Here is a 57,671-nt window from a genome sequence, read left to right on the forward strand (position 1 = left end):
GTGCTGAAAGATATTTTCCTCCTTAGCTCAGCTGGTTAGAGCACCTGACTGTTAATCAGGGGGTCCTTGGTTCGAGCCCAAGAGGGGGAGCAAAAGCGATCGAAAGATCGCTTTTTTTGTTTTATGACTTTTTGTTACGCCCCTACAGGCTCGTTTGATAAGTATACTTTTTCATCACAGGGCTTCACCCTGCGCTAGTTTGTTTTGGTCTTTCCTCCCTTTAGGAGGCAGGTAGCGCCTTTGCTGTTTGATCTGATTTTAATGGAGTGAGATAGCACGATTGATTGTCCAGAGTTTATGATGTGGTTATGTTGTGATGCGTGTTATTTTTAAGTATTTGAAGGCTTTAAGATGTATTTTTAGTCTTAGCATATTTATTCAAATTTATCAATAGTCATGGCATTAGTGTTTAACATTTAAAATATTATGTATTTAATTACATTAGTCATAGAATCAATTATCTTTATTTTAAAGAATCTGATTCAAAATTTCAGTGCATAAAAGAATCAACAAAAACTTCACTGATAAGACTCGTTAATTGGACCTAGTCTTTAGTAGAGACTTATGATCGGCAGGGTATTTCTTTAAGTTAGAAAGAGCATGAAAAATTCAAAAATCTTCTTATTTATCTCAATTTTGTTTCTCTGTACAGGATGTCCTGATCAAGATAAATTTGATCCTAACAGAGAAATACGTATTGTGAATAGTTCAGATATGGATTTAGTAGAGTTGAGAACAGAGCGTTTACTTAGTGATACTTTACTTCCAATATCAAGCCCATTTACTGATCAAATTTTTATAGAATTTGCCACAATCAAAAGTGGTTCTAGTATCCTAATTCCTGTAGAAAGTGAAACTGTTAGAGAGTATGGTTTAACATTGTTTTTGTTATCTTATGATACTTTGCTAAGCGTTCCATGGGAGCAAATAAGAGAAAATAATTTGATTGAGATGCGCTACGATCTTACTTTAGAAGATCTAGAGGATATGGATTGGACAATAATTTACCCTTGAAAGTCCTGTTAATTAGGTTGGTCAATGGATTCTTTATGAAGTAATGATATGGCACGATAACCCACGATTCAAACCGTGGGCTATATTATTTATCGCTGTTAGTACATTCTGAAATTAAAAGCTTCTTCTCCTAGCTCTCTTTTTTATCTAAAACCCACCTTCCTTCCCAACATTTCCATCACTGGCTAGCTAGTTTATTGATTGATAACGTCAATAGTCTTTAAAAATCCATAGTATTAGACTATGACTATCAGTGATCGAAAATATCGATTGTCAAGAAAAAAGAATTCAAGCTACTTTTGTATTTCAATGAGCTTAATGCATTTATCATTAAACCCTTTAGCTATGAAAAAATTACTACTCTGGAGTATCTTGTTGTCTGTTGGAATAGTTTTGCCTGCCTGTCAGCAAGGTGCTGAGCAAGACGCTCAGGCGGATTCCTACTCTGGCGCTACTAAGAAGAGCCAGTCTAATCAGGCGGTCGCTAGCAATCTCGGTTGGTGGCCTAATCAGTTGAACTTAAGCATCCTCAGACAAAATTCTGAGTTGTCTAACCCGATGGATCCTGACTTCAACTATATCGAGGAATTCAAGAAACTCGATTATGAAGCTTTAAAAAATGACATCAGAGCCTTGATGACAGACTCACAGGACTGGTGGCCAGCAGACTTTGGTCACTATGGAGGTCTGTTTATCCGTATGGCTTGGCACAGTGCGGGTACTTACCGCTCAGGTGATGGTCGTGGCGGTTCACGCTCAGGCATGCAGCGTTTTGCTCCGCTCAATAGCTGGCCAGACAATGCCAATCTAGATAAAGCAAGACGTCTACTATGGCCTATTAAGCAGAAGTATGGCAACAAAATCTCTTGGGCTGACCTCATGGTGCTTACTGGAAACGTAGCCCTAGAGTCTATGGGCTTCCAGACTTTCGGTTTTGCTGGAGGTAGAGAAGATGTTTATGAACCAGAGATTGATGTGTACTGGGGATCAGAGGAAGAGTTTCTTAGTGATGAGAAGCGCTACTCAGGTGATCGTGAGTTAGAGCAGCCGCTTGCAGCAGTACAGATGGGTTTGATCTATGTCAATCCAGAGGGACCAAATGGCAATCCAGATCCACTTCTCGCTGCCAAAGATATCAGAGAGACTTTTGGTAGAATGGGAATGAACGATGAAGAGACTGTAGCCTTGATCGCTGGTGGGCACACACTAGGAAAGACGCATGGTGCTGGTCCAGCTTCTCATGTAGGTCCTGAGCCAGAGGCAGCAGGTATCGAAGAGCAAGGTTTCGGATGGAAGAGTGATTACAAATCAGGTAAGGGAGCAGATGCGATCACTTCTGGACTTGAAGTGACTTGGACGTCTACACCAGCTAAATGGAGTCATGACTACTTGACTTTCCTATTCAAATATGAGTGGGAATTGACAAAGAGCCCTGCTGGGGCACATCAGTGGGTAGCCAAAGATGCAGATAAGATCATCCCAGATGCTTTTGACAAAGACAAGAAGCACCCACCATACATGTTGACGACTGATCTTTCTTTGAGATATGATCCAGCTTATGAGAAAGTTTCTAGGAAGTTTTTAGAAGATCCAGCATCATTCAATGAGGCCTTTGCGCGTGCTTGGTTTAAGTTGACACACAGGGACATGGGTCCTAAAACAACGTACCTAGGACCTGAGGCACCTAAGGAAGATTTGATTTGGCAAGATCCTATCCCTGCGGTGAATCACCCACTGGTCAATGCTCAGGATATCGCTAGCTTAAAGTCTAGCATCTTAAACTCAGGCTTGACGATCTCTGAGATGGTCAGCACTGCTTGGGCTTCTGCTTCTACTTACAGACATTCTGATAGAAGAGGCGGTGCCAATGGCGCAAGGATCAGATTGGCTCCTCAGAAAGACTGGGAAGTGAATAATCCTGCGCAATTAAAGAAAGTATTGGCTGCTTTAGAGAAAATCCAAAAGGATTTCAATGCTAAAGGTGCCAAGAAGATCTCTATGGCGGACTTGATCGTACTAGCTGGTACAGCAGGCGTGGAGAAAGCAGCTGCCAATGCAGGTCACAAAGTAACGGTGCCATTCACACCAGGTCGTATGGATGCCCTACAGGAGCAAACAGATGTGGAGTCATTTGGCCTACTAGAGCCTATGGCGGATGGTTTTAGAAACTACCTCAAGAAGCAGTATACGGTATCTACAGAAGAATTGCTAGTAGATAAAGCACAGTTGCTGAGATTGACTGCGCCAGAGATGACAGTACTGGTAGGAGGTATGCGTGCACTAGGCACCAACTATGATGGTTCTAAGCATGGGGTATTTAGCGATCAAAAAGACATGTTGACCAATGACTTCTTTGTCAACTTGCTAGACATGAGCACTGAGTGGAAAGCCATTGATGATACCAAGGAGAAATTTGAAGGAAGAGATAGAAAAACTGGTGCTGTGAAGTATACAGCGACCCGTGCAGACTTGATCTTCGGTTCAAACTCTGAGTTGAGAGCTTTGGCTGAAGTCTATGGTAGCAGTGATGCCAAAGACAAGTTTGTCAAAGACTTCGTAGCTGCTTGGACCAAAGTGATGAACCTAGACAGATTTGACTTGACGCACAAGTAAGTCGAAAGCTAAGTGATATATGATAAGAAAGACCAGTTAATCGCTGGTCTTTCTTCGTTTTGAGAGGCATTATTTTTTGCTCTCTGAGATATTAGGCATCTTTAAGGATATGGATTATCAGCAAGTCATAGAGGAAGTATATGAGGAGGTCAATGCACTTCAGCTCAAAGGAAAAGTCGCTAGCTACATCCCTGAGCTATCAAGTGTAGATCCCAATCAATTTGGGATAGCTATCGTAGATCTAGCGGGCAATGTCTATGGGGTGGGAGATTATCAGAAGCCCTTTTCTATCCAGAGTATCTCCAAGGTTTTCACCCTGACGATGGTTTTTCATAAGTTTAAGACCAAGCTCTGGTCAAGGGTCAATGTCGAGCCGAGTGGTAATCCCTTCAATTCTATTGCGCAATTAGAGTATGAAAAAGGCATTCCCAGAAATCCATTTATCAATGCAGGTGCGCTAGTGATCACAGATGCATTGACGACCAAGTATGCACAGCCTACCACAGAGATTTTAAGCTTTATCAATGAGCTCTCAGGAAAGACCTGTGTGGAGATCAATGAGGTCATCAAAAACTCTGAGATGAAGCATGCTGATCGAAATACGGCTTTAGCTTATTTTTTGAAAGCCTACAAAAACTTTGATAATGATATCGCAGAAGTATTAGATGTGTATTTTGCTCACTGTGCGATGGAGATGAGTTGTGTGGATTTGGCGAGGGCTTTTAGCTTCTTGGCCAATGATGGGTATTCTATTTTTGCACAGCGAGAGATCATTTCAGAGAGTTATGCACGTAGGATCAATGCCCTGATGCTTACTTGTGGTTTTTATGATGAGTCAGGTGAGTTTGCCTTCAGAGTGGGTCTTCCTGGCAAAAGTGGTGTTGGAGGCGGGATAGCAGCCGTAATGCCGCATAAGTTTAGTGTGGCCGTATGGAGTCCAGAGCTCAATGAAAAGGGCAATTCTGTGAAAGCCATTAAAGCCTTGGAATTGCTGACCGATAAATTATCCTTTTCTCTTTTTTAAAATCTTTTGTCATAAAAAAAGGGCTTCCATCACTGAAAGCCCCTAGGGTTTATTGGTCTGTCTTTTTGATGAAATCTATGATGCCTCGGTGATAGGTATCTGCATCATCCCACATAGCCATGTGACTTCCATCAGGACAGTGCAGATAAGTGCCATTTTGTACTTGAGTAGACATCCACTCCATGTGCTTAGGATCCATGGTGTCATGCGCACCGCCTATGGTAAGGGTCGGGATAGTGATTTTGGGCAAGTCAGCCTTGCGATCCCATTGAGCCAGGGTCCCACCGATGCCAAATTCACTTGGTCCTTGCATGTAGACATAAAGTTGAGAGTTGACATTGCTGAGTGAGTTCATGACAGGCTCAGGCCATTCATCCACGGGTATTCTGAGGACATGCTTAGGATAGTAGTGCTCCATGAGCAGCTCCATATAGCGTGGATTGTCAAAGTCAGCATCTGCCTCTATCGCCCTGACTTCTTGCAGGACTGCTTGGTCAAATTGAGGCGCAAGCACTTCCTCGGCATATTTTCCATAATCGATGCAGCTGGCCATCATATTGCTGATGATGAGTCCTTTCATCTTATCTTGATGCTGTAGTGCATATTCTAGTGCGAGGATACCTCCCCATGAGTGGCCTAGTAGGTAGAAGTTGTCTTGGTCTAGCTTGAGTGCTTGACGGACTTGTTCTACTTCTGCTACAAATCTAGGGATGTTCCAAAAAGTAGTATCGGCAGGATTGTCTGACTTACCAGAGCCTAACTGATCATAGTAGATAAATTCGATATTTTCCTCTGGAAAGTATTCTTCAAAACTGCGAAAATATTCGTGCGTATTGCCAGGCCCGCCATGGAGTAATAGCAGTCTTTTGGTAGGATTGTCACCATTGCGCTGAGTCCATACTTTGTATTTGCCGCCATTGGCTTCGATTTCGATGTATTTTTCTTCCTGTGTCCAAGTGTCTGTTGCTGCTTCCTGACTTTCAGGAGCTGGACTACTACAAGCAAAGATGAGGCTGAGTGAAAGTAAGCTGATCCATTTTTTCATAGTTGTTGGGTTTATTTGGTCAAATTCACCTATCAATTTACATAATTTAGCTCAAAATCAAGCGATCAAGACATCGACAACTTTTTCTCCAGCAGCCTTATAGTTTCCTATGAGGTAAGCGGGACTTTGTTCTATTTGCATGAGTGTTTCAAAGGCTGCTTGCTGTGCTGGATCTATGGCTACTAGTAGCCCACCACTGGTTTGTGGATCGCAGAGATGCACAAGCTCCATTCCATTGACTCCACTTGTTTTGGGGCTGTAGGCATTCCAGTTTCGGTAGGTATTGTCTGGGAAAATGAACTGATCTATGTATGATTGCACACCCTTAATGAGCGGAATATCTTTGAAGTGAAGGTCTGCGGAGAGACCTGCGCCTTCACATGTTTCGATCAAGTGACCTAACAGTCCAAAGCCCGTCACATCTGTCATGGCATGTACGAAATCTTGCTGCCCAAGATGCTGCCCGATGCTATTGAGTTGACAAGCGGTATTGACCATTTCTTGATAATCTTCTGGATTTATTTTTCCTCTTTTGAGTGCTGTTGCGAGTACGCCAATACCTATTTTTTTAGTGAGATAAATAAGGTCTCCTTCCTGAGCAGTGCTGTTACTTTTGATGTTTTGCGGATGTATGGTGCCACAGACAGATAGCCCAAAAATGGGGTCTTTAGCTGCTATGCTATGACCACCTGCTATGGTGACTCCTGCTTGCTGACAAATACTTTTAGCGCCTTCCAGTACTTTGGCAGCTAGGGCAGGAGCGAGTTTTTCTACTGGCCAACTAAGTACTGCATTGGCAAATATAGGTACACCACCCATGGCATAGACGTCAGAGAGGGCATTGGCAGCAGCTATGCGACCAAAGTCATAAGGATCATCTACTATAGGGGTAAAAAAGTCCACCGTATTGATCATAGCTAGATCAGGGCTGAGTTGATAGACAGCCGCATCATCTTTTTGATGATTGCCTACTAGTAGGTTGGCATCAGGTCTTTGCCATGTTTGACTGCCTGAGAGGATTTCTTCTAGGATGGCTGGGGCTATCTTGCAGCCACAGCCTGAGCCTTCACTGAATTGGGTGAGTTTTATTGCTTCATTTTCCATAGTTTTTCTTTTAATTGGATGAGCTCAAGACAGATGTCATTTTGTTCTAGTCCCTCAGCCTCTAATTGGTGACATTGTTTGCTATCTCTTTTGGTCAAGTCATGTGCATAGTTGCTATCATAATAAACCAAAAGGTTCTTGATCCAATCGCTATGTCTATCTTCTCTAATAGCCGCGATAGCCTCCTCCATTCTTTGTATTCCCAATTTCTTTTTGATGCGTATCACCGCAGCGATAAGTTCATCTTTTGGTAGGTGCGCATACTCTTTGGTGATCTGATTGATTCTTTCGTCTAGACTTCTTTGAAGCTCAATCAGAGGAGCGCTGAGCATATGGTCATAGAATTCATTGGGAAGTACTACCATGCCGATCAATCGACTTTCATTTTCTACCCACGTAGGTTGCTGAGGGTCTAGTGTGAGGATTTGTTCTGCGAGTAGGTTTTCAAATTGCTCCACACTAGGAGGACTTGGCATACCGATGCCCCCAAAAGCAGAGCCTTTGTGATGAGCCAAACCTTCCAGATCAATGACTTGCTCTCCTTGGTTAGCAAGTCTTTGAAGGATTACGGTTTTGGCAGCACCTGTTTTTCCACCTAAGACGAGTAGAGAAATTGGCTTTCGTACGAGTTCATAAGTGTAGGTTCTATAAGTTTTATAGCCGCCTTTGAGTCTATAAACTTCAAATCCAGCCATGGTCAATAGCCAAGAAAGGATCTGACTTCTCATGCCACCGCGCCAGCAGTAGATCAGTACTCTCTTTGCTGGGATCAGCTTAAGTGCTTCTTTGATGATGGTATGAAATCTGGGGCCTACGAGTTCGAAACCTTTGAGTACAGCACTTTCATTGCCTTCCTGTTTGTATAGTGTGCCGACTACTATCCTTTCTTCATCATTTAAAATAGGGAGGTTAAGCGCTTCTGGGATGTGATTTTGTGCAAACTCACCCTCACTTCTAGCATCCAGCATAGGGATACTGTGTCTGAGTTTTAGAAATTCTTCGAGTGATATGAGTTTCTCCGCCATGTTTACCCGACCATCAGGTGTGCTTTAGGATATTGATATTTATTAGAAATCACCCTGCTGCTAAAAACTAGGGCAAAAGTCAATGTACCTACCCTTCCAAGAAACATAGAGACAATGATAATCACCTGACTAATCTCCGAAAGCTCGGCAGTGATTCCGGTACTCAAACCAACGGTGGCGAAAGCCGATATTTGTTCAAACATGAGTTCGATCAAAGGAATATCAGGCTCCGTAATTGTCAGCATAAAAACTGCCAAGGTATTTAGAAAGGCAGCAAATACAAAGACTGATAAAGCTTTAAAAAGTATCTCTGTTGGAATTTCTCTATTGCCAATTTCTACTCGACTTTTTCCTCGAATAGCGGCTAGCGTAGAGGCTAGCATGAGGTAAAAAGTACTGGTCTTGATCCCACCACCTACTGAGCCAGAAGATGCTCCAATGAACATTAAGAACATCATTAATATCAAAGTAGGTATAGCCATAGCACCAATGTCCACTGTATTAAAACCAGCACTTCGTGTAATACCTGACTGGAAAAAGGCAGTGATACCACTTTCTAAGAAATTGAGATTGACCAAGGTATTGTCCTTTTCTAAAAACCAGATGCCAAGTGTACCGATGAGTAAAAGTGCTGCTGAAGTATAAACCGCTATTTTAGTATTGATCTGCCAATCAAGCCAAGGCTTGTGTAGTCTTTCTCGCAATTTTTGAGGAGAAAAAAGATCCTGCATGACATGGAAACCAAGACCACCAGCAATCACTCCAAAAACCACTACTAAGTGAAGCATATAAGATGTATTGACACCTGTTTCATACAGACCGTTGCTAAACAGGCTAAAGCCAGCATTGCAAAAGCCAGAGATAGAATGAAATACTGAGAAATAGACCTTTTGTTTCCAACTAGTAAAAGATACCTCTGGACTCCATGTGAGATAAATACCGATCGCACAAAGAGCTTCGATCAAGATGGTAATGTTGATGATCTGCTTGAGGAGATTTCTCGCATCAAAAAGTGACTCGGAGCTTAGGAAGTTTTGAATCATCGACTGATGTCTCAGCCCTACACCCTTTGAGACAAACTTGGCAAAAAAGGTAGCGAAAGATACTATACCGAGACCGCCTATTTGTATCAGCAGCAGAATGACTATTTGGCCTTTAAAGGTGAAATAAGTAGCCGTGTCTACTACGATGAGTCCTGTCACACAAGTGGCTGATGTCGCTGTAAATAGTGCAGAAAGCCAAGGCATGCCTTCTTCACTGTATGTCATGGCAGGCATCATCAGTAGTCCTGTGCCAATGAGTATGATGATCAGAAAACTCAGTACAAAGATCGTTGGAGGAGTAAGTTTGAGTGCTGAGAGTAATGTGCTGGCTTTGACAAATTCATATAGTAAGATCACTACCAGCGTGATCAGGATCGAGTTGGTAAAGAAAAACCGATAATCAGCAATATTGAGCTGATTGGCAATGCCTTTCAGTATGCTGATATCAAATCCAAAACTCAAAATTACCTCTGTCAAAATGATGATGGCTAGCCAGATTTCAAATTTATGATTGAGGTAAAAGTTTTTGCGCTGGAAGCTATAAAACCAGCGAATGAAAACATTGATCACAGAGAAGCCAATCAAAAATCGAATCAAAATGTAGAGTTGATCGAGACGATCACCTTTGGGTTCAAATCCAAAAAGGTAAATCAAAATGCTAAATGCCAAAATAGCGACCACACCCCTCAAGCTTACGATTACGCGTTCTACTTTAGGCTTACTATTGTAGAGTAGTAGGTTGAGCTGAGACTTGATTTTGGAGGTGAGCTTTCTCATAGGTCAAACTTTAGTGATACCTATTACTTTTTCATGCACCATTTTAGGTGTGATTTGCTCTAGACAGGCAAGGTCACCTCTCCAGCAAGGTTTATTGCCAAAGATCGAGCAAGGCCTGCAAGCTAACTCGGCTGTGGAAATCTCAACGATATGTCGCCTATTATCTCCTAATGGGCCAAATCCAGCATCTGTGTGTGTAGCTCCCCAAATAGACACTACTGGAGTGCCTACTAGAGTAGCCATGTGCATATTAGAAGAATCCATCGCAACCATCACGTCTAGCCTAGACATGAATGTGAGTTCATCTTTGAGCGAAAGCTTGCCAGCTAAGATGTGTACTTGCGGTAATTTCTCGGCTAATTGGCTTAATGCTTCTACTTCTCCTTTTCCTCCAAATAGAAAAATCTGAGCATTTTTAGAAGCTTCTTTGATCCATTGTTTGGCATGATGAGATGGCCACATTTTGCCAGCATGCATGGCAAAAGGAGCGAAACCTATCCAAGTGGAGTTTTTATTATGAAGTTCTAGCGCAGCTAATAAGTTTTCAATTTCTGTGCTTGGCTTAGCCTTAATCCATGGGCCATTTGTTAGGCTCTTTACTTTCAGTCCAGCAGCTTCAAACACTTTTAGGTAACGCTCTGTGCTATGAGGGAGCTGTTTTCTTACCTTTCTCTCTTTAGAGACCAGATTTTTTTTCTCTTTTCTCCCTTTGTCTATACGATAAGTAGGTATACCGGACATCCTAGCAAAAGCACCCATCAGCCAAGATCGCATGACGCTATGCAGGTCTATGACCACGTCTATTTTACGCTTTTTCGAGATTTCGCGATAAAGTTTATAGATGCCTTTGGGACCTTTATGAGTAGTCTTCAGTTGTGCTGGAAAAAAATGCAGCCTTTCTATTCCTTCGAAAAAAGGCGCTAAAAAGGCTGCTGAGACGAATGTGATCTCAATGTCTGGATTTTGTGCTAGTACTTCTTTGACAACAGGGACTGTCAGCGCGACATCTCCCATGGCAGAAAATCTAATGACCAGCAGGTGCTTCATGTTATTTCTTTTGCGCGTAAAGCACTGGGTTTAGCGAAGGGTCATTATACATTTTCATCTGTCTGTATACCTTCATTACTCTATTGCCAGCTTCTATATCTTCTATGAGTTGTGCGATCGAAGTCAGCATGTCTTGCTTTTGCTCTAGCAGGATGTTGAGTTTGAAAGCACATTTGTTTTGATGCTCAGCAGAGGCATCTTTTCGCTCTGCTTCTTCACGCATGTGGTATATCTTAAGTGCTAAGATAGATAGCCTGTCGATTGCCCATGCTAAGCTTTCTGTATTGAGTCTTGCATCAGCTTTTGGGGTGATTCTTTTGAAATCCGCCAAAAAGAAATCATCGATTTGCTCTACCATATCGGTGCGCTCTTGATTGGAGCTGTCGATTCTACGTTTGATAGCTAGTGCTCCTACTGGATCGATTTTCGGGTCTCTGATGATATCCTCTAAGTGCCACTGAACAGTATCTATCCAGTTTTTGTGATAGAGTAGTGCTTCCAGACTACCTGCTTTATGAGGATTCTGTATGGAAGTGTCTACATCATTTTTGATATGATAATCAGCGATACTTTGATCGAATATTTCAAATGCCTTGTGAACAGAAAACATACTTACTTTAACTTAGATAAAACATTTTTGATTCTTTTGATCGCTTCTACTAGCTCATCATCTGAGGCAGCAAAAGAGAGTCTGATACAATCTGGCGCTCCAAAAGCCGCGCCAGTTACCAGCGATACGTAAGCGTTATTTAAAATATAAAGGCATAAATCATCTGCGTCTTTTACAGTGAATGAGCCATCAGATTTACCGAAATAACTACTCACATCTGGGAAAGAATAAAATGCGCCTTCTGGTGTATTGACTTTAAATCCTGGGATCTCTCTCAGCAAACCAATCACTAGGTCTCTTCTTCTGAGATAGGCCTCTGCCATTTTTTTAGTGTCAGTTTGGTCTCCTTTGAGTCCTGCTAGTGCGGCTCTCTGGGCGATGGTATTACCACCAGAGGTGAATTGTCCTTGGATTTTTTCACAGGCCTTGGCGATCCAAAGTGGCGCACAGATGTAGCCCACTCTCCAGCCCGTCATGGCATAACCTTTACTGAATCCATTGACGGTGATGGTACGCTCAAACATACCCTCTAGAGAAGCCATGCTGACATGCGCTCCACTGAAGTTGATATGCTCATAGATCTCATCGGCTATCACGAAGATGTCATCTCGTTGCTTGACGATTTTAGCGATGGCTTCCAGCTCTGCTTTGTTGAACACAGACCCAGTAGGATTACATGGGGAGGAATAGATGATCGCCTTAGTCTTAGGCGTGATGGCGGCTTGAAGTTGTGCTGCCGTTGCTTTGAAGTCATTTTCTATCGTGCCTTCGATGAGTACAGGTACTCCCTCAGCTAGCTTGATGATCTCTGCATAGCTGACCCAGTATGGAGAGAAAACGATAACTTCCTCGCCTGGATTGAGTAAACTCATGAACACATTGGCGATAGAATGCTTGGCGCCCGTAGATACGACTATATTTTCAGCTTTAGCGGCTGTGATGTGATTGTCTTTTTGGAGTTTTTCTGCGATTGCTTCTCTGAAGTCTTGGTAGCCAGCCACAGGAGGGTATGAAAACCATTTACCCTCATCAATAGCCTTTTTGGCAGCTTCTTGGATGTAGCTTGGTGTTTTGAAGTCGGGTTCGCCTAGACTGAGACTGATGATGTCCACTCCTTGGGCTTTTAGCTCACGTGCTTTTTTGGCCATCGCTAGTGTAGCCGACTCTTCCATTTTATTGATTCTATCAGAAAGCAATTCGTTCATAGATGCGTGTATTTTTGAAGTGGTCAAAAATAATTATTAAAGTCAGCAAGTACCAATAAATTGAAGAAAATAGCTAGCGTGGATTTTGCTTTCAAAAGATTTATTCAATATTTGAGTGATGCTTTCCGTTTAAAAATTGAGAATCAAAAACAGGTGATGAGTAGGTATTTTATGCTTTTATGTTTTCTGACTGTTTCCCTGTCTGTAGTAGCGCAGACAGAAGAGGAGAAGTCTTCTAAACAAGGAGAGGTGACCAATACGACTCTCAATGAACCTCCTGATCTGCTCATGGAAGAGGAGAAAGAGGAAGAGGAGGCAGCGCCTAAGAAGATCAAGAAGAATTTTTACTTTGGTGAAAAGACCAAAAAGGGATACACTAAGAATTTCTCTAATGGTAAAGAAGTCCTTTTGCTTTTCAATTTTGTGAAAGATGAACACCCGATAGATCCTTATGTGCGGGATATTTACTGGATGGATTTCAAAGAGGGTGAAGTAAAAATCAGTCGAGATATTCAGCCATGGGGTCGACTGCTGCATGGGCCGTATCAACTCATAATAGACGATGTGGTGATAGAGGAAGGGATGTTCTACTATGGTACTAAGCATGGTCGCTGGATGACTTACAATGCCAATGATATCTTGGTCGACAAGACCATCTACTATCGTGGCTGGCCGAGAGGTTCTGAGATCAGCTACTATGCAGGAAATAAAATGAAAGAGCTGATCCCAATAGAGTATGGGGAGAAAGAGGGTAATTATTTTTATTTCTATGAAAATGGGCAAATAGCAGTCTCTGGAATGTATGAGTTTGGAGAGAAAATAGGTGTTTGGACCGAGTATTATAGAAGCAGTTCGGGTAGACTTTTTCGCAAAAAGCAAATACAATATCAAGAAGAAGCTTTCACGAGGGGATTTAAACCCTATGTACTCTTAGAGTGGGATAGTGATGGGCGTATCATTTATGATGCAACTAAAAAATCCAATCAATAGACATCTTCAAAATGCATGATTTCAAATTTGCTGCTGTTTTTGACGATGGCGATGATGTCAAATCGGATATTTCCTTGCCAGTTGACTTGAAAGATATAAGCTTCTGCGGTTTTTTTGATGAGGTTGAGTTGAGATTTACTCACAAACTTTTCTGGTTGACCAAAATAGGTGTTAGACCTTAATTTGACTTCAGAAAAGATCAACCAATTACCTTTTTTGAAGATAAGGTCTATCTCTCCTTTTCTGTATCGAAAGTTTTTATAGACCAACTCATACCCTCTATTAAGATAGTGTTGGATTGCGATGTTTTCCCCTTCTTCTCCTAATATTTGCTGTGTAGCCATCAGATATTTGGTAAATTGCAACGCTGAATGACTCATGAATTTCGGCAAAAGCCTATAACTATACAAATGAGCTGGAACGAAGTGCCTGCTAGCGCATGTTCTTAGCTTTAACAAAAGGATAAAAGTGAATCTACTTATCAATAAAAAAGTCATTTTCAAAGATCTAGGTTTGATCGATTATCAAGAGGCGTGGGACTATCAAGAATCACTTTTTGCAGAGACTGTCAAACTTAAAATTGCCAATAGAAATGCAGCAAATGATGCGCAGAGTCCTACTGCCAATTACATGCTTTTCTGCCAACACCCACATGTATTTACCCTTGGGAAGAGTGGCTCTCCAGAGCACCTACTCTTAGATGAAGCAGGATTGAAGCAGCATCAAGCCACCTTCTATAAGATCAATAGAGGCGGGGACATTACCTATCATGGGCCGGGTCAGTTGGTGGGATATCCTTTGCTGGATTTAGACAATTTCTTCACGGACATTCACAAGTATCTTCGTTTTTTAGAAGAGGCGATTATTCTCACTTTGGCAGAGTATGGGATCGCTGCTGGTCGGATAGAGGGACTCACTGGCGTATGGATAGACCATATTGAGCAAAAAAATCCGCGTAAAATATGTGCCATGGGAGTCAAGTCTAGCAGATGGGTGACGATGCATGGCTTTGCACTGAATGTCAATGCTGATATCAGTTATTTTGGGCATATCATTCCTTGTGGGATTCCAGATAAGGCAGTCACTTCAATGCACTTAGAGCTTGGTAGGCCATTGGATATGCTGGAAGTACAACATAAGGTAAGCCACCACCTTGCTTCACTATTTGAGATGGAAGTCATCAAAGAAGCTTAATATGAAAAAGGACATAGAATTTCACCCAGTCACTGGGATCAAGTTAGCTATAGCTAAAAGTAGAAACAAGGCAGGCATCGAAGAGTGGAATGTCTACATCATCAACAGGAATTTAATAGAGTTAGAGACTGTCTTGATCACCTCCAAAGGCTATGGTCAGATCGCAGGAGAGGAGAAAAAAACCTCTACGCTAAGGCATTGTATTCAGAAACTTGAATCAGAAAGTTATGCCATTGTGGAGCCTATAGATCCTGCTGTTTTTCAGTTGACTAATGAGTTTTGGGTGAGCTATTACATCCTAGATCAGATATTTGACAAGAAGTTTGTCTTCGTACCAGGTGCGATAGAGCCTAGTAATTTGGTGAAGATACCAGAACTCGGGCTAGAGGGCATTCTCCATAGCTAAATCAAATTATTTCTGTATCTTAAGGCATGTTTCAACTCAAGGATACTAAGAATATTCTCTTTTTAGACATAGAGACCATCTCGGCAGTTAGGGAGTTTAGTGAACTGAGTCCTGAGATGCAGCAGCACTGGCAGCGTAAGAGTTCTTTTATGAGATCTAGTGAAGCTAAAACACCTGAAACATGGTATAATGAGCGGGCAGCGATCTATGCAGAATTTGGTCAGGTGGTGGTAGTCGGTGTGGGTTTTTTGACAGCAGTAGATGAAGCATGGCAGCTGCGTGTAAAAGCCTACTCAGGAAGTGATGAAAAGCAGTTATTGGAAGAGGTTGCGGGCTTGCTGCGAACAAGAGATTGGAAGCTTTGCGCACATAATGGAAAGGAGTTTGATTTTCCGTATCTGTGCAGAAGAATGCTCATAAATGGGATTACTTTACCCGATGTGCTTCATATTTCTGGACGCAAGCCATGGGAGATCTCTCACATTGATACCATGGAGCTTTGGAAATTTGGAGACTACAAACACTACACTTCTTTAGATCTTTTAGCCCAACTTTTTCAGATTCCGTCCAGCAAGTCTGATATAGATGGTAGTCAAGTAGGACATACTTACTATCAAGAGGGTGATCTACCAAAAATCATCGATTATTGCTTAGAAGATGTCATGGTGACCGCTAAGGTCTACTTGAGTTTGCAGGGCTACACAGATCATGCGAGCATCGAGATCATCAAGGTAGATTAAATTCACAATTATATCACGAGCTAATCGTCCAATATCCAAGGTTAATCCTTAAATTTAAAACACGCGAAAGCGGACAAAATTTTTCAAATGAGTAAAAAGAAAAAATCAAAAAATAAAGCGTCCAAAGTCAAAGGTATAGATCACAATGGCATTAGTCAGCGCATCATGTCTTTACTAAATAATAACTTTGGGAAGTCATTTTCCATCAAACAAATCACCAAAAAAATAGAAGTGAGAGATGCTGGTTCCAAAGCCGCAGTCCCTCACATACTTTTTGATCTAGTAGATGCAGATAAGATCACTCGAGGGAGTGATGGTGGATTTACCTCCGCGCAAAAGTCCTCGAATATCATCGGTAAGGTAGATTTTGTCAATCCCAGATTTGCCTATGTCATCCCTGAAGATGGGACGGAAGATATTCTCGTCAAATCTGAAAATATGGGTCAAGCACTCGATGAAGATACGGTAGCTGTTCAAGTTTATCCTTCACGTAATAAGATGGGTCGACTTGAAGGTAGGGTAGTAGAGATCGTCCATAGATTCCGCACTGAGTTTGTCGGTAGGATAGAGATTTCTCCTCGCTATGCTTTTGTGGTGCCTGATTTTAAAAAGATGCATGTCGATATTTTTATCAGACCAGAAGATATTCATCAGGCACAGCATGGAGATAAAGTTATTGTCACATTAAAACACTGGACGGATCGGGATAAAAATCCTACGGGAGTAGTTGAGCGCGTCTTAGGCAAGTCAGGAGAGCACAATGCGGAGATTCATTCCATCATGGCTGAGTTTGGCTTGCCATTCGAATTTGAGCAGGAGGTAAGTGACTTTGCTGATCATATACCAGATGCTATCACGAAAGAAGAAATCAGTAAAAGAAGAGATTTCAGAGAAGTCACCACCTTCACGGTAGATCCAGAGGATGCCAAAGACTTTGATGATGCGCTTTCGATCAAGCCACTTCCTAAGGGAGGCTATGAGATCGGTATTCACATAGCCGATGTGACGCATTATGTCAGAGGACAAAATGTGCTTGAAAAGGAAGCTTATAATAGAGCTACTTCAGTTTATCTAGTCGATAGGACTATTCCGATGCTTCCAGAGCGTTTGTCAAATTTCTTATGTTCGCTAAGGCCTCATGAGGATAAACTGACTTTTTCGGCTGTCTTTGAGATGGATGAAAATGGAGACGTGCTGAATGAATGGTTTGGTCGTACGATCATTCATTCGGATAGAAGATTTACCTATGAGGAAGGTCAAGAAGCCATCGATACACAGTCTGGAGATTTCTATAAAGAATTGACGATACTCGACACATTGGCTAAAAAGCTACGAAAAAGAAGGTTTGAAAGTGGAGCGATCAATTTTGAAACGGTTGAAGTCAAATTCAAGCTAGATGAAAAAGGTACGCCACTAGGGATCATTCCTAAAGTAAGAAAAGATATTCATAAGATGATTGAGGAGTTTATGCTCCTAGCTAATAAGCGTGTAGCAGAATTTATTTTCAATAAAGAAAAAGGGAAACATACCTTTGTGTATAGGACGCACGACCGACCAGATCCAGAGAAATTGAGCACTTTCTCTACTTTTGCGAAGCGATTTGGACATGATCTCAAGATCGAAGATGAGCGAGTCTCCAAGTCTCTCAATAAGCTTATGGCAGATATTGATGGCAAGCCAGAGCAAAACGTACTAGAGCAGTTGGCCATCAGAAGTATGGCTAAGGCTAAGTACACGACAGAGACCAATATGCACTTTGGCTTAGCTTTTAAGCATTACACGCACTTCACTTCCCCTATCAGAAGATATCCTGATATGATGGTGCATAGACTTTTACAACACTATCTAGATGGTGGCAAGCCTGTAGATAAGGAAGATTTTGAAGCGAAATGTCTTCACTCTTCGGAACGTGAAAAGCGTGCCGCTGATGCCGAAAGAGCCTCTATCAAATACAAGCAGGTAGAATATATGGCGATTTCCGAAAAGAGACCTTACGATGGTATCATCTCAGGTGTCACAGAATGGGGGCTTTACATAGAAATAACAGAGACTAAGTGTGAAGGCATGGTGAGAATCTCGGATATCGAGGATGACTACTACAGCTATGACGAGAAAAACTATCGACTAGTGGGTCAAAGAAGTCAAAGAGTCTACACCCTTGGAGACAAAGTCACTGTGATAGTGAAAAATACAGATATAAACAGACGTACAATAGATTTGGAATTTGCGAATCCTGATGGAGACACTAAAAAAGTACCTGCAAGAGGTAGAAGACGTAATTAAAGCTCAAGCATACGGAGATCAGCCTAGAGAATTATACGATCCGATTAGCTATATCATGAGTCTAGGCGGCAAGCGACTGCGGCCGCTTCTGACGATCTTAGGTTATCGATTGTTTAAAAAAGACCATGAGCAGATCCTCAAAGCAGCGATCTCGGTGGAGGTTTTTCACAATTTCACTTTGATGCATGATGATATCATGGATCAAGCTCCACTTAGACGGGGACAGCAAACAGTCCATGAAAAGTGGAGTGAGCCAGTAGCTATCCTCTCTGGAGATGTGATGCTGGTACGTGCCTATGATTTGCTCTTGAGCGTACCTGCTGATAAACTGGCAGCTGTACTCAAGCGTTTCAACGCCACCGCAGCAGAAGTTTGTGAAGGTCAGCAGCATGATATGAATTTCGAGCAAGAGACAGCTGTCACAGAGGCTCGGTACATTGACATGATCAGGCAGAAGACTGCCGTGTTGTTAGGCTATAGCTTGGAGCTAGGAGCGATTTTGGCTGGAGCGGATGAAGCCTCAGCTAAAAAACTTTACGAGTTTGGCGTGAAGATCGGGATAGGTTTTCAACTTAAAGATGACCTGTTAGATGTATACGCGGAGCAAGATAAGTTTGGAAAGCAAGTTGGGGGAGATATCATTTCTAATAAGAAGACTTTTCTACTCATCAACGCCCTAGAGCGGGCAAATCACACACAATCGGGTGCTTTGAAATATTGGTTAGACCAAAAGGATTTTGACAAAGAGCAAAAAGTAAAGGCTGTGATGACCATCTATGATGAGCTACAGATCAAAGAGCTTACACTTCATAAAATGAATCAGTACTTCCAAGAAGGCTTTGCACTTTTAGATCAGTTGGATATAGATCCTGTAGGTAAAAAGGAATTGATAGACTTCGCTCAATATTTAATCGAGAGAGACAAGTAAGCTTATGAACGTGGATATTTCGCTTACTATAGTCCTGATTGCCATTACGGTATTGATCTCTTATTTTGGATTTAAAAATGAGACTTTCAGAAGTAAGGCTGTTATGAATGGCTACAAGGTCGTGCATGATCGTTCTTATTGGCGAATGATTCTCTCTGGCTTTGTACACAAAGATGAGATGCATCTGTTTTTCAACATGTTTACGCTTTACTTCTTCGGAGGAGTTTTGGAAAACAGCTTCGTGTATTGGTTTGGATTTGCTGGTTACTTCTGGTTTACCTTATTCTACCTGACAGCTTTGATTGTCTCTGATTTACCTACGCTGCTAAAGCATCGACATGACCCTTATTATAATTCTTTAGGAGCTTCTGGAGGAGTGTCGGCTATGGTTTTTGCCAGTATCATCATTATGCCATTTTCTGATATCTGCATTTTTGGTTTGATTTGTTTGCCGGGGATATTGCTGGGAGTGATGTTTCTAGCCTACTCCTATTACAAGAGTAAAAATGGCAATGATATGATCAATCATGATGCTCACATCTTTGGAGCGCTTTATGGCGTGTTATTTATGTTTATCATCAAGCCAGATTCACTTTTTAGCTTTATCGAAGAGCTCAAAGCTTGGATTGCATAAAGGTAATTATCTCAATGAAAGGCATAAAAAAAGTCAGTGTATCCAATACACTGACTTTTTTATGTAAAACTGTTTTTCTTAAGCTTCTGCTGTCTCAGCAGGAACTACAGATACGAAAGATCTTCCTTTGTATCCTTTTTTGAAGTTTACAGTACCATCTGTCAAAGCGAAGATTGTATGATCTTTACCAAGACCTACATTCTCACCTGGGTGATGCTTAGTACCTCTTTGTCTTACGATGATGTTTCCAGCGATAACAGCCTGTCCACCAAATTTCTTAACACCAAGACGTTTACTTTCTGATTCTCTACCGTTTTTCGAACTACCGGCTCCTTTTTTGTGTGCCATAATTATAAATTTTAAAGCTTGGTCAGTGACCTTGCATTATTTTACAATGTTTTCAATTAATACCTTCGTGAAGTCCTGTCTGTGACCATTCTTCTTTTTGTAACCTTTTCTTCTTTTTTTCTTGAAGACGATTACTTTGTCACCTTGGACGTGTTCTAGTATTTTACCAGAAACCTTGGCGCCAGCCACTGTGGGTGCACCTACTTCGATAGCTCCAGCATTATCAATGAGGAGTACATTATCGAACTCTACGGAAGCGCCAGCCTCGCCTGCCATGTATGGCGCATAGACGAACTGATCTTTTGTTACTTTGAACTGCTTTCCTGCTATATCAACGATTGCGTACATGAATGTATTTAGTTTATATGCAAAATGAGGCACAAAGATAGATTGATTTTTCAAAATATCCAAACACTCTGAAAGACCGATTGTAAATATTTTGAGAGTGTTAATTTTTTTCAAAAAATCCTAAGTGCTTCATTCTTAAAAATTCAATCAAGTATATCTTAAGGAACAGCTTCTTATAGGCTTGTTTTACAGTGCTTTAAAATGTGAATTATACTTTTTCTAGAACGGCATTTTTATAGATAAAAACTAACTTTTTTTACTTGTATTGTTGGGCTCATTTTACAATATTTGTTGAAGGATCAGCTAGTTCTACAGCTGCCTTACATCCCTAGTTATTACTTAGGAACCAATCAGTCAAATACTTATAAATTAAGTGCGAAAAGATTAAACTTTTTCGTTTGACCATTGATTGACTCTTACGAAAAGGGAACAAATTTTAAACACAAAAACACTAGTCATGCAACAGCAAGAGCCAATATTAGAGGAAAACAAAGGAAGATTTGTTTTATTTCCGATTCAGCACGATGACATCTGGAACTTCTATAAAAAAGCAGAAGCCAGTTTCTGGACCGCTGAAGAGATTGATTTGAGTCAGGATTTAAGGGATTGGGCCAATCTTAATGATGGTGAGAGACATTTCATTTCTCATGTACTTGCCTTCTTTGCGGCTAGTGATGGTATCGTCAATGAAAACCTTGCAGAGAACTTCGTGTCAGAAGTACAGTATACAGAGGCTAAGTTCTTCTATGGTTTTCAGATCGCGATGGAAAATATCCACTCGGAGACTTACAGTCTTTTGATCGATACTTATATAAAAGATAATGCTGAGAAAGACAGACTACTCAATGCTATAGATACACTAGACTGTGTCAAGAAGAAAGCTGACTGGGCACTTCGCTGGATTGACAATGGTAGCTTTGCCGAGCGACTCATTGCATTCGCTGCGGTAGAAGGTATCTTCTTTAGTGGGTCATTCTGCTCTATCTTCTGGTTGAAGAAAAGAGGTTTGATGCCAGGATTGAGCTTCTCTAATGAGTTGATCTCAAGAGATGAAGGATTACACTGTGACTTTGCATGTCACTTATACAATAATCACGTAGTCAATAAGCTGCCGAAAGCTACGATCACTCAAATCATCAAAGATGCAGTAGAGATCGAGAAAGAGTTCGTGACAGATGCTATCCCAGTAAAATTGATTGGAATGAACGCTGACTTGATGTGTCAGTATATAGAATTTGTGGCAGACAGACTTCTCAATGAGCTAGGCTGCGACAAGGTATGGAACTCAAGCAATCCATTTGATTTCATGGAGATGATCTCCCTACAAGGCAAAACAAACTTCTTTGAAAAGCGCGTAGGAGACTATCAAAAAGCGGGAGTCATGAAGGATAAAGAAAATACTTCGGTGAAGTTTTCTTTAGACGAAGATTTTTAAGTAAATTTTGAAAGCAAAAACATCAACAACCCCTAACCCCTAAAATTGTAATGTTAGTAGTAAAAAGAGACGGCAGAAGGGAGTCTGTGAGATTTGATAAGATCACAGCTCGAATAGAAAAGCTTTGCTATGGTTTAGATAGCAAGTATGTAGAGCCAATCGAAATCGCCAAAAAGGTGATCGATGGTTTGTATGATGGTGTGACTACTGCTGAGCTAGACAATCTAGCTGCGGAGACAGCTGCATCACTTACTACAAGGCACCCAGATTTCGCACTTTTGGCTGCGCGTATATCGATATCTAATCTGCACAAGACGACTAGCCAGTCTTTTTCTAATACGATGAAAAGACTCTACACTTACATCAATCCAAAGACAGGTGAAAATGCTTCCCTGATCGCAGCTGATGTATATGGTGTGGTGAAAAAACATGCAGCGACTCTTGATGCAGCGATCGACTATACAAGAGATTTTGCTTACGACTACTTTGGTTTCAAAACACTCGAGAGAAGTTATTTGACCAGATTAGATAATAAAGTCGTAGAGAGACCTCAACATATGCTCATGAGAGTGGCAGTCGGTATCCACAAGGAGGATATTGAATCTGCTATTGAGACTTACAATTTGCTTTCTGAAAGATGGTTTACACACGCGACACCTACGCTTTTCAATGCGGGTACGCCTAAGCCACAGCTCTCATCTTGCTTCCTACTCACGATGAAGGATGATAGTATCGATGGTATCTATGATACTTTGAAACAGACAGCTAAGATCTCTCAGTCTGCAGGAGGTATCGGGCTTTCTATCCACAATATCAGAGCTACAGGTTCTTATATCAAAGGGACAAATGGGGTGTCTAATGGTATAGTACCAATGCTCAGAAACTTTGACATGACTGCAAGATACGTAGACCAAGGGGGGGGAAAGCGTAAAGGTAGTTTTGCTATTTACTTAGAGCCATGGCATGCAGATATTTTTGCTTTCCTAGATCTGAAAAAGAATCATGGTAAAGAAGAAATGAGAGCAAGAGATTTGTTCTATGCCTTATGGATCTCTGATCTCTTCATGAAGCGTGTAGAAGCTAATGAAGACTGGTCACTCTTCTGTCCAAATGAGGCGCCAGGTTTAGCTGATTGCTATGGAGAGGAGTTTGAGAAACTTTATACCAAATATGAAAAAGAAGGTAGAGCTCGTGAAGTGATTAAAGCCCAAGACCTATGGTTCGAGATACTTGAGTCACAAATAGAGACGGGAACTCCTTACATGCTATACAAGGATCACGCAAACAGAAAGTCTAATCAGAAGAACCTCGGTACGATCAAGTCATCTAACTTGTGTACAGAGATCATGGAGTATACTGCTCCTGATGAGGTAGCTGTTTGTAACTTGGCTTCTTTGGCACTGCCTAAGTTTGTCACAGAAGACGGTAAGTTTGATCACCAAAAGCTATATGAAATCACTAAAGTAGTGACAAAGAATCTGAATAAGATCATCGATGTCAACTACTATCCAGTAGAGGAAGCTAGAAACTCTAACATGAGACACAGACCTATTGGTATTGGTGTACAAGGTTTAGCAGATGCTTTCATCATGTTGAAGATGCCTTTTGAGTCTGAGGAGGCAAAGGGCTTAAATGAGGATATCTTTGAGACGATCTATTATGGTGCGATGGAAGCTTCTATGGAGCTAGCAAAGGCTGAAGGACCATACTCTACTTTCGAAGGTTCTCCTGTGTCAAAAGGTATCTTCCAGTTTGACATGTGGGGTAAGACGCCAAAGTCAGGCAGATGGAACTGGGATAACTTAAAGAGAGAAGTGAAAAAGAATGGTGTACGTAACTCTTTATTACTTGCTCCTATGCCTACAGCATCTACTTCGCAGATCCTTGGAAACAATGAGTGTTTTGAGCCATATACGTCTAATATTTACACGAGAAGAACACTTTCTGGAGAGTTTATCGTAGCGAATAAGCACTTGATGAGAGATTTGATCAAAGCGGGTCTTTGGAGCGACTCTATGAAGAATAAACTCATAGCAGCAAACGGTTCAGTACAAAACATCCCTGAGATCCCTCAAAATATCAAAGATCTATACAAAACTGTATGGGAGATCTCTCAAAAGGTGATCATTGATATGTCAGCTGATAGAGGCGCGTATATCTGTCAGTCTCAGAGTTTGAACATTCACATACAGGATCCAAACTTCGGTAAGTTGACCTCTATGCACTTCTATGCATGGAAGCAAGGCTTGAAGACAGGTATGTACTATCTCAGATCTAAAGCTGCTGCTAGTGCGATCCAGTTTACTGTAACTAAGGAGGCGCAAGCTACGCCTACAGCAGAATCGCAGCCGACAAATAAGGACGAAAAGCAAGCGGCAATCACTTGCTCACTAGATGATCCTGAAGGTTGTGAGATGTGTGGAAGTTAATTGACTATTTTATATTGATTGATGAGAAAGGCTGTTCGAAAGAGCAGTCTTTTTTTATGAAGCTATGTGGAGAGGCTTTTGCCAACCAATTTTATAAGTCAAAACTTTATTTATTCTTAATTTCTAAGCACTTTTGTCAAAACGTCTGATGCTATGAAGATTCGCTTGAGAGATTTAAGGTTGATCGACAAACCGAATGATTTTTTTGACTTACTTATAGAAGATGGATACATCAGATATAAAGGTCCATCAAGCAAGTTTCCTAAATTAAATTGTGACCGCACTTATGACCTGAAAGGTAATTTTGTGTCTGCTGGATGGGTAGATATGAGAGCCCTTTGTGGTGAACCAGGATATGAGCACAAGGAGACTATTGCCTCACTGACAGAGACAGCCAAAAAGGGAGGTTTCACACATGTATGTGTGATGCCCAATACCAAGCCAGTCATCAATCAGAAAAGTGATCTGCAGTATTTTATCAAAAAAAGCCAAGATACTGGTGTGATACTTCATCCATTGGCAGCAGCTACGATCGACACAAAAGGCGAAGACCTTTCAGAAATGCTCGATCTTCATGCACATGGTGCTATAGCATTCAGTGATGGATTACATCCAGTACACAATGCCGATAGACTTCTCAAAATACTTCAATATTTAAGCAAGTTCGATGGACTGCTGATTAACCATAGCCATGATCCATTGCTCAATCTTTTTGGGATGATGCACGAAGGAGAAATATCCACTCGATTAGGGTTAAAAGGCATGCCCAGCTTGGCAGAAGAGGTGGCTATCATGAGAGATTTAGAGTTGCTTAGATACGCTGGAGGGAAAATGCACTTCACTTGTATCTCGACTGCCAGATCTGTCTCACTCATCAAGGAGGCTAAAAAAGAAGGCTTAAATGTAACTTGCGATGTAGCAGCATATCACTTGCTCTTAACAGATCATGACTTGATGAGCTTCGATACGAACTATAAGGTAAATCCACCACTTCGTACAGAAAGTGACGTCAAAGCTCTTATTAAAGGACTAAAAGACGGTGTGATAGATGCCATAGTGTCTAATCATCAGCCAGTCAATGTAGAAGGGAAAGATTTAGAGTTTGATCTAGCAGACTTCGGAATGATCAATTTACAAACTGTCTTCTCTCAATTGGTTGCTCTAGAAAAACAGGTTTCTCTAGAGCTTCTGCTTAAAAAAATCTCAGAGGAACCAAGAAAAATCTTAGGTTTACCGATAGTCAACCTTCTAGAAGGAGAAATGGCAGATCTTACGATCTTTGATCCAACAGCAATTTGGCGATATGATCAAAATAGTAATACCTCAGTGTCAGAAAATTCACCTTTTCTTGGACAAGAGTTAAAAGGAAAAGTCACAGGAACAGTACTAGGAACCAAGATCAATATCAATTAAAATATGCAGCGTTATTTAAGAGGAGGTTTGCCATTTGGTTTAGCAGGTGGTGTTTTGAGTATAGTTTTTTTCATGGTAATCTATTTTCTTGACAGAAATCCCATACAAAATCTATTGCTTTATGGCCTGGTCGTGACCCCCATTTTCCTCTTTTTGGGTATCAAAAACTTCAGAGATCATCAAAATGAAGGCATCCTATTTTTTGGACAAGGGATGACGGTTGGTTTTGTTATCTATATGCTGATGGCCTTGATTTCTGGTTTTTTTGTATTATTGTATGTGGGCTTGATCGATCAAGAGCTCTTGCAAGACTACACACTGAGTAAACTCAGCTATCTAGAGGAGCAAAAGACTACTTTGGTCAATCAAATAGGTGAGGAGAGCTATGATACGTTAGTGGCTTCTAACTCGGCTATTACCGTGTCAGATATTGCACTAGATGACATTTTTAAGAAGATCATTGCAGGTTTATTTTATACCATTATCATATCTATTATTTTACGTGTAACCAAAAACTAAATTTTTATGGAAAATCAAATGACTATCGGAGAATCAGCAAAAAAATGGGGTCTAATCTACGGACTCATCGGCTTTGTAGTAATTGTTTTATCTGATTTATTGGGACTTACTGGCAGTACATCAATGTCTATTGTAAGCTCTATAATCAATTGGGCGATTGCTTTTACCATGTATTTTTTAGCGACTAAAGAATACAGAGATTCAAATAAATTCATGTCTTTTGGCGAGGGCTTTAAGATTGTAATGTTAGTTGGTCTTTTAGGAGGTGTATTGAGGTCTTTAGTATTCTATATCTATATCAAGTTTATAGATACTACTTACATTCAGAGAATCATGGAAGCTTCACAAGAGATGCAGCGTCAAATGGGACTAGGAGACCAGCCTCAAGAAATGCCAGCAGGATTTGAGTTTTTCCAATCAGCAGAATTTATAGCTCTTTCACCTATATTCTCAGCGATTATTGGTGCGTTAATATTAGGCCTAATCGCAGCCGCTATCAATAAAAGAGAAGATCAGACAGCATTCTAATGCCCAAAAAAATAGATATTTCTATAGTTGTACCAGTTTACAACGAAGACGAATCACTTAATGAATTAGCTCAATGGATAAGCCGCGTGATGGAATCGCGCGGCTTTGCCTATGAGGTCATCATGGTAGATGATGGCAGCACAGACGATTCTTGGGAGGAGATTTGTAAATTATCAGAGATCTATCCGATCAGAGGGTTAAAGTTTACGAGGAACTATGGAAAATCTGCGGCACTAGATGTGGGATTTAAGGAAGCTATCGGAGATGTAGTGGTCACGATGGACGCTGATCTGCAGGATAGTCCTGAGGAGGTGCCAGCCATGTATGATATGATCATGCATGAGGGCTACCATATCGTATCAGGGTGGAAGAAGAAGCGATTTGATCCAATTTCTAAGACGATTCCTTCTAAATTTTTCAATTATATCACACGACTCATCTCTGGTATCAAGCTTCATGATTTTAACTGCGGCTTGAAAGCTTACAAGAGTAAAGTAGTCAAAAATATCTCCGTGTATGGAGAAATGCACCGCTACATTCCGCTGATCGCTAAGTGGAGCGGATTCAATAAAATAGGTGAAAAGGAGGTAGAACATAGAGCGCGTAAGTACGGTGTCACCAAGTTCGGCCTAGAGCGATTTGTGAATGGCTTTCTGGATCTGATTTCGGTGTCATTTGTTCATCGCTATCGCAAGAAGCCTATGCACTTCTTCGGTTCTCTTGGGACGATTTCCTTTTTGTCAGGCTTTTTGATCACGATCTGGCTGATCGCTCAGAAGATGTATAGCATACAGTATGGTCTAAAAGTCAGAGATATCGTAGATCAGCCGCTTTTCTTCTTAGCTCTAGTAGCGCTGATAGTGGGTGTCCAGCTTTTTCTCACAGGCTTCTTGTCTGAGATGATGACACTTAATGCCAATCGCAAAAATGACTACTTGATAGAGGAACGCACGGAAGATCATTCATGAGATTTTCGATCATCATCCCAGTTTATAACAGACCCTCTGAGATTAAAGAGCTACTTGACTCTTTGACCAAGCAGTATTTTGGAGATTTTGAAGTGATATTGGTAGAAGATGGCTCCACTCAGAAGTGTGATGAGATTGCTTCTGAATATGCAGGACAGTTGACGATCAAGTATTTTTTTAAAGAAAATGCTGGACAAGGTTTTGCCAGAAACTATGGGATGGAACGTGCTACAGGGGAGTATTTTGTCATGTTTGACTCTGACTGTGTCATTCCCAAAGAATATCTTTTGCACTTAGACGAGCAGCTGCAGCTTGACTACTTCGATGCACACGGTGGCGCGGATAGAGCGGATGAGCACTTCACTGTCTTACAAAAGGCCATCAGTTATAGCATGACTTCTGTGCTGACTACGGGTGGCATCAGAGGATCTCAAAAAGCTATGGATAAATTTCATCCGAGAGGCTTTAATATGGGCTTCAAGGCGTCTGTTTTTGAGCAGATTGGTGGATTCATAGATCCTAGAATGGGAGAAGATGTAGAACTCAGTATTCGCATCAGAAAGTCAGGTTTTAGGGTAGCATTCTTGCCAGAGGCTTATGTTTATCATAAGCGCAGAAATACACTCTGGTCTTTTGCCAAGCAAGCTTTCTCATTTGGCCGAAATCGAATCAATATCCGAAGGTTTCATCCAGAAGAACTCAAGCTTGTACACTTACTTCCTTTTTTCTTCTTGTTAGCTTGTCTTGGTTGGTTGGCTACAGGATTGGTTGCTCCTTCGCTTTTTTATTTAGGCGCTGGATTTTTAGGCGCTTATTTATTAGCCTTATTTCTGCACTCAGTGATAAGCACTAAGCAGCTTAGTGTAGGACTTTTGAGTGTATTCACAGCCTTTATACAGCTTAATGCATATGGCTTAGGGATAGCTGTAGAAGGACTGAAGCTTATTTTTGGCAGTAGTAAATCACCTCACTGAGAGGAAGTGCATATCTATGGACTATATCCTTGGGAAGTGTTTTTACCCAGTCGTCAGCAGTGACTTTCAATCCAGATAATCTCAATCGATCAGCATAGTCAGCTCCATACTTTCTCACGTGGTCACGCTGACCAAATAGTTTTTCTCGCAAAGCAGGATCTGTGATGCTAGTATCCTCTATCGTTTCAGCCATATCGTAGTAAACGGGAGATTGGATAATGGCCCAGCCATTGGGTTTCAGTACACGACTGATTTCCTGTAGGCTTTTGAGGTCACTTTCTACATGCTCCATCACGTGATTGCAAAAGACTACATCAAATGTATTTTCCTCAAAAGGGATTTGATGGATGTCCATTTTTACCTTGGCTAGCGGAGATTCTATGTCACCTGTGATATAGTCGAGATTGGTTAGTTTTTCAAATTTATCTAAGAAGCAAATCTCTGGAGCTACATGTAAGACCTTCAGCTGATCAGTGAAAAAGTTTGTTTTCTCTTTTAAATAAAGATACATCAACCTATGCCGCTCTAAGGCTAGACAGTTTGGGCAGAGGGCATTCTCTCTGGCTTTTCTACCATAGGGTAAAAACTTCCTAAAAGTACTCTCACAGACGGGGCAAGATACCTGATCACCTTTGTAAAATAAGGCAGTAATACGAAGCAAGTAGTGACTAAAAAGCTGTAAATATTTCCTAGGAATATATCGGATGGCAAAGCTGATAAGAGATTTCATTTTTTTGAATTTGGCTTCAAAGATAAGGTTTTTGGGATATTTGGGCTATGAATTATGTAAGTGGTTGAGCCTGATGAGTTAAATTATGTTAATGGCCTCATAGTTTTTTGGTTGGGGGGATTAGGCGAGTCATATTTACTAAATTTGAAAAATAAACTAATTTATTAATTTATTAAAATAAGGGAATTCATATATTTAGAGGGATAATCATGAAAAAGAAATTAATAATCATATCTATCTCTGCTGTAGTCGGCATTTGGATCATTTACTCTGTGTTTTCGTCAAGTGCGTCTACAGGAGAAGCTGATCTGATCGTGCCAGTAGTAGAGGGGCCATTTAAAGTCGAGATTACCACAACGGGGGAATTGAAAGCCCTAAGATCAGTGCAAGTGTTAGGTCCTACTAATGCTCGAAACTTTAGAGTGAATAACCTGAGGATAGATCGAATAGTAGATGAGGGAACAGTCGTAGAAGAAGGCGATTTTATCGCTGATTTAGATAAATCAGAGCTTTTTGGTAGATTATCAGATGCTCAGGACAACTTAGAGACTGAACAAGCACAATATGACCAAACAAGACTTGATACAGCTCTCGTATTGAGACAAGAGCGCGATAACTTGCTTAACCTAGAATATGCCTACGAAGAAGCGAAGCTCGTATTAGAGCTTTCTCAATTTGAGCCGCCAGCAACGATTAGACAAAACGAGTATAATGTCGAAAAAGCTGAACGAGATGTACAGCGCGCTAAAGAAAACTATGTGATCAAAGTGAGTCAGCAGAAAGCGATCATGCAGGAGCGTACTGCTAGACTAAGAGAAGAGCAAAGGGATTTTGATCAAATCAACGCTTTATTGGATGAATTTACGATCAGAGCACCACAAGATGGTATGGTGATCTATGAACGAGGTAATGATGGCAATAGAATAGGTCCGGGTTCACAAATCAGCTCTTGGAATCCAGTTGTAGCTACCCTTCCTGATCTAACAGTCATGGAGTCTATCACCTATGTCAATGAGGTGGATATTAGAAAAGTAAAAGTAGGTCAAAAAGTAGAAATTGGATTAGATGCTTTCCCTGAAAAGAAACTCACAGGTGTAGTCACTCGAGTAGCGAATGTTGGACAGCAGCGCCCTAACTCTGACGCTAAGGTTTTTGAAGTAACTATTAGAGTTAATGAGTCGGATTCCACCCTACGACCTGCTATGACTACAAGTAATGCCATCATAGCAGAATCTCTTCCATCTGCTAAGTATGTCCCTCTAGAGGCTATTCATGTGCAAAATGACTCAATCAATTATGTTCATTTGAGAAGTGGCAACAAGCAAGAAGTTCAGCTAGGACTATCCAATGCCAATGAGGTTCAAATTCTCATGGGTTTAGATCCTGGAGATCAAGTGTATTTATCTATACCAAGCTGGTCGGATGATAAAGAAGTGAGGTTATTGCCAGAGTTGAATGGTAAAAGGCAAATGTCTACAGGCGCGGATAGCTTAGATACAGAAGAAGCTGTAGAAGAAAACCCTAACCCTAACAGTAGAAGAGGTGGTGGCGCTAATCGAGGAAGAGAATAATGATGAATCCAAGAATATTAGCTAATTTTTATATCGCCCTCGAAGCAGTTATAGCCAATAAGGTCAGGTCACTACTCACAGCACTAGGAATCATCTTTGGTGTTGCTGCAGTAATTGCCATGCTTGCCATAGGCAATGGAGCACAACAAGAGATCCTTGAGCAGATCAAACTAGTAGGGGTGAATAATATCATCATAGAACCGATAGTAGAGCAGACAGAAGAGCAAGTGAGTGGAGGATCTGCAGAGCGAGAAAAGAAGAAATTTTCTCCGGGGATAAGGATGCTAGATGCGAAGAGTATCGCTGAGATCCCAGGTGTTGTCAATATTAGCCCTGAGATCATTTTGGATACCTATATTGTAAATAATGGTATCAGAAGAAGTGCTAAACTCGTAGGTGTTGAGCCTGAGTATTTTGAAGTAACTAACTTTAATCTAAGAGAAGGGAAGCTATTTAGTGAGCTTCAATTGGAGACGGGTGCACCTGTTTGTATCATTGGAAGAGGGGTTCAGACCAAGTTTTTTAGCACAGAAAATCCCATCGGTAAAAAAATCAAATGTGGAAATCAGTGGCTAGAAGTCATAGGCGTACTTGAAGAGCGAATAGTATCTGAAAATAGTAAGTCTAAACTGGGAATCAGGGACTTCAATATGGACGTCTATACACCAGTACAGACCATGCTAGTGAGATATAAGAATAGAGATAAAATCACTACTAGCTCACTCAATGGCGGTGGTGGAGGTCTTCGTTTCTTCTCTATTGTTCAAGAAGAAGGAGCTAGTAATACTTCTAGTAGCGGCAATACTAACTACCATCAAATAGATAAGCTGATCGTACAAGTCGAAAACTCAGAAAAGCTCAGCAGTACAGCAGAAATCATCAGTAGGATGCTAGAAAGAAGACATTTTGGGGTGATTGACTATGAAATCACTATTCCTGAACTTCTACTGAAGCAGCAGCAGCGGACGCAAAATATCTTCAACATTGTTCTAGGGGCTATTGCAGGTATTTCCCTATTGGTAGGAGGTATTGGTATTATGAATATCATGCTAGCCTCTGTGATGGAGCGTATCAAGGAGATCGGCTTGAGACTTTCTATTGGCGCTCAAAAAGAGGATATCGTACTTCAGTTCCTCTTTGAAGCAGTGATGATCAGTGTTACTGGTGGTTTGATCGGTGTCATATTGGGTATCATCTTAGCCTCTTTAGTTTCTCGATTTGGTGATTTCCCAACGATTATTTCATTTTCATCTATTATAATTTCATTTGGTGTAGCAGCTTCTGTTGGTCTGATCTTCGGAATCGCACCTGCCAGACGAGCCGCTAGCCAAGACCCTATAACTTCATTAAGATATGAATAAACGGATATCATTATTTTTAGTAGTTGCTCTTGCCATGGTGGTGATGCAGACAGCTCATGCTCAGCAAAATCTCAGACTGACACTTCAAGATGTCATAGATTTAGCTAAGTCGCAGTCACCAGCCTCACTTCAAGCAGAGACCCGAAAGGAAAACTCTTATTGGAACTTTAGAACGTATAAGGCACAGTTTAATCCTCAAGTGGTTTTGAGTGGTAGTCTTCCACAGTATAGAAGAGACTTTTCTCCAATTACTCAGCCTGATGGAAGTATTATCTTTCAGCCGCGTACTCAGAATTCATCTGACTTAGAACTTGGAGTTCAGCAAGCACTGCCTTTCTCGGGAGGAACAGTCTCTGTCAATACTTCGATTGCTAGGTTCGATGATTTTGATCGTGATTTTACACAGTGGAGCGGAGTACCAGTTAATATTAGGCTTTTTCAACCTATTCTGGGCTATAATAGATTCAAATGGGATAAGAAAATCGAGCCACTGAGATACGAAGAGTCTAAGCGAAGCTATGTGCAGCAGTTAGAAGAAATCTCCCGTACTGTGACAGGCTTATTTTTCGATTATCTAGAAGCACAGATTAATCTAGAGATTGCAGAAAAGAACTTGGCCAATACTAAAGAAATTTATCAGATAGCTAAAAATAGATATGATATTGGTACAGTAGCAGAGGACGAGTTGCTTAACATTGAATTACAAATGCTTACTTCTGATCAGGCCGTTGCGCAATCCAAACTAGATATAGAGAGTAGTGCTTTGGCTTTGAAATCTTACATTGGTATCAATGAGGAGACGAATCTTCAGTTAGTCATTCCTGATAATATTCCAGAATTTTCAGTGAACGTAGATAGAGCGATAGATCAAGCAAAAAATAATCGGGCTGAATATATCTCCTTTGAAAGGAGGATCACAGAAGCCGAGAGTGATATTGCACAGGCTAGGGCTCAGCGATATGATATCAGCATGCAAGCGCAGTTTGGTTATAATAACAGAGGTTTCAATTTTAATGATGTCTATCTAAATCCTCAAAATCAGCAGATTGTTTCATTGGGATTCTCATTCCCGATCATAGACTGGGGTAGAAATAAGGCGAGGATGGCTTCTGCTACTGCAAACAAAGAATTGACGGAGTATACAGTAGCGCAAGAGCGTGTAAATTTTGAGCAAGAGATTTTCACGTTGGTGAGAAACTTTGAAATGCTTAAGAGTAGACTTGCAGTGAGCAAAAAGTCTGATGAGATTGGTCAGAAGCGATTTGAATTGACTAGGAATAGATATCTGATTGGAAGGGTAGATATCATTAATTTAAATCAAGCGCAAACAGAAAAAGATCAAGCGAAAAGAAACTTCATCAATTCGATCAGAACCTACTGGCAAGCTTATTATGATTTGAGAACTCGTACGCTTTACGATTTTGAGAATGACCAGATACTCTTCTCCGATGAAGATTTTAGAGAATAAAGAAAGGGAGCCATTTAGCTCCCTTTTTTTATGACTTCAACAAGATAGATTAGGTAAGCATACCACCGTCTACTTGGATAGTCTGTCCGGTGATGTAAGCACTCATATCTGATCCTAAGAATACGCATAGGTTTGCGACATCTTCTGGTGCACCTCCTCTTTTAAGTGGAATAGCATCTCTCCAGCCTTGTACAGTTTTCTCATCTAGCACGTCCGTCATTTCTGTTTCGATGAATCCTGGAGCGATGGCATTGCTGCGGATATTTCTAGAGCCAAGCTCTAGCGCTACTGATTTCGTGAAGCCGATGATTCCAGCCTTAGAAGCAGCATAGTTAGCTTGTCCAGCATTTCCTTTGACACCTACTACAGATGTCATGTTGATGATAGAACCGCTTTTTTGTTTCATGAATGTTTTCGTAGCTGCTTTCACAGTATTGAAACAAGACTTGAGGTTGACATTGATGACTTCGTCCCAAGCCTCTTCCGTCATTCTCATGAGTAGATTGTCCTTTGTGATCCCTGCATTGTTTATCAATATATCTAGCTTACCAAAGTCCGCCACTACTTCATCGATGAGTGCTTGAGCTGCGTCAAACTGTGAAGCATCTGATTTGTAACCCTTTGCTTTGACACCTAGTGCTTGTAGTTCTTTTTCTAAGGCTTGCCCTTTTTCGATACTAGATAAAAAAGTAAAAGCCACATCAGCTCCTTGTGCTGCGTAAGTCAGTGCGATGGCTCTTCCTATTCCTTTTGATGCGCCTGTGATAAGCGCTACTTTTCCAGTTAATAGTTTCATAGTATTTTCTATATGCTGTTTAAAAGATATGCACAAATTTCACCGTTTGCTTGTGCGTTTATGAAAGGGTAAAATTAGTGTTTTTTTTAGAACCACCATCAAGAAGCATGGAAGGAGGGCTTTCCTTCAGTTTTTTAGTTTATGATCCAACATATTTGCCATTGGGGAAGTTAATGATCCGATTGTTAATTTATCACAGCGCTAGCCACTTAGCCTTGCTCAAATTTTTTTCTGACCTAGAAAAAATTAAATTTGCAAAGGTTAAATTACTTATAAATTAAAGAATAGATATGTCAGCGAAATATGATGTCCTTGTAATAGGAGCTGGTCCGGGTGGTTATGTGGCAGCTATCAGAGCTTCTCAGTTGGGTATGAAAGTAGGAGTAGTGGAGAAAGCCGAGCTAGGTGGTGTATGTCTCAACTGGGGTTGTATTCCTACCAAAGCTTTATTGAAGAGTGCACAAGTTTTTGAATACATCAACCATGCTAAGGACTATGGTATCGATGTCAAAGAAGCGAATGCGGATTTTGCCGGTATGGTCAAAAGAAGCAGAGAAGTAGCAGGAGGCATGAGTAAAGGCATCCAATTTTTATTTAAGAAAAATAAAATAGATCACATCGCTGGAGAGGCTAAAGTAAAGGCTGGAAAGAAAGTAGAAGTGACCTCTGATAAAGGAGAGAAAACTACTTACTCAGCAGATCACATCATCATCGCGACTGGCGGACGTGCTAGAGAGTTGCCTCATATGAAAATAGACGATAAGAAAATCATCGGCTATAGAAAAGCGATGACCCTCGAGAAGCAGCCTAAGAGCATGGTGATCGTAGGATCTGGTGCGATAGGTGTTGAGTTTGCTTACTTCTACAATTCTATAGGCACAGATGTGACGATCGTAGAGTACCTAGACCGTATAGTGCCAGTAGAAGATGAGGAAGTATCTAAGCAGCTAGAGCGCTCATACAAAAAGTCTGGTATCAATATCATGACCAATGCAGAGGTCACTGGCATAGACACTAAAGGCAGTGGCTGCAAAGTAACTGTGAAAACTAAAAAAGGTGAGGAGACGATCAATTGTGATATTGTACTATCTGCGGTAGGGGTATCTACCAATGTAGAAGGTATCGGACTTGAAGATGTTGGTATCTTGGTAGAAAAAGGTAAGGTCGTGGTAGATGACTACTATCAGACGAATATGCCAGGCTACTATGCTATCGGTGATATCGTAAAAGGTCCAGCGCTTGCTCACGTAGCTTCAGCAGAGGGGATTACTTGTGTAGAAAAGATAGCAGGTCATCACCCAGAGCCTATTGACTATAATAATATCCCAGGCTGTACATATTGCAGTCCTGAGATTTCATCTGTAGGTTATACAGAAAAAGCTGCGAAAGAAGCAGGATATGAAATAAAAGTGGGTAAATTTCCTTTCTCAGCATCAGGTAAGGCAAGTGCAGCTGGTGCTAAAGACGGATTTGTGAAGGTGATCTATGATGCCAAGTATGGAGAACTTCTTGGTGCGCATATGATAGGAGCCAATGTCACAGAAATGATCGCTGAGATCGTGACTGCTAGAAAGTTGGAAACTACTGCACATGAGATCTTAAAGGCTATTCACCCACACCCAACGATGTCAGAAGCTGTGATGGAAGCTACAGCGGCTGCTTATGATGAAGTGATACACTTATAATCAACCATAAAAGAAAACGCTTGGAAAAGCTTATAGAAGAAGATGAATTAGTCTCGAGGCTCCAAGCCAATGAACGGGGTGCTGTCGAATACTTATACAAAAAGTACTCGGGAGCATTACTCGGTGTCATTGGTAGAATCATCACAGATACTGACTTAGCAGAGGAAGTATTTCATGATGCATTCGTAAAGATTTGTCAAAAATCAGAGAGCTATGATCCCTCAAAAGGGCGCCTGTATACTTGGATGGCCAATATCTGTCGAAATAGTGCGATAGATAAAACGCGATCTAAGGAATTTTCAAAAGCTGGTAAGACCAATACGATAGATGACTTCGTATATAAAATCGAAGCTGACAATCAGATTGAGTCTGAAGTAGATTTCATCGGATTAAAGGAAACCTTATATGTTTTGAATGAAGAACAAAGGTTTATCATTGATCAGATATACTTCCAAGGCTACACGCATAGTGAAGTTGCAGAAGAGTTTGGAATCCCTCTGGGGACTGTCAAATCCCGATTAAGGGCAGCTTTAATTGTATTACGAAAAAAACTAGGCGAAATTGAATAAAGAAGAGTACATATCGTCAGGCATACTAGAGCTCTATGTATTAGGAGAGCTTAGTAGTGCAGAGCAGCAAGAGGTGCTCAGCATGGCCGCAAAGTACCCTGAGATCAAAGAAGAGATCAGACAGATCGAGCTGGCTATGGAGGAGTTTGACAAAACTCTAGCCATAAAGCCATCTAAAAAGATCGAAGACAGGATCTTCTCGACTCTCTATGGGGCTAATGATTCAGTAAGCGAACCAAGACAGACTAACACTACCTCAACTCCAAAAGAAGCAAAAGTAGTCAGCATGTCCTCGGTGAGTTATTGGCAAAGGATTGCAGCTGTTACTACAGGTATCGCTATCCTTGCTTCCGCAGCAGCTGTATATTATGCAGCGATGTTTTCGGATGTAGACAGTAGGTATGTAGCCCTGCTCAATGAGCGTTCAGTGCTGGCAGAGGAGCTACAGGTCAATCAAACAAAGTTGGAACAGCTTTCAGACAATTTCAACATTGCTTTGAGTTCGGATTTTCAAAAGATCGATCTAGCAGGTTTGGATATCCAGCCTGAAGCTAGAGTAGCAGTCTTCTGGAATGAAAAGGAATCTGAAGTCTTTGTAGGAGTCAACTCACTAGCGCAGTTAGATGCTGAAAAAGACTATCAACTATGGGCACTCGTAGATGGGCAGCCGGTAGATATGGGGCTCTTGAGCTCACTCTCTCCAGATGCACTTCAAAAGATGAAGTCTATAGACAGAGCAGATGCCTTTGCTATCACCATAGAGCCTAAAGGTGGTAGTGTAGGTCCTACACTAGATCAGATGGTGGTTCTAGGAACTGTATAGTCAAACTTGATTTGATATTTGAATTCCTGTCGCGAAAGTGGCAGGAATTTTTTCATTTATACATTATCTTCAAGGCATGGAATTAGAACTCTCAACTCCCGCACTTTTATTTCCAGCCATTACACTTTTGATGCTAGCTTTTACGAATCGTTTTTTGGCTATTGCCAATTTGATTAGGGGCTTGCATAAAAAGTATATAGAGCTCGGAGAACAGCCTAAGATCAAAAGTCAAGTGACTAGTCAGATCAAAAATCTTAGAACAAGACTGAGCATGATCAAATACATGCAGGCATTTGGAGTGGCAAGTTTTCTACTTTGTGTAGTCTGTATGTTGCTACTATTTAATGGACTTCAATATCCTGCACGATTCGTTTTCATAGGCAGTATGGTGACGCTATTGATTTCTCTAGGGATCTCGCTGATAGAGATACAAATATCCACACGGGCACTAAATGTAGAGCTGAGTGATATGGAGGAATTTTCTAATTCAGGTACATGGACAGATTTTAAATTCACTAAAAATAAATGAGAACACTTAAAAATATCTTACTCCTTTTAGTTCTATTTTCTCTCTCTTGTGCAACCAAACAAGGCACACAGCTCGATCAGCAGAATAGTCATCATGTCATTAAGATCAATTCTGAAGAGGAGTTAAAAGAATTTTATACTTGGACGGAAGATAGACTTCCGATGGTTTCTGCTCATAGAGGTGGACCTTATCCAGGATTTCCAGAAAATGCCATAGAGACTTTTGAAAACGTGCTTAGATACACACCAGCGATCATCGAGTGTGATGTGGAACTGACTAAAGATAGTCTACTCGTTATGATGCATGATCGAACGCTCGATAGGACGACTTCAGGCTCAGGGCGTGTTTTCGATCATACTTTAGCAGAGATCAAAGCGCTTCAGTTAAAGGATAATGAGGGTACGCTTACCAATTTCCAAGCTCCCACTTTACAAGAGGTTTTGACTTGGTCAAAGGGGAAAGCGCTTTTGACAGTAGATGTGAAGCGTAATGTGCCCTTTGAACTGGTAGTGAATGCTATAGAAGAAACAGGTGCTGAGCTTTATGCGGCTGTGATTACTTACAGTTTGGCTGATGCTATCAAGGTGCATAATCTCAATCCTGCCTTAATGCTTTCAGTCACTGTTCGCAATGAGGCAGAACTGGAAGCACTTGAATCTTCAGGTATTGCACTGGATAGAGTAATTGCCTTTACTGGAACATCAGAAAGACCTCAAGCTTTTAATGAACTCCTGCATCAAAAGGGGATTTTTACTATTCTGGGTGTTTTGGGTAACATAGATAAAAGTGCAGAAGCAAGGGGAGATCAATTATATGAAGGATTTATAGCGAGAGGAGCTGATATTTTGGCAACTGATAGGCCAATAGAGGCTGCTAAAGTGATACAGTCACTCAATCTAAAAAGCAGTAAAAGTAAGTTTTTTGAATTATCGACTAAATGAGATGATTATAGATTTGAGAAGTGACACTGTCACTAAACCGAGCAAAGGAATGCTAGAAGCCATGATGTCTGCTTCTGTTGGAGATGATGTTTATGGAGAAGATCCCACAGTCAATGCTTTGGAGCAAAAGGCTGCGGAGATGTTTGGAATGGAGGAAGCGCTATTTTGTCCATCAGGGACGATGACCAACCAAATAGCGATCAGGCTACACACACAGCCTCAGACGGAGGTGATCTGCCATAAATATTCACATATTCATCTCTATGAGGCTGGAGGTATCGCTTATAATAGTATGGCTTCACTCAAGCTACTTGAAGGGGAACAAGGAAAAATCACTGCTGAGAGTGTCGCTGCTGCCATTAGTCCGGATGATGTGCATGCATGTCCAAGTGTCTTGGTTTCATTAGAGAACACGATGAATAAAGGTGGAGGAAGTATCTATCAGTTGGCTGAAATACAAGCGATCAAAGATGTTTGTGAGAAAAACGGCATGAAACTTCACTTAGATGGCGCACGACTCTTCAATGCTTTAGTAGAGACAGGAGATGATCCTAAAGCTTATGGAGCTATTTTTGATACGATATCTATTTGTTTGAGCAAAGGATTGGGTTGCCCGGTGGGGTCACTTTTACTAGGGTCAAAGGAGGATATCAAGCGATCAAAGCGAATCCGTAAAGTGTTAGGTGGAGGCATGAGACAAGCTGGATTTTTAGCTGCTGCAGGCATTTATGCACTCGATCATCAGGTTGATCGGCTCAAAGATGATCATGCCCATGCAAGGCAGATAGGTGATATACTTAAGAAGGCTAAATATGTCTCTAACGTCATGCCTATTGCCACTAATATTGTTATAGCAAGTCTCTCTGGAATTACCCCAGAAGCGTATTTAATTTTACTAAAGGAGAAAGGTGTATTAGGGGTGAAGTTTGGTCCAAATGAGGTGAGGTTTGTTACGCATCATGATATTGATTCAACGCATATTTCGGTATTTGAGGACGTCATCAAGTCCATCTAGAGTAGCTACCATCTAAAACAATAAAAGCGAATGGATAGCCATTCGCTTTTATTGTTTATCTACTAATTGGTAGTCTTTCTATTTGCTTATTAATCAATCTATTTCCCGTTTACTAATTGGTTTTTCAGCTCTCTAGAGATTTGGAGAAACATTTCCCTGTTCTTAGTAGCTCTTGCTATTTGAAGGGCTCCCTGAAGCGCTGCTAAAAGCATGTAAGCTTTGTCTTCAGCTGCTCCACTGACTCTAAGTGAACCTTCATACTGACCATCGTTGATCGTTTTTACAAGCCACTTATACCTATCATTGAAGTAAAGCTTGAGTGATTCTTGCATTTCTTCTGACAGGGTATTGAACTCAGCACTTAGTATACCTCCAAGGCTTATCTTTTTTTCACCCATTGCAGCTTTTTGATAGTTTTGGAAGAAGCCTTCTATCTTGACAGCGGCATTCTCTTTTTGGTCATCTAGCTTTTTGGTCCAGTCTTTAAACTCTTCCATGTAGCGATTGATCAAAGCTAGTCCTAGCTTTTCCTTAGTTGGGAAATGATAGTGGATACTGGCTTTTTTGATACCTACTTTATCAGAAAGATCTTGAAAACTAAATGCATTGTAACCTCTTGTTAAAATGAGTTCCTCAGCTAAGTCTAGAAGTTCTTTTTTCTTGTCGTTCATGCCTAATTTGAAAAAGGTTTAATTTAGTTTCGAAAGGAGCTTTCACTTTTTTGTTGCTAGAAAGACACCTGCAAAAATAAGAAGAGAAAATAAAATCTTGGGTAAATCTAATTGATCTTGTTTTAAAATAATAGCAATAAGCGTAGCAAATACGGGTTGTATGTATGCATATACGCCCACTACGCTTGAATTAACGTAGCTCAAGGCCCAAGTGTTTAATAAATAAGTGAGAAAGGTGACTCCTAAAATCACAAAAGCGATGATCCACCAGATTTGAGCGGGAAGCTGAGACCACGATACTGCTTGAAGTTCAGACCAGCCAAAAGGAAGTACCAGCAAAGCCCCAAATAAGAACACCCACTTCACCACAGTCAGCGCTTGATACTTGGCCATGAGCGGCTTTACCTTTACCAAATAGTAGCCGTAAGTGGTAGCGTTAAGTAGTATCATAAGATCTCCTGCAAACACGGCATTTCCCCAGTCAATCTCCCCACTTAAAAGGAGTAAAATAGCCCCTGATGCCCCTAGGAGAACTCCACCTATTTTATACCCTGTCGGTTTTTCTTTGTTTAACCAAAGAGAAAACAGCAGTACGATGATCGGTAGTGTAGTCATGATCAAAGAGGCGTGGATCGGAGAGGTTAAGCTCAAGCCTTTGAAGAAAAGTAGTTGATTGGCAGCTACTCCCATAGCAGCCAATCCAAATAGTCTTAGGTAATCTCTTCTATCCGAAATGCGCTCTTTGCTAACAAAAAAGTGAAGGACAGTAAAGAGCAAGGCGGCAGAAAGTACCCTCATATTGATAAACCCGAAAGCTCCAATGTAGGTGGGCATGACTATTTTGGCAAGCCCGTAATTCAGACCATATATAATTCCTACCAAGAGGAGCGCCAAGTGTACCCAGAGCCTTTTATTCATCTCGCGAAATTACATGCTAGATAGCCGAAAAGATGCTGCTTCGTCAGATTAATTTTTGACAAGTCATGACTCGATTCTTTTGTCTGTTTCATTCATTTTTTGAAGAAAATCGTCAAATTTGATCATGAATCAATCACCCTTAGCAGAGCGCGTCCGTCCTAGCAAGCTAGATGAAATCATTGGTCAGGAGCATTTGACCCATCCGGACGGTTTTTTGGCAAAAGCCATTAAGTCGGGCAATGTTCCCTCGATGATATTCTGGGGTCCTCCTGGAGTGGGTAAAACGACCTTTGCCAATGTCATTGCTCATGAAGTGAAAGCTCCCTTTTACACTTTAAGTGCGATAAGTTCTGGTGTCAAGGAGGTGAGAGAGGTGATCGAAAAGGCGAAATTTCAGCGTGGAGTGATTTTATTTATTGATGAGATCCATCGCTTTAGTAAATCTCAACAAGACGCACTTCTAGGAGCAGTAGAAAAAGGCACGATCAGGCTCATAGGTGCTACCACGGAGAATCCATCTTTTGAAGTCAATGCCGCGCTACTAAGTAGATGTCAGGTCTACACGCTGAAGGCTTTAGATGAAGCTAAGCTTTTGGAATTGATCAAACAAGCCACCAAGCAAGACACTTGGCTACAGTCTAAAAAGTTTTCATTGAAAGAGTATGGAGCACTTTTGAAACTGTCAGGTGGCGATGCTAGGAAGTTGCTTAATTTATTTGAACTGGTGGTAGATGCGCTTGGCGAATCTGAGGAAGAAATCACTGACGAACTAGTGATCAATGTAGCACAGCAGCGAGTTTCTGTCTATGATAAGTCAGGAGAACAGCATTATGACATCATTTCAGCCTTCATCAAATCCATCAGAGGAAGTGATCCTAATGCTGCGCTTTATTGGCTAGCGAGGATGATCGAAGGAGGAGAAGACCTGAAATTTATCGCTAGAAGACTGCTTATTTTAGCCTCGGAAGATATAGGAAATGCTAATCCCACTGCTTTGGTTATGGCCAATAATACTTTTCAAGCGGTCAATGTCATTGGTTATCCTGAGTCCAGAATAATCCTCGCACAGTGTGTCACCTATTTAGCAAGTTCGGCTAAAAGTAATGCAGCATATATGGGAATTAACCAAGCTCAGCAGATCGTACGTCAAGAGGGAGATTTACCCGTGCCATTACACTTGAGAAACGCACCTACCAAGCTGATGAAGGATATGGACTATGGTAAAGGCTACAAGTATGCTCATGATTTCCCTCAAAACTTCGTAGATCAAGAGTTTATGCCAGATAAACTGAAAGGTAAAAAACTTTACGATCCTGGGAAGAATCCTCGAGAGGAAGAAATGAGAAGACGTCTTCAGCAGCTTTGGGGAAAGAAGTACGGTTATTAGTCAATTGTGAAAATCACCTCTTCATCAGGTACTCTAAACCTTTCACTATAGATTCCTTCTGGTTTACCAGGACCGCAAGCTATAATCATATTAATCTCAGCACCAGCTGGAAGTTTGAGTAATTTCTTGACGCGCTTACTATCAAACCCTTCCATCGGGCAAGAGTCAAGACCTTCTGATTTGAGGGCATACATAAGTGTCATGGCTGCTAAGCCCGCACTTTTGTGTACACTGATACGCGCATTGACATCTCCAACTTCTCTAAGCATCGGTCTAAAAAGCCCTACAGACCAGGCAAAAATTCTTTTACCAAGGCTAAAGAGACCAGTATAATCTTTGACATAAAATTTAGGAATTAAACTACTATAATAAGCTTCCGCTCTTTTAGCAGCTTTATCTGTGCGCCCTTTGTATACTTTTCTGATTTGTGCTAGGTTGGCATCTTTTCTTTTTCTCCAAAGGTCACGTCTGGCTACGACCAAAATCAATTCTCTGGCGGTTTTAGCAGCCTTTTGTCCCATACAATAGTCGGCTAGTTGCGCTTTTATTTGAGGATTTTTGACGCGATAAAACTCCCAAAGTTGCATATTACTGCTATTGGGTGCTAGTGTGGCAGCATGCAAACTGCGCTTTACGGCATCTTCATCGTACGGGGTTGACTCGTCAAAAATCCTAACTGATCTTCGTTCAGATAAAATTTGTGTAAATATCTCTGCTTGTGATTGATCCATTTGAAAAAGCTTTGCTTATATTTATAAATCAAATTTAGGGATACTTTTTGAAGCAGACACAGATCATCTATAAAACCATGTCAAATCTCATAAGATTAACTGTATTTCTATTTTTCTTCTACAGCCCCTTTATCAGTTCCGCGCAGAAGGCTGTGGAGGATTTTAAAAGAAAAGGAATCGTCAAACCTTTTGATTACAAAGAGAGTGGTAAAACCAATTTCAAAGTACTTACTTGGAATGTAGAGCATTTTGTAGATTATACAGACAATCCCTACATAGATCACCCTCGTGAAGATATGCCGCTAGAGGCGATGAATGGTCGCCCAGAGTTGCTTTTGAGAGCACTACAGACTGCGAATGCGGACATCGTAGTACTTCAAGAATTTGAAAATGTCGCTTTTTTACAGGCGTTGGTTGAGGATAATCTTCCAGATATGGGGTATAAGTTTTTTGCAGCGGCAGAAAGTAATGATTGGTATCAAAATGTAGTCATCATGAGTAAAGTGCCTCTTGGGGTCTTCTATCAATATGGACAAGTCACTACTCCAGTACCTGGGATCACTACTGATGCAGGCGTAGCCGAAACGCAAAATAAAATCAATACAAGAATGTGGGCAGTGGATGTTTTTGTCAATGACAACTACTCTTTCGTACTCTTTGGCGCACATCTCAAGGCAGGCAGAAGTGAGCGTGATATCGCTATGCGAAAAGGTCAAATCACCTTTCTGAAAGGTCAGATGGAAAGGTTTTTGAGAGAAAATCCTACTTCTAACTTCCTTTTGATGGGGGATCTAAACTGCGAGCCTGATAGTGAGGAAATCAAAATGTTGCTTTCTGGGCCTGAGGGAGTAGCACTAGTAGATCCATTAGCGAGTACCGATGTTTACACACATCCTTCTTCTATGCCAAATAGAAGGATTGATCATATCCTACCAAATCAGCATATGGCCAAAGAGCTGATCAAATGGTCAATCACTTCACCAAGTATCTTGAATGCTGCCGAATTGGTAAAATTAAGCGATCATTTACCATTAGTAGCTGAATTTTATAGTGTAGATAAGTGATTCTCGTAGTGGATATTTATCTGGCTAGCGAGATCCATATGTATTTTAGATTTTCCTTATTTAAATAAACTAAAACCACCATGAAAGCTAAACTTCTAATCACTCTTTCTTTTGCATTTGTTTGTTTCAGTACTTTTGCTCAAACGGACTCAACGGGTGTAGCCAAGGATACTACCTATTGGACAAAAGCATTCAATTTAGGACTAAACTTCAGTCAAGCATCTTTTAGCGATAACTGGGCTGGTGGAGGTGTCAACTCCATTGCTATCGGTTCGCTTGTAAATGCCAGGGCAAATTATCTAAAAGATAAAATAAGTTTTGATAATGAATTTGAGTTTCTCTACGGAATCGTCCAAAACAAAGATCAAAATGCTCGAAAATCTAATGATAGGCTCTTCTTGGATTCTAAGCTAGGTTATAAATTAACAGATAAGTGGGGTGGATTTTTCTCTTTGAACTTTATATCACAAGTAGCTAAGGGATATAATTTTAGTACAGATGTAAATGGCGCTGAACAAAGAACTTTGATCTCTAGCTTTTTGGCTCCAGCGTTTATCACGTCTTCTCTAGGTTTTGAATACAAGCCAAATCAAAGCTTTAATGTCAGAATAGGTCCTTTTTCTCCACGTATCACAGTGGTCAATGATCTAGAACTATTCAACACAGTCCCTGATAACTATGGTGTGCCGATTGGCGAGCGTATCAGATATGAGTGGTTTGCCTTTCAACTATTTGCTAGCTTGGATAAGAACTTGACTGAAAACATTAATCTGAAGTCTAGATACATGCTTTTTGCCAATTATGAAGAGTTAGAGTTTGATAGAATTGACCATAGGTTGGATTTGACCATCACGGCAAAAGTTACTAAGTGGATCAATGTATCATTCTCTAGTATCAGCATTTACGATTTTGATCAAGATGACAAAATTCAGTTTTCTCAAGGTTTAGCCGTTGGCTTGCTCTATCAAATAGGAAATAAGAAATAATAGAACTTCATTAGATAGATGGCTTATTGACTATTGGATAAGCCATCTATTACTTTTTTTACTTCATCCATTGCCTCATTAGGCACAGTCAGGCTTAAGTTATAATGTGCTATTTTCCAGCCGTTATTCGTTAATTTCATCACGCCTGACCCTCTACAAGGCCCCATATTGGGCGTATCTAATGCTTCATCAAACCAAGCAGTATGGCCATCATCTGCTAATGTGATAAATCTACTGTGAGCTGTAAAGCTCCAAGCCCTTCCTCTATCAAAAAATGGTTTGCTCCAAGGCTTGAATTCAGCCACTGTCCAGCGTTCTGTAGCATCAGTGCCCATAAATATGGCACTATCGCTTTCGAACAAATCAAAATATGCCTCAAAATCTGCTCTCGCAGCAGCATCATGCCAACTATCTAATGTCATGGCAATCTTTTGAGTTTGAGATTCGAGCAGGTTATCATTTTCATTTGAACTTGATTGACAGCTAATAAGTAGTGTTAGAAACAAAGAGTAGTAGTATGCTTTATTCATTTTTGATAAGGTTTGGATCGATTATTAAGTTAATTCATTTTGTGCAGTGTTGATCATCTGAGAAACAATCTTTTTTCTATTAATTAAACACTTTTTAAATACTTGGCGTTAATAATATTCTTTATGTTAATTAATTGTTAACTTTATGTTACTGTAATGTTTTTAGCACGCTATGCGATACTTCATCATATGTGTTATCTTCCTTAGTACGCTCACAAATAATGTGATGGCGCAAGTAGTGGCATTGCCTGCTGGTGCTTTAGCTTTTTCTAGTGAGCATGAAGAAAGGCTATTTAAGTCTGATGATGATGTGTTTGCCTTGATGACTGCACTACATGCTGAGCCTTCACTCAATAATCAATCATGGCAAAAGCTGCTTCACACACTAGATAAGAAATCAAAGAAGAAACACTATCAAGAGTGGTTTGTACAGCAAATATTTTATCAGAGTCACAGGCAGCTATTGAAGACCTATGAGAAACATGCAACTTTCAATGATGTGCTGACTTCAGGCACTTATGACTGTGTGAGTGGAAGTGCTGTTCTTGGGCTTTTGCTAGATCGATATGGTTTTGAACATCAAGTAGTAGAGACAGATTATCATGTGTTTATCAAACTAGATATCGGTGAGAAGACGATTGTTTTGGAGAGCACAGAACCTTTGCATGGCTTTATTTCAGATCAAAATAGTGTTGATAAATTTTTGCAAAGCTTCAAAGAAGCTGCTCCTGTCGCTCAGACAGACCTAAAAATAGAATTGGGAAGCTTACTTAATTCAGAGAATGGAAAGTCAATTTATAACGAGATAGGCATTCATCAACTCGCTGGCTTACAATATTACAATGACGCTGTTTATCTTTTTAACCAAGAGTCTTATGAGCTCTGCTACAGACAGCTAGTCAAAGCAGCCGTACTTTATCCTTCCAAAAGAATTTTGAAATTTAGAGACTTGATGGAAAAGCTGAGGGCTATCCAAGAGGATGATTAAGAGCATAAAAAAACCGAGTGGAAACCCGGTTTTTTCATTTTTAGTCTATTCTGACGATATCTGCTCCTAGTGCATTGAGTCTTTGGTCAATGTATTGATAGCCTCTATCTATCTGCTCCACATTGTCTATTACTGAAGTGCCTTCAGCTGACATGGCTGCGATCAAGAGTGATACGCCTGCACGAATGTCGGGAGAGGTCATTCGGATTCCTCTTAGTGGATATTTTCTATCAAGCCCGATGACTGTGGCTCTATGAGGATCACAAAGTATGATCTGTGCACCCATATCGATGAGCTTATCTACAAAGAAGAGTCTACTCTCAAACATTTTCTGATGGACAAGTACAGTACCTTTAGCTTGAGTAGCGACTACCAATACAATGCTAAGTAGATCAGGTGTAAAACCAGGCCATATCGCATCAGCAATGGTCAAAATTGAGCCATCTATGAAAGTCTCGATTTCATATTTCTTCTGTGCTGGGATGAAGATATCGTCTCCTCTAAACTCCATCTTAATTCCTAATCTTTGAAAGATCTCAGGGATGATGCCTAATTGGTCAATTCTACAATCTTTGATCGTAATCTCAGATTGTGTCATAGCAGCTAAGCCGATAAAAGAGCCGATCTCGATCATATCAGGAAGCATGGTGTGTACTGTGCCTCCAAGTTTTTTGACACCTTCTATATGGAGTAAGTTAGAGCCCACACCAGTGATTTTTGCCCCCATATCGATGAGCATACGGCAGAGTTGCTGTATGTAAGGTTCGCAGGCAGCATTGTAGATACTCGTCTTACCTTCTGCCATGACGGCTGCCATGATGATGTTGGCTGTGCCTGTCACAGAGGCTTCATCTAGTAGCATGTAGCACCCTACTAGTTTAGAACCATCTATGTTATAGATTTCTGATTTGCTGTCATAGTTAAATTTAGCTCCAAGCTTTTGGAAACCAGCAAAGTGAGTATCTAGTCTTCTACGACCGATTTTGTCCCCTCCTGGTTTTGAAAGTTTCCCTTTGCCAAACCTAGCTAGTAGTGGACCTAGTATCATGACGGAGCCTCTCAGAGAGGAAGCTTTAGTATTGAATTCTTCAGAATCCAAATAGTCCATATTGACATTGGCTGCGTTGAATGTATAGCTTTCTGGGCCAGCTTTAGTCACTTTGACGCCCATAGATTGTAGCAAGTCTATGAGTTTATTGACATCTCTGATGTTGGGGATTTTGTTGATAGTGACATCTTGGTCAGTCAGCAATACAGCGCAGATTACTTGCAGCGCTTCATTTTTGGCACCTTGTGGGATGATTTCTCCTTTTAGCTGTGTGCCGCCTTTGATACGAAATGAAGACATTTAGTTCTTTCTCTTTTTAAAGTTGTTGTTTCTTCTGTTGTTATTTCCTCTATTGTTTTGTTTGGGTCTATTATTTTCTTTTTCAGGAGAGCTAAATTCTCTAGCACGATTGATTCCGCCATCAAAGAGTCCATTGTTCATGAGCTTATTGAGGTCGATTTTCAATTTGTTGCCAGTCATTTCTTTGATGTTTTCGATGATCACGTTCTCATCAAAATTATCTCTGTTCCAAGTGGCATGGAAGCTTTTCATCAATCTTCCAATGTAAATAATGGCCTGCTCTTGCTCTTCTAGGTCTTCGATTTCTATAGCTTTTTGGATCAATAGCTCTACATTTTTTCCATAGTGCTTAAACTTCAATCTGCCTTCCGAATAAGGTACAGGTTGAGGTTTTTTGCCAAGGAGTTCTTTCTCAGGCATAGGAAAAGGACTGTCTACATCAAGTGAAAAATTAGACATGATGAAAAGGTCATCCCAAAGTTTTTGATCGTTTTCAGATTTTAATTGTGGATTGAGCTGCTTCATGAGCTCCACTAGTGTGTACGCATACTCTGTGCGCTTCTCTTTTTCAGGAACTGTCAAGACATAGTCTACCAGTTTCTGCATATTCCTTCCGTACTCTTTCAAAATTAGATTGTGTTTATTTTGTACATGATCTGCCATGGCTGATAGATTTTTAGCTACACGTACTCAATTTAGCAAAAATTTAAGTACATCACTATCAGCGGGCTAACTTATTCTATGATGCGTAGTTTGGCAAAACTTAGCAATAGGGTTTTCTCACCAAATTTCTCAAAGTTAATACTTGCTTTTCGGTTTGCGCCATCTGTATCGACATTATTTACAGATCCGAAGCCAAATTTCGGATGTTCGACTCTCTGGCCAGCTTGTAGATGAGAAGTATCACTGGCTTTAAAGTTAGGATCAGGCACATGCGTGACAGCTTGTGGTTTTACACGGTTGACTGGAGTTTTGAGACCAATGAAAGCACTTCCTTCACGTTTATAGTGCATACTCCCTACAGGCTCAGATGTGCTGATGCGTTTATTTACTTTGATGCACATAGGATCTACTTCTTCTAGAAACCTGCTCGGCTCGCAATTGAGTAGCCTGCCAAATCTATAACGTGTAAGCGCATAGGTATAATACAACTTCTCCATAGCTCTCGTAGAGGCTACGTAGAAAAGTCTTCGTTCCTCCTCTAAATCATCTCGGCTATTCATCATCATCTGTGATGGAAATAGGTCTTCTTCTAATCCTACTACAAATACATGCTTGAATTCTAGTCCTTTGGCTGAGTGAATGGTCATCAATGTGACGGCATCTTGCGTATCGTCATCTCGATCTCTATCCGTGAGTAGGGCGATCTCTTGAAGAAAAGCTCCCATGGACTTGTCCTCGTTTTCTGGATTGTCTACAAATTCTTTGATGGCATTGAGTAGTTCTTGGACGTTTTCATATCGGTTGAGTCCCTCGATGGTTTTATCATCGTAGAGTTCTTTGAGCAAGCCTGAATTTTTGGCTACGGTGGAAGCTGCTTCAAAGGCATCTTTTCTTTCTACTTCTATTTTGAAGCTTTTGATCAAAGTAGTGAAGTCCGCTACAGTATTGATCGCACGACCACTTAGAAATGCATCAGAATTATTGATCACTTCCCAGATACTGATATCATGTTCATAGGCTGCTACGATGATTTTATCTACTGTACTATCTCCAATGCCTCTTTTTGGAAAATTGATGATGCGTTTGAATGCTTCTTCATCATTGTGGTTGACGATATAGCGTAGATAGGCTAGGAGATCCTTGATTTCTTTCCTTTGATAGAAAGATAGTCCACCCACTATCTTATAGTGAATGTTCATTTTTCGTAGGGCTTCTTCCATCGCTCTCGACTGAGAGTTTGTTCGATAGAGGATTGCAAAATCACTATTGTTGAGTTTGAGGTTGTTCTTTACTTCAAAAATGGTAGTCGCTACTAGTCTACCTTCTTCATTGTCTGAAGCGGCTTTGATGAGTTCTATTTGTTCTCCTTCATCATTGGCTGTCCAGACACTCTTTTTGAGTTGGCCTTTGTTTTTACTAATGATAGAGTTAGCAGCTTGGACGATATTTTTTGATGATCTGTAGTTTTGCTCTAGCTTGACTGTAGTCAAGTCAGGGAAATCCTTTTCAAAATTGAGGATATTTTGGATGTCAGCTCCTCTAAAAGCATAGATGCTTTGAGCGTCATCTCCTACTACGCAGATATTTCTACGGACAGCAGCCAGCTTTTTAGTGATGAGATACTGAGAGACGTTGGTGTCTTGAAACTCATCTACCATGACATAGTGAAAGCGCTGTTGATATTTGTAAAGCACCTCTGGGAAATCTCTAAAGAGAACATTAGTGTTAAATAGCAAGTCATCAAAATCCATAGCGCCTGCTTTGAAGCAACGCTTCTGATAGGTCTCATAGATAGCACCCATCTTGGGCTTCATGGCTGCATCATCATCAGCTTTGATAAAAGGGTCATTTTGATATTCTTGCCAACCGATGAGTCTATTTTTAGCGCCAGATATTCTGCTGAGTACTGTATTGGCTTTATATACTTTATCGTCTAAGCCCATTTCTTTGACCACACTTCTGATCAAAGACTTAGAGTCGTCTGTGTCGTAGATGGTAAAATTGCTCGGGTAACCTATCTTTTCAGCTTCTGCACGAAGGATTCTAGCGAATACGGAGTGGAAAGTGCCCATCCATAGATTTCTAGCTTCTACACCGACTACTCTTTCGATTCGTTGGCGCATTTCGTTAGCAGCCTTATTGGTGAAGGTGAGTGCTAGTATGTGAAAAGGATCTACTTGTTCCTCATGCATCAGGTGTGCGATACGAGAGGTGAGTACTCTTGTTTTGCCTGAACCCGCACCTGCTATGATCATCAGCGGACCTTCTGTCGTAGTGACCGCTCTCCTCTGGGGTTCATTCAATTCACTCAAATAATTCATTCGCTTTTTCCTTTTCTACCTCTTTTGATTCAAGATCAAAATTAAGTTTAATAATACAAATTGGCATTAAAATATCCTTAGAATTCACCTGTTTCTGAGGGGAGTCGCATAGTTGCTAGTCTCTCAAGCTTCTGCGGGCCTACTGTGCTTCCAGCGCTTGTGAGACCAAAGCCAGTCAGAAGGGCTTTCTTGGATATTGGCTTCTAGATGGGTAACAAATGCATCAATGATCGCGTGTTTTTTTTGATCGTATGGTGGTGCCGCTAATGGTATTATTTTACAGACATAGTGACCTCTCTTCACTCTTTTGATATGACTGTAAAATACTGGATAGTCAAACTTGTAGGCTATTTTCTCAGCTCCTTCAAACATCTGCGTGTCTTGGTTTAGCAAGGTGGTCCAATAGCCTAGTTGTGCTCTCTTGGGTCTTTGATCGGCCACTAAGGCAATCACTCTTGGGATATTTTTCTTTTTGATGAGTTCACGCATGAGGTCATGCTTCTCTATCAGATAGGCTCCAAATTTACCTCGTAGTTTACGCATCACTTGGTCAAAAAAATCACTTCGAACTCTCATGTAAATGCCATCTGCATGAGGGCTGACGTTAGCGGTGAAGCCTGTAAGCTGCCACTCCCAATTACCCAGATGAGAAGTAGTCAATACCACCGATTGACCTTGCCCTATAAGGTCTGTCATTAAGTGCGCATCTTCAAATTTGATTCTTTTATCGAGTTCTGCTGAAGAGATACTGGCCAGCTTCAGTGTCTCTACGATAGTATCCATGAAGTTTCGATAAAAATCTCTTTTGATTTTTTTAATTTCCACTTCTGACTTTTCAGGGAAAGCTTTTTTCAAATTTTTATAGACAATTTTGCTCCTGTAGCGGATCACATCACTAGCGATGAAAGCCAAAAGATCGGCTATCAAATAGAGTAAGAAAAATGGTAATAAAGAGACTATTCTGATAAAAAACATGTAGGCCTTGGTGACGTTATGTATAAGAGAAACTTCTCTTCGTGTTTTTTCGTTTTTGAAGCTTCAAAATAAATATAAATAGGTGAGTATTTTCACCCATCTATCGATAATTATAAGGGATTTATTATTTTTGAACTTATGTCAGATAATCCAAGACAAGAATATAGCGAGCAAGAAGCCGCTCAGGTGTTTGATGAGGAGTTTATGCCTCATATAGATGCTATGTACAATTTTGCTTATCGTCTGACATTTGATGAAGACGAGGCCAAAGATTTGGTGCAAGAGACTTATTTGAAGGCTTTTAGGTTTATCAACTCCTTTCAACAAGGAACTAACGCCAAAGCGTGGTTGTTCCGCATACTGAAAAACAGCTTTATAAACGATTTCAGAAAAAAGAGTAAACAACCTGCAAAGGTTGACTACCAAGAAGTAGAGACTTACTATAACTCTGATGATGTTGATTTTAAAGGAACATCAGATCTGAGAGTCGATACTGTAAAAGATATGCTTGGAGATGAGATCTCTAATGCACTGAACTCACTTGCTGTTGATTTTAGGACGGTGATCATACTGTGTGATCTAGAAGGATTTACGTATGAGGAGATGGCTAAGATCCTAGATATACCGATAGGTACGGTAAGATCAAGACTTCATAGAGCTAGGAATTTACTGAAAGACAAGTTACGCTCCTATGCACAGTCCATGGGGTATGACAATTAATAAAGATAGAGATTAAGACTGTTATGGAAAAAGAACCTACAAACGGAGAGAAGAAGTTGACCTGTGGAGATAAGGCAGCTTGTATGCAGCTTTTGGAGATGATCCTAGATGGGCAGGCAGATGACGATCAGTGCGCACAGCTCGAGTCTAAGTTAGAGAAGTGCTTACCATGTTTTGAGTACTATCACTTAGAAAAAACGATCAGGGAAGTGATGAAGAGCAAATGTACCAACAAAGAAGTACCCAAAGATCTGCTGAGTAATATCAGAGAAATCATCGCCAAGGCATAAGAAGCACTTCATGAATAAAGGAAAAGCCATTATATTTTCCGCACCATCTGGTTCGGGTAAAACTACTATCGTAAAACATCTACTTCAAGCGCATCCTGATAAATTCGGATTCTCTATCTCCGCATGTACTCGGGACAAAAGAGGTCGCTCTGAAGAAAATGGAAAAGACTATTACTTTTTATCAATAGACGAATTCAAACAAAAGATCAATGAAGACGCCTTTGTAGAGTGGGAAGAAGTCTATGAAGGGAATTTTTATGGTACGTTGAAGGCAGAGGTGCAGAGAATATGGGATCAAGGTAAAGCAGTACTATTCGATGTAGATGTCAAGGGAGGTGTAAATCTTAAAAAGTACTTTGGTGATGATGCATTGGCAATTTTTGTCAAAGTTCCTAGTGAAGAAGTCCTCAAAGAAAGACTTCGAGATAGAAATACAGAATCTGAAGATAGCCTTTCAAAGAGGCTTTATAAAGCTAAGTTTGAGATGACCTTTGAGGATAAATTTGATACTACACTACTCAATGAAGACCTCAGTCAGTCACTTCTCAAAGCAGAACAGTTGATTGATGATTTCATCCAAAAGGGCTGAACAGTGAAAGTAGGGTTATTTTTTGGTTCGTTCAATCCTATCCATATCGGTCATTTAGCGATCGCAGAAGCGATGATATCTTTGAGTGATTTAGATGAAATCTGGTTTGTAGTTTCCCCCCAGAACCCCTTCAAAAGTAGTAAATCACTTCTACACGAATTTGATAGACTCAAAATGGTAGAGTTGGCTATTGAAGATAATTTTCACTTCAAAGCAACAGATGTAGAATTTCACATGCCAAAACCCAGCTATACGGTAGATACATTAGCTTATTTGGTAGATAAGCATCCTCAGCATCACTTTTCGCTTATCATGGGAAGTGATAACCTTTCACATTTTCATAAGTGGAAAAATCATGAGCAAATCTTAGCGCAACACGAACTCTACATCTATCCAAGGCCGGAAAATAAAGATCATCAATTTGAAAATCACCCTCAGATACATTGGGTGGAGGCACCAATGATGGATATATCAGCGACTTATATTCGACAGATGATTCAATCTCAGAAATCTGTTAAATACCTGCTTCAAGAGTCAGTGATTGCTTACATCGAGGATAAGAAGCTTTATTGGTAATTATTGAGCCTGATCAAGGTCTTTTTCTAACATTTTTTAACTTCTTTTATTGATATTTCGTTGTTAGTTTTACTTTCAAGGCAACCTATTTCACTCTTTTTGCATCTTACTATAAACTCGTTATTTATGAGGGTATTTATTTTTACTGCCATAGGCATTCTATTTTTTACTTTTTCTAGTGCACTTGGTCAAGGTATCCGTGGGACAGTCATCTCAGATAAAGGAGATACACTTGCTTTTGCTTCTATCTATATCGTAGAACTCAAGGATGGGGCTTCTGCTAATCAATCAGGCAAATATGAGATCAAACTAAAGCCAGGGCAGTACAATGTGGTCGTACAATATATCGGTTATCAGACCGCTACTATGCCTATTCAAGTTGCGGATGATTGGATCAATCAAAACTTTGTATTGAAAGAACAGACCTTTGTATTGCGCGAGGTAGAGGTCAAAAGTAGAAGAGAAGATCCTGCTTATACGATCATGAGGAAGGCGATAGCAAAGCGGAAATTTCACTTGCTCCAATATGATAGTTATGAAATGAAAGTCTATATCAAGGGCACAGGGCAGCTAACCAATGCACCTTTTTTTCTTAAAAATAAATTGAAGGAGGAAGGACTTAATCTAGATGAAGCATATACGACAGAATCTATCAGTGTCGTCAAGTTTACCCAACCAAATACTTATGATGAGCGTGTGATCTCCGTGAGGACTTCAGGCGAGGGAAATGAAAATATCAGCCCTAATAGCTTTATCAACAACTCATTTTATAATGATAAAATAGCGGAATCCATTTCGCCTCTTTCAAGTGCAGCTTTTGCTTATTACAGATTTGGTTATGAAGGGAGTTTTAGAGAAAATGGTGTAGAGATCAACCGTATCAAAGTGACTCCACGCAGTAGAGGAGAGCAAGTATTCGAAGGCTACATTTATATCATTGAGGATCTTTGGGCGATCCATAGCCTAGACTTAAAGACTAGCTTTTTAGGGTTTCAGATAGAAGCACAGCAAAACTATGCTCCCGTAGAAAAGGATCTCTGGATGCCTATCACGCATCAGTATAAGTTCTCTGGTAAGATTCTCGGTTTTGCGGGGGAATATAAATACTTAGCCTCTAGCAAGGAGTACAAAGTACAGCTCAATCAGGACCTAATCGCTCAGCAAGCGACCATCATAGATGAAAAAATAGAGGAAGTGCCTGAAGAGGTGAAGGCAGCTACTCCTACAGTCAGTGCTATGTCTATGGATACCTTGTCCAATCCCGATCAAATGACGAGGAAGCAGTTTAGAAAAATGATCAATGAGTATGAAAAAGAGCAACTTAGGTCTAGAGATGAGCCGCTCGTAGTGAGTGAGAGGAGTTTTAAGATTGACTCATTAGCTGCTAAGAGAGATTCTGCTTATTGGGCTTCCCAGCGACCTGTGCCTTTGACAGAAAAGGAGCTAAAAGGTTACCAAAGAGATGATAGTCTAGCCGTGATAGAAAAGGTGGAGCTAAGTGGAAAAGACTCTGCTGGAGTACTGCCCAAAAGGAAGTTTAAGCCGCAAGAAATCCTATTTGGAGGTTCTTACACGCTTGGTCCTGGTAAAAGGCTGATAATCAATCCGACATTTGCACAGATATACTTCAATACAGTAGAGGGCTTGAATGTCAACTATTCGATGAGGTATATTCAGACATTTGATAGCTTGAGAAAAAGCATTGAGTTTAAGCCAACTGCTCGATATGGCTTTAGCAGTGATGATTTTTATGGAAAAGGAGAATTGATATACCGCTTTGGTGGAAGAAGCAATAGGAATAGCAAGAGGCTTAGTTTAGAAGGAGGAAGGTTTGTGTCTCAATATAACAGTGTGATAGAGCCAATTCATCCACATATCAATACGCTGAGCACTTTGGTTTTCAGACAAAACTTCATGAAGCTATATGAGAAGACTTATGCGCAGGCAGACTTTAGGTATGTAGTCAGTGATCGATTTAAGTTTACTGCTAATCTAGAATATGCGTACAGGCAGGAGCTTTTTAACACTAATGACTACAGCTTCTTTTATAGAGATGATAGAGAATTCACACCAAACGCACCTGCTAACTTAGAACTATTAGATACTAGTTTTGATCCACATAATGCGCTAGTCTTTCAAGGAACGATGTCATATAGACCACTGGTCAGATATCGAATCAATAATGGTGTGAAGACTCCGATATATGATAGATCTCCTGAACTACTACTGATGTACAGAAAAGGGATCAACGGAGTAGCGAATAGTGAAGTCAATTATGATCATATCGAGTTAGGGTTAAGTCATAACTTTCAATTTGGCATTAGTGGCAAGCTAGACTTCGAATTGAGGGCTGGTACTTTTCTAAATGATCAGTCGGTTTACTTCATGGATTTCAAGCATTTTGATGGAAATAGAACGATCTTGAGCAGCCTTCGTCCAGCAGGAGCTTTTAGGTTGTTAGACTACTACCAGTACAGCACTACAGATAATTATTTTGCAGGGCATACACATTATCAGTTTAGGAAATTCCTCTTTACACAATTGCCTGAGATTAGATTTTCTGGTTTGAGAGAAAATATCTTCTTTAATTACTTAAAGACTCAAAATCTACCGGATTATGCAGAAGTAGGCTATTCGGTTGATAATATTTTCAGGCTGTTTAGAGTGGAGGTTGCCGCTTCATTTCAAGATTGGAAATATCAGGAAGTTGGCTTGAGGATAGGTATTGCCACCTTTATCAATATTTCTATTGGGGAAGATTAAATTTTAAGGGTGATAAAAA

General features: G+C 40.6%; 55 protein-coding genes and 1 tRNA gene. 36 read left to right on the forward strand and 20 right to left on the reverse strand.

The features are described 5' to 3' along the window. Window positions 1-16 precede the first annotated feature (16 nt). From I5349_RS10990 to I5349_RS11005, 4 genes are all read left to right on the forward strand, one after another. Window positions 17-90: transfer RNA gene (locus tag I5349_RS10990), tRNA-Asn, on the forward strand. A 510-nt stretch (window positions 91-600) separates the two neighbouring features. Beyond that, window positions 601-1,014 (forward strand): hypothetical protein, encoded by a 414-nt coding sequence (locus I5349_RS10995; RefSeq protein WP_226390821.1) that lies wholly within the window; start codon window positions 601-603, stop codon window positions 1,012-1,014. A gap of 345 nt (window positions 1,015-1,359) precedes the next feature. Further along, window positions 1,360-3,627 carry a catalase/peroxidase HPI gene (katG, locus tag I5349_RS11000; protein ID WP_226390822.1) on the forward strand — a complete coding sequence of 756 codons (2,268 nt, stop codon included), beginning with the start codon at window positions 1,360-1,362 and terminating at the stop codon, window positions 3,625-3,627. Window positions 3,628-3,736: 109 nt separating this feature from the next. Next, the gene (locus tag I5349_RS11005; RefSeq protein ID WP_226390823.1) at window positions 3,737-4,651 is read left to right on the forward strand and encodes a glutaminase; all 915 of its coding nucleotides are present in this window, start codon (window positions 3,737-3,739) and stop codon (window positions 4,649-4,651) included. A 49-nt stretch (window positions 4,652-4,700) separates the two neighbouring features. On the opposite strand, the gene I5349_RS11010 is transcribed toward I5349_RS11005, so the two are convergent. The 7 genes from I5349_RS11010 to I5349_RS11040 are packed head-to-tail and all read right to left on the reverse strand — an operon-like array spanning window position 4,701 to window position 12,507. Then, a complete protein-coding gene (locus I5349_RS11010) occupies window positions 4,701-5,696 on the reverse strand; it encodes a proline iminopeptidase-family hydrolase (protein WP_226390824.1) in 996 nt (331 codons plus the stop codon). A gap of 57 nt (window positions 5,697-5,753) precedes the next feature. Beyond that, complete coding sequence (gene selD, locus I5349_RS11015; protein ID WP_226390825.1) at window positions 5,754-6,800, reverse strand: selenide, water dikinase SelD; 1,047 nt, start codon at window positions 6,798-6,800, stop codon at window positions 5,754-5,756. Beyond that, window positions 6,782-7,825 (reverse strand): tRNA 2-selenouridine(34) synthase MnmH, encoded by a 1,044-nt coding sequence (gene mnmH, locus I5349_RS11020; RefSeq protein ID WP_226390826.1) that lies wholly within the window; start codon window positions 7,823-7,825, stop codon window positions 6,782-6,784. Before mnmH ends, selD begins: the two co-directional genes overlap by 19 nt. Before the next feature lie 2 nt (window positions 7,826-7,827). Next, window positions 7,828-9,645 (reverse strand): TrkH family potassium uptake protein, encoded by a 1,818-nt coding sequence (locus I5349_RS11025; RefSeq protein WP_226390827.1) that lies wholly within the window; start codon window positions 9,643-9,645, stop codon window positions 7,828-7,830. Between the two features lie 3 nt (window positions 9,646-9,648). Then, window positions 9,649-10,692: a glycosyltransferase family 9 protein gene (locus I5349_RS11030; RefSeq protein WP_226390828.1), complete on the reverse strand. Its 1,044-nt coding sequence runs from the start codon at window positions 10,690-10,692 to the stop codon at window positions 9,649-9,651. A gap of 1 nt (window position 10,693) precedes the next feature. Next, window positions 10,694-11,302 carry a DUF4254 domain-containing protein gene (locus I5349_RS11035; RefSeq protein ID WP_226390829.1) on the reverse strand — a complete coding sequence of 203 codons (609 nt, stop codon included), beginning with the start codon at window positions 11,300-11,302 and terminating at the stop codon, window positions 10,694-10,696. 2 nt (window positions 11,303-11,304) lie between these two features. Further along, window positions 11,305-12,507 carry a pyridoxal phosphate-dependent aminotransferase gene (locus tag I5349_RS11040; RefSeq protein ID WP_226390830.1) on the reverse strand — a complete coding sequence of 401 codons (1,203 nt, stop codon included), beginning with the start codon at window positions 12,505-12,507 and terminating at the stop codon, window positions 11,305-11,307. A gap of 156 nt (window positions 12,508-12,663) precedes the next feature. Here I5349_RS11040 and I5349_RS11045 point away from each other — a divergent pair, with 156 nt between their 5' ends. Continuing rightward, the gene (locus I5349_RS11045; RefSeq protein ID WP_226390831.1) at window positions 12,664-13,497 is read left to right on the forward strand and encodes a toxin-antitoxin system YwqK family antitoxin; all 834 of its coding nucleotides are present in this window, start codon (window positions 12,664-12,666) and stop codon (window positions 13,495-13,497) included. Here the strand turns inward: I5349_RS11045 and I5349_RS11050 are convergent. Next, a complete protein-coding gene (locus tag I5349_RS11050) occupies window positions 13,491-13,877 on the reverse strand; it encodes a YraN family protein (RefSeq protein ID WP_226390832.1) in 387 nt (128 codons plus the stop codon). The two genes, I5349_RS11045 and I5349_RS11050, sit on opposite strands and share 7 nt — an antisense overlap. An 88-nt stretch (window positions 13,878-13,965) precedes the next feature. On the opposite strand from I5349_RS11050, the gene lipB reads away from it, so the two are divergent. The 6 genes from lipB to I5349_RS11080 all read left to right on the forward strand — a co-directional run bounded on the left by lipB (window position 13,966) and on the right by I5349_RS11080 (window position 19,682). After that, entirely contained in the window at window positions 13,966-14,691 is a 726-nt protein-coding gene (lipB, locus tag I5349_RS11055; RefSeq protein WP_226390833.1) for a lipoyl(octanoyl) transferase LipB, read from the forward strand. A gap of 1 nt (window position 14,692) precedes the next feature. Beyond that, window positions 14,693-15,097 carry a hypothetical protein gene (locus tag I5349_RS11060; protein WP_226390834.1) on the forward strand — a complete coding sequence of 135 codons (405 nt, stop codon included), beginning with the start codon at window positions 14,693-14,695 and terminating at the stop codon, window positions 15,095-15,097. A gap of 26 nt (window positions 15,098-15,123) precedes the next feature. Further along, entirely contained in the window at window positions 15,124-15,837 is a 714-nt protein-coding gene (locus I5349_RS11065; RefSeq protein WP_226390835.1) for a 3'-5' exonuclease, read from the forward strand. Between the two features lie 87 nt (window positions 15,838-15,924). Next, on the forward strand, window positions 15,925-18,120 hold the full coding sequence (gene rnr / locus I5349_RS11070; RefSeq protein WP_226390836.1) for a ribonuclease R: 2,196 nt from the start codon (window positions 15,925-15,927) through the stop codon (window positions 18,118-18,120). Beyond that, entirely contained in the window at window positions 18,074-19,048 is a 975-nt protein-coding gene (locus tag I5349_RS11075; protein WP_226390837.1) for a polyprenyl synthetase family protein, read from the forward strand. Before rnr ends, I5349_RS11075 begins: the two co-directional genes overlap by 47 nt. Window positions 19,049-19,052: 4 nt before the next feature. After that, window positions 19,053-19,682, forward strand: coding sequence for a rhomboid family intramembrane serine protease (locus tag I5349_RS11080; protein ID WP_262895396.1), 630 nt, complete (start codon window positions 19,053-19,055; stop codon window positions 19,680-19,682). Between the two features lie 78 nt (window positions 19,683-19,760). Here the strand turns inward: I5349_RS11080 and rpmA are convergent, their stop codons facing one another. Beyond that, complete coding sequence (rpmA, locus tag I5349_RS11085) at window positions 19,761-20,030, reverse strand: 50S ribosomal protein L27 (RefSeq protein ID WP_226390838.1); 270 nt, start codon at window positions 20,028-20,030, stop codon at window positions 19,761-19,763. Between the two features lie 36 nt (window positions 20,031-20,066). After that, window positions 20,067-20,378 (reverse strand): 50S ribosomal protein L21, encoded by a 312-nt coding sequence (gene rplU, locus I5349_RS11090; protein WP_226390839.1) that lies wholly within the window; start codon window positions 20,376-20,378, stop codon window positions 20,067-20,069. A 457-nt stretch (window positions 20,379-20,835) separates the two neighbouring features. Between rplU and I5349_RS11095 the strand changes: the two genes are divergently transcribed. The 7 genes from I5349_RS11095 to I5349_RS11125 all read left to right on the forward strand — a co-directional run bounded on the left by I5349_RS11095 (window position 20,836) and on the right by I5349_RS11125 (window position 28,644). Continuing rightward, window positions 20,836-21,813, forward strand: coding sequence for a ribonucleoside-diphosphate reductase small subunit (locus tag I5349_RS11095; protein WP_226390840.1), 978 nt, complete (start codon window positions 20,836-20,838; stop codon window positions 21,811-21,813). Between the two features lie 50 nt (window positions 21,814-21,863). Further along, window positions 21,864-24,242, forward strand: coding sequence for a ribonucleoside-diphosphate reductase subunit alpha (locus I5349_RS11100; protein WP_226390841.1), 2,379 nt, complete (start codon window positions 21,864-21,866; stop codon window positions 24,240-24,242). Between the two features lie 153 nt (window positions 24,243-24,395). Continuing rightward, entirely contained in the window at window positions 24,396-25,655 is a 1,260-nt protein-coding gene (locus I5349_RS11105; RefSeq protein WP_226390842.1) for a dihydroorotase, read from the forward strand. A gap of 3 nt (window positions 25,656-25,658) precedes the next feature. Next, entirely contained in the window at window positions 25,659-26,174 is a 516-nt protein-coding gene (locus I5349_RS11110; RefSeq protein WP_226390843.1) for a DUF4199 domain-containing protein, read from the forward strand. A gap of 6 nt (window positions 26,175-26,180) precedes the next feature. After that, a complete protein-coding gene (locus tag I5349_RS11115; RefSeq protein ID WP_226390844.1) occupies window positions 26,181-26,702 on the forward strand; it encodes a DUF4199 domain-containing protein in 522 nt (173 codons plus the stop codon). Further along, window positions 26,702-27,670, forward strand: a complete 969-nt coding sequence (locus tag I5349_RS11120) for a glycosyltransferase family 2 protein (protein WP_226390845.1) — start codon at window positions 26,702-26,704, stop codon at window positions 27,668-27,670. The genes I5349_RS11115 and I5349_RS11120 overlap by 1 nt, the downstream gene beginning before the upstream one ends. Further along, complete coding sequence (locus I5349_RS11125; RefSeq protein ID WP_226390846.1) at window positions 27,667-28,644, forward strand: glycosyltransferase; 978 nt, start codon at window positions 27,667-27,669, stop codon at window positions 28,642-28,644. The genes I5349_RS11120 and I5349_RS11125 overlap by 4 nt, the downstream gene beginning before the upstream one ends. On the opposite strand, the gene I5349_RS11130 is transcribed toward I5349_RS11125, so the two are convergent. Next, window positions 28,613-29,374: a class I SAM-dependent methyltransferase gene (locus I5349_RS11130; protein ID WP_226390847.1), complete on the reverse strand. Its 762-nt coding sequence runs from the start codon at window positions 29,372-29,374 to the stop codon at window positions 28,613-28,615. The genes I5349_RS11125 and I5349_RS11130 overlap by 32 nt on opposite strands. Window positions 29,375-29,583: 209 nt before the next feature. Here I5349_RS11130 and I5349_RS11135 point away from each other — a divergent pair, with 209 nt between their 5' ends. From I5349_RS11135 to I5349_RS11145, 3 genes are read left to right on the forward strand one after another with little or no spacing between them, the layout of a single operon-like run. Beyond that, window positions 29,584-30,945, forward strand: a complete 1,362-nt coding sequence (locus tag I5349_RS11135; protein ID WP_226390848.1) for an efflux RND transporter periplasmic adaptor subunit — start codon at window positions 29,584-29,586, stop codon at window positions 30,943-30,945. Next, complete coding sequence (locus tag I5349_RS11140; protein ID WP_226390849.1) at window positions 30,945-32,306, forward strand: ABC transporter permease; 1,362 nt, start codon at window positions 30,945-30,947, stop codon at window positions 32,304-32,306. The genes I5349_RS11135 and I5349_RS11140 overlap by 1 nt, the downstream gene beginning before the upstream one ends. Next, the gene (locus I5349_RS11145; protein ID WP_226390850.1) at window positions 32,299-33,774 is read left to right on the forward strand and encodes a TolC family protein; all 1,476 of its coding nucleotides are present in this window, start codon (window positions 32,299-32,301) and stop codon (window positions 33,772-33,774) included. The genes I5349_RS11140 and I5349_RS11145 overlap by 8 nt, the downstream gene beginning before the upstream one ends. A 49-nt stretch (window positions 33,775-33,823) precedes the next feature. Here I5349_RS11145 and fabG read toward each other — a convergent pair whose 3' ends face one another. Beyond that, complete coding sequence (gene fabG, locus I5349_RS11150; protein ID WP_226390851.1) at window positions 33,824-34,570, reverse strand: 3-oxoacyl-[acyl-carrier-protein] reductase; 747 nt, start codon at window positions 34,568-34,570, stop codon at window positions 33,824-33,826. Window positions 34,571-34,860: 290 nt separating this feature from the next. Between fabG and lpdA the strand changes: the two genes are divergently transcribed. The 6 genes from lpdA (at window position 34,861) to I5349_RS11180 (ending at window position 40,132) form a co-directional block, all read left to right on the forward strand. Then, the gene (gene lpdA / locus I5349_RS11155) at window positions 34,861-36,255 is read left to right on the forward strand and encodes a dihydrolipoyl dehydrogenase (RefSeq protein WP_226390852.1); all 1,395 of its coding nucleotides are present in this window, start codon (window positions 34,861-34,863) and stop codon (window positions 36,253-36,255) included. A gap of 32 nt (window positions 36,256-36,287) precedes the next feature. Next, complete coding sequence (locus tag I5349_RS11160; protein WP_226391090.1) at window positions 36,288-36,824, forward strand: RNA polymerase sigma factor; 537 nt, start codon at window positions 36,288-36,290, stop codon at window positions 36,822-36,824. Further along, entirely contained in the window at window positions 36,817-37,647 is an 831-nt protein-coding gene (locus I5349_RS11165) for an anti-sigma factor (protein WP_226390853.1), read from the forward strand. Before I5349_RS11160 ends, I5349_RS11165 begins: the two co-directional genes overlap by 8 nt. Before the next feature lie 76 nt (window positions 37,648-37,723). Further along, window positions 37,724-38,176, forward strand: a complete 453-nt coding sequence (locus tag I5349_RS11170) for a DUF2721 domain-containing protein (protein WP_226390854.1) — start codon at window positions 37,724-37,726, stop codon at window positions 38,174-38,176. Continuing rightward, window positions 38,173-39,117 (forward strand): glycerophosphodiester phosphodiesterase family protein, encoded by a 945-nt coding sequence (locus I5349_RS11175; RefSeq protein WP_226390855.1) that lies wholly within the window; start codon window positions 38,173-38,175, stop codon window positions 39,115-39,117. The genes I5349_RS11170 and I5349_RS11175 overlap by 4 nt, the downstream gene beginning before the upstream one ends. Before the next feature lies 1 nt (window position 39,118). After that, window positions 39,119-40,132 (forward strand): threonine aldolase family protein, encoded by a 1,014-nt coding sequence (locus I5349_RS11180; protein WP_226391091.1) that lies wholly within the window; start codon window positions 39,119-39,121, stop codon window positions 40,130-40,132. Window positions 40,133-40,230: 98 nt separating this feature from the next. On the opposite strand, the gene I5349_RS11185 is transcribed toward I5349_RS11180, so the two are convergent. After that, window positions 40,231-40,803 (reverse strand): TetR/AcrR family transcriptional regulator, encoded by a 573-nt coding sequence (locus I5349_RS11185; protein WP_226390856.1) that lies wholly within the window; start codon window positions 40,801-40,803, stop codon window positions 40,231-40,233. A gap of 42 nt (window positions 40,804-40,845) precedes the next feature. Further along, the gene (locus tag I5349_RS11190; RefSeq protein ID WP_226390857.1) at window positions 40,846-41,721 is read right to left on the reverse strand and encodes a DMT family transporter; all 876 of its coding nucleotides are present in this window, start codon (window positions 41,719-41,721) and stop codon (window positions 40,846-40,848) included. Window positions 41,722-41,845: 124 nt separating this feature from the next. On the opposite strand from I5349_RS11190, the gene I5349_RS11195 reads away from it, so the two are divergent. Further along, complete coding sequence (locus tag I5349_RS11195; protein ID WP_226390858.1) at window positions 41,846-43,108, forward strand: replication-associated recombination protein A; 1,263 nt, start codon at window positions 41,846-41,848, stop codon at window positions 43,106-43,108. On the opposite strand, the gene I5349_RS11200 is transcribed toward I5349_RS11195, so the two are convergent. Further along, window positions 43,105-43,839, reverse strand: coding sequence for a nitroreductase family protein (locus I5349_RS11200; protein WP_226390859.1), 735 nt, complete (start codon window positions 43,837-43,839; stop codon window positions 43,105-43,107). The genes I5349_RS11195 and I5349_RS11200 overlap by 4 nt on opposite strands. A gap of 77 nt (window positions 43,840-43,916) precedes the next feature. Between I5349_RS11200 and I5349_RS11205 the strand changes: the two genes are divergently transcribed. Continuing rightward, window positions 43,917-44,903 (forward strand): endonuclease/exonuclease/phosphatase family protein, encoded by a 987-nt coding sequence (locus I5349_RS11205; RefSeq protein WP_226390860.1) that lies wholly within the window; start codon window positions 43,917-43,919, stop codon window positions 44,901-44,903. A gap of 80 nt (window positions 44,904-44,983) precedes the next feature. After that, the gene (locus I5349_RS11210) at window positions 44,984-45,889 is read left to right on the forward strand and encodes a DUF3078 domain-containing protein (RefSeq protein WP_226390861.1); all 906 of its coding nucleotides are present in this window, start codon (window positions 44,984-44,986) and stop codon (window positions 45,887-45,889) included. 23 nt (window positions 45,890-45,912) lie between these two features. Here I5349_RS11210 and I5349_RS11215 read toward each other — a convergent pair whose 3' ends face one another. Next, window positions 45,913-46,419: a nuclear transport factor 2 family protein gene (locus tag I5349_RS11215; RefSeq protein ID WP_226390862.1), complete on the reverse strand. Its 507-nt coding sequence runs from the start codon at window positions 46,417-46,419 to the stop codon at window positions 45,913-45,915. Window positions 46,420-46,591: 172 nt separating this feature from the next. On the opposite strand from I5349_RS11215, the gene I5349_RS11220 reads away from it, so the two are divergent. Next, entirely contained in the window at window positions 46,592-47,407 is an 816-nt protein-coding gene (locus tag I5349_RS11220) for a hypothetical protein (protein ID WP_226390863.1), read from the forward strand. 40 nt (window positions 47,408-47,447) lie between these two features. Here I5349_RS11220 and murA read toward each other — a convergent pair whose 3' ends face one another. The 4 genes from murA to I5349_RS11240 form a co-directional block, all read right to left on the reverse strand. Then, on the reverse strand, window positions 47,448-48,755 hold the full coding sequence (gene murA, locus I5349_RS11225; protein ID WP_226390864.1) for a UDP-N-acetylglucosamine 1-carboxyvinyltransferase: 1,308 nt from the start codon (window positions 48,753-48,755) through the stop codon (window positions 47,448-47,450). Further along, complete coding sequence (locus I5349_RS11230) at window positions 48,756-49,418, reverse strand: DUF4290 domain-containing protein (protein WP_226390865.1); 663 nt, start codon at window positions 49,416-49,418, stop codon at window positions 48,756-48,758. 71 nt (window positions 49,419-49,489) lie between these two features. Then, window positions 49,490-51,739 (reverse strand): ATP-dependent helicase, encoded by a 2,250-nt coding sequence (locus I5349_RS11235; protein ID WP_226390866.1) that lies wholly within the window; start codon window positions 51,737-51,739, stop codon window positions 49,490-49,492. 123 nt (window positions 51,740-51,862) lie between these two features. Continuing rightward, entirely contained in the window at window positions 51,863-52,738 is an 876-nt protein-coding gene (locus I5349_RS11240; RefSeq protein WP_317194250.1) for a lysophospholipid acyltransferase family protein, read from the reverse strand. A 114-nt stretch (window positions 52,739-52,852) separates the two neighbouring features. Between I5349_RS11240 and I5349_RS11245 the strand changes: the two genes are divergently transcribed. The 5 genes from I5349_RS11245 (at window position 52,853) to I5349_RS11265 (ending at window position 57,652) form a co-directional block, all read left to right on the forward strand. Beyond that, window positions 52,853-53,434 carry a sigma-70 family RNA polymerase sigma factor gene (locus I5349_RS11245; protein WP_226390868.1) on the forward strand — a complete coding sequence of 194 codons (582 nt, stop codon included), beginning with the start codon at window positions 52,853-52,855 and terminating at the stop codon, window positions 53,432-53,434. Between the two features lie 23 nt (window positions 53,435-53,457). After that, the gene (locus I5349_RS11250; RefSeq protein ID WP_226390869.1) at window positions 53,458-53,724 is read left to right on the forward strand and encodes an anti-sigma factor; all 267 of its coding nucleotides are present in this window, start codon (window positions 53,458-53,460) and stop codon (window positions 53,722-53,724) included. A gap of 10 nt (window positions 53,725-53,734) precedes the next feature. After that, window positions 53,735-54,313: a guanylate kinase gene (gene gmk, locus I5349_RS11255; protein WP_226390870.1), complete on the forward strand. Its 579-nt coding sequence runs from the start codon at window positions 53,735-53,737 to the stop codon at window positions 54,311-54,313. 3 nt (window positions 54,314-54,316) lie between these two features. Next, window positions 54,317-54,889 carry a nicotinate (nicotinamide) nucleotide adenylyltransferase gene (gene nadD, locus I5349_RS11260; RefSeq protein ID WP_226390871.1) on the forward strand — a complete coding sequence of 191 codons (573 nt, stop codon included), beginning with the start codon at window positions 54,317-54,319 and terminating at the stop codon, window positions 54,887-54,889. 126 nt (window positions 54,890-55,015) lie between these two features. Continuing rightward, window positions 55,016-57,652 (forward strand): DUF5686 and carboxypeptidase regulatory-like domain-containing protein, encoded by a 2,637-nt coding sequence (locus I5349_RS11265; RefSeq protein ID WP_226390872.1) that lies wholly within the window; start codon window positions 55,016-55,018, stop codon window positions 57,650-57,652. The last annotated feature ends 19 nt before the right edge of the window (window positions 57,653-57,671 follow it).

This window comes from Penaeicola halotolerans (genome assembly GCF_016464625.1).
Taxonomy (GTDB): domain Bacteria; phylum Bacteroidota; class Bacteroidia; order Cytophagales; family Cyclobacteriaceae; genus Penaeicola; species Penaeicola halotolerans.

What these genes read in the sequence shown, in the direction of transcription:
- I5349_RS11115 (WP_226390844.1), top strand. Translation starts at nt 26,181, where the DNA reads ATGGAAAATCAAATGACTATCGGAGAATCAGCAAAAAAATGGGGTCTA.
- katG (WP_226390822.1), top strand. Translation starts at nt 1,360, where the DNA reads ATGAAAAAATTACTACTCTGGAGTATCTTGTTGTCTGTTGGAATAGTT.
- rplU (WP_226390839.1), bottom strand. Translation starts at nt 20,378, where the DNA reads ATGTACGCAATCGTTGATATAGCAGGAAAGCAGTTCAAAGTAACAAAA.
- I5349_RS11045 (WP_226390831.1), top strand. Translation starts at nt 12,664, where the DNA reads ATGAGTAGGTATTTTATGCTTTTATGTTTTCTGACTGTTTCCCTGTCT.
- rpmA (WP_226390838.1), bottom strand. Translation starts at nt 20,030, where the DNA reads ATGGCACACAAAAAAGGAGCCGGTAGTTCGAAAAACGGTAGAGAATCA.
- selD (WP_226390825.1), bottom strand. Translation starts at nt 6,800, where the DNA reads ATGGAAAATGAAGCAATAAAACTCACCCAATTCAGTGAAGGCTCAGGC.
- I5349_RS11065 (WP_226390835.1), top strand. Translation starts at nt 15,124, where the DNA reads ATGTTTCAACTCAAGGATACTAAGAATATTCTCTTTTTAGACATAGAG.
- I5349_RS11245 (WP_226390868.1), top strand. Translation starts at nt 52,853, where the DNA reads ATGTCAGATAATCCAAGACAAGAATATAGCGAGCAAGAAGCCGCTCAG.
- I5349_RS11230 (WP_226390865.1), bottom strand. Translation starts at nt 49,418, where the DNA reads ATGGCAGATCATGTACAAAATAAACACAATCTAATTTTGAAAGAGTAC.
- I5349_RS11205 (WP_226390860.1), top strand. Translation starts at nt 43,917, where the DNA reads ATGTCAAATCTCATAAGATTAACTGTATTTCTATTTTTCTTCTACAGC.
- I5349_RS11175 (WP_226390855.1), top strand. Translation starts at nt 38,173, where the DNA reads ATGAGAACACTTAAAAATATCTTACTCCTTTTAGTTCTATTTTCTCTC.
- I5349_RS11035 (WP_226390829.1), bottom strand. Translation starts at nt 11,302, where the DNA reads ATGTTTTCTGTTCACAAGGCATTTGAAATATTCGATCAAAGTATCGCT.
- I5349_RS11120 (WP_226390845.1), top strand. Translation starts at nt 26,702, where the DNA reads ATGCCCAAAAAAATAGATATTTCTATAGTTGTACCAGTTTACAACGAA.
- I5349_RS11170 (WP_226390854.1), top strand. Translation starts at nt 37,724, where the DNA reads ATGGAATTAGAACTCTCAACTCCCGCACTTTTATTTCCAGCCATTACA.
- I5349_RS11010 (WP_226390824.1), bottom strand. Translation starts at nt 5,696, where the DNA reads ATGAAAAAATGGATCAGCTTACTTTCACTCAGCCTCATCTTTGCTTGT.
- I5349_RS11110 (WP_226390843.1), top strand. Translation starts at nt 25,659, where the DNA reads ATGCAGCGTTATTTAAGAGGAGGTTTGCCATTTGGTTTAGCAGGTGGT.
- I5349_RS11025 (WP_226390827.1), bottom strand. Translation starts at nt 9,645, where the DNA reads ATGAGAAAGCTCACCTCCAAAATCAAGTCTCAGCTCAACCTACTACTC.
- I5349_RS11105 (WP_226390842.1), top strand. Translation starts at nt 24,396, where the DNA reads ATGAAGATTCGCTTGAGAGATTTAAGGTTGATCGACAAACCGAATGAT.
- I5349_RS11210 (WP_226390861.1), top strand. Translation starts at nt 44,984, where the DNA reads ATGAAAGCTAAACTTCTAATCACTCTTTCTTTTGCATTTGTTTGTTTC.
- gmk (WP_226390870.1), top strand. Translation starts at nt 53,735, where the DNA reads ATGAATAAAGGAAAAGCCATTATATTTTCCGCACCATCTGGTTCGGGT.
- I5349_RS11060 (WP_226390834.1), top strand. Translation starts at nt 14,693, where the DNA reads ATGAAAAAGGACATAGAATTTCACCCAGTCACTGGGATCAAGTTAGCT.
- I5349_RS11030 (WP_226390828.1), bottom strand. Translation starts at nt 10,692, where the DNA reads ATGAAGCACCTGCTGGTCATTAGATTTTCTGCCATGGGAGATGTCGCG.
- I5349_RS11130 (WP_226390847.1), bottom strand. Translation starts at nt 29,374, where the DNA reads ATGAAATCTCTTATCAGCTTTGCCATCCGATATATTCCTAGGAAATAT.
- I5349_RS11080 (WP_262895396.1), top strand. Translation starts at nt 19,053, where the DNA reads ATGAACGTGGATATTTCGCTTACTATAGTCCTGATTGCCATTACGGTA.
- I5349_RS11215 (WP_226390862.1), bottom strand. Translation starts at nt 46,419, where the DNA reads ATGAATAAAGCATACTACTACTCTTTGTTTCTAACACTACTTATTAGC.
- lpdA (WP_226390852.1), top strand. Translation starts at nt 34,861, where the DNA reads ATGTCAGCGAAATATGATGTCCTTGTAATAGGAGCTGGTCCGGGTGGT.
- I5349_RS11195 (WP_226390858.1), top strand. Translation starts at nt 41,846, where the DNA reads ATGAATCAATCACCCTTAGCAGAGCGCGTCCGTCCTAGCAAGCTAGAT.
- I5349_RS11180 (WP_226391091.1), top strand. Translation starts at nt 39,119, where the DNA reads ATGATTATAGATTTGAGAAGTGACACTGTCACTAAACCGAGCAAAGGA.
- I5349_RS11250 (WP_226390869.1), top strand. Translation starts at nt 53,458, where the DNA reads ATGGAAAAAGAACCTACAAACGGAGAGAAGAAGTTGACCTGTGGAGAT.
- I5349_RS11125 (WP_226390846.1), top strand. Translation starts at nt 27,667, where the DNA reads ATGAGATTTTCGATCATCATCCCAGTTTATAACAGACCCTCTGAGATT.
- mnmH (WP_226390826.1), bottom strand. Translation starts at nt 7,825, where the DNA reads ATGGCGGAGAAACTCATATCACTCGAAGAATTTCTAAAACTCAGACAC.
- I5349_RS11100 (WP_226390841.1), top strand. Translation starts at nt 21,864, where the DNA reads ATGTTAGTAGTAAAAAGAGACGGCAGAAGGGAGTCTGTGAGATTTGAT.
- I5349_RS11235 (WP_226390866.1), bottom strand. Translation starts at nt 51,739, where the DNA reads ATGAATTATTTGAGTGAATTGAATGAACCCCAGAGGAGAGCGGTCACT.
- I5349_RS11265 (WP_226390872.1), top strand. Translation starts at nt 55,016, where the DNA reads ATGAGGGTATTTATTTTTACTGCCATAGGCATTCTATTTTTTACTTTT.
- I5349_RS11135 (WP_226390848.1), top strand. Translation starts at nt 29,584, where the DNA reads ATGAAAAAGAAATTAATAATCATATCTATCTCTGCTGTAGTCGGCATT.
- I5349_RS11075 (WP_226390837.1), top strand. Translation starts at nt 18,074, where the DNA reads ATGGAGACACTAAAAAAGTACCTGCAAGAGGTAGAAGACGTAATTAAA.
- I5349_RS11190 (WP_226390857.1), bottom strand. Translation starts at nt 41,721, where the DNA reads ATGAATAAAAGGCTCTGGGTACACTTGGCGCTCCTCTTGGTAGGAATT.
- I5349_RS11140 (WP_226390849.1), top strand. Translation starts at nt 30,945, where the DNA reads ATGATGAATCCAAGAATATTAGCTAATTTTTATATCGCCCTCGAAGCA.
- I5349_RS10995 (WP_226390821.1), top strand. Translation starts at nt 601, where the DNA reads ATGAAAAATTCAAAAATCTTCTTATTTATCTCAATTTTGTTTCTCTGT.
- fabG (WP_226390851.1), bottom strand. Translation starts at nt 34,570, where the DNA reads ATGAAACTATTAACTGGAAAAGTAGCGCTTATCACAGGCGCATCAAAA.
- I5349_RS11200 (WP_226390859.1), bottom strand. Translation starts at nt 43,839, where the DNA reads ATGGATCAATCACAAGCAGAGATATTTACACAAATTTTATCTGAACGA.
- rnr (WP_226390836.1), top strand. Translation starts at nt 15,925, where the DNA reads ATGAGTAAAAAGAAAAAATCAAAAAATAAAGCGTCCAAAGTCAAAGGT.
- murA (WP_226390864.1), bottom strand. Translation starts at nt 48,755, where the DNA reads ATGTCTTCATTTCGTATCAAAGGCGGCACACAGCTAAAAGGAGAAATC.
- I5349_RS11005 (WP_226390823.1), top strand. Translation starts at nt 3,737, where the DNA reads ATGGATTATCAGCAAGTCATAGAGGAAGTATATGAGGAGGTCAATGCA.
- I5349_RS11050 (WP_226390832.1), bottom strand. Translation starts at nt 13,877, where the DNA reads ATGAGTCATTCAGCGTTGCAATTTACCAAATATCTGATGGCTACACAG.
- I5349_RS11095 (WP_226390840.1), top strand. Translation starts at nt 20,836, where the DNA reads ATGCAACAGCAAGAGCCAATATTAGAGGAAAACAAAGGAAGATTTGTT.
- I5349_RS11040 (WP_226390830.1), bottom strand. Translation starts at nt 12,507, where the DNA reads ATGAACGAATTGCTTTCTGATAGAATCAATAAAATGGAAGAGTCGGCT.
- I5349_RS11220 (WP_226390863.1), top strand. Translation starts at nt 46,592, where the DNA reads ATGCGATACTTCATCATATGTGTTATCTTCCTTAGTACGCTCACAAAT.
- I5349_RS11185 (WP_226390856.1), bottom strand. Translation starts at nt 40,803, where the DNA reads ATGAACGACAAGAAAAAAGAACTTCTAGACTTAGCTGAGGAACTCATT.
- I5349_RS11145 (WP_226390850.1), top strand. Translation starts at nt 32,299, where the DNA reads ATGAATAAACGGATATCATTATTTTTAGTAGTTGCTCTTGCCATGGTG.